This window comes from Pannonibacter sp. CBAS1226 (assembly GCF_055685825.1).
This window is the reverse complement of sequence record NZ_JBVOUO010000006.1, coordinates 275640-331730: the sequence shown is the minus strand read 5'-3', so window position 1 is coordinate 331730 and position 56091 is coordinate 275640. Positions and strand designations below refer to the sequence as shown.

The window sequence follows — 56091 nt, the reverse complement described above, 5'->3', positions numbered from 1 at the left end:
CCAAGGCCCAGCCGTTGAGGACCATCCAGCCGTTCAAATCTTGGCCTTGATGGAAGCAGACCGCGACGAGTCGGCCATACCGATCGGTGTCCCGCCCATGACAGGTCACCGTTCCGCGGCCGATTTTGTCCGCCAGTGCAAATGCAGCGCGGCGACCGCATGGCCAGACAGCGCCATCGCTGCGACGGCACAGCTGGTCGCTTTCGGGCGCATCAATGGCGTGCAGCCTGATTCGCACACCCCTGATCTCCAGCGTGTCTCCATCCACCACCGTGGCAACACCAATGACACGCGCCGATGCCTCGAACCCCCCTGAAATTGAGGGAAATCCACCCGTCAATGCCGCCGAAACCGCTAATACCCCCAGGAACCGGCGCTTCATGGCAGACAAGGGGTGGCCATCGTGGTGCATTCTACATATCCTCGCCGGGCAGCAGCGGGAGGCCGCTATGGCGCCCAGATCGAGCAAGAAAGAGTTTCGGACATCGGTCATCCTGACCGAAGCGCAGCATAGGCGGGTCCTGGACATCGCGCGAGCGAACGATGCCTCGATCGCATGGGTGCTTCGGCAGGCTCTCGATCGATATTTGGAGGCACAGGGTAAGGCTCAAGTGGTGGCCAAGCCCAAGGACGCCTCCGATAGGCATTGAGCGGAGGGTGGTATGGCACGGGGGCGGAAAGCGACAGGTGGAGGTAACGGGGTCGAGGTCGCCGACTACCGCCACGATGACACGCGCAAAAACATCCCGCCCGCCAAGATCGCCGCCGAGGGGCGTGTTCCCGATGTCCCGAAGATTACCTACAGCTACAGCCCCCGGCTTGATCCGGCCCTGCGCTTCGACGGGACGGGCGGTGCCGACGCTCTGCCCGAACTTCTGGCGACCGCGCGGCAACGCGCGCTGACCGACGACGAGGCCCGCGCGCTCGCTGAAGCGCTTCGTGCCCATGAGCCGTGGCTCGAATGGGCCGGCAAGCGCGAATCCAAAGCCATCGATGTCGATCCGGTCGCCCTTCATATCCATGAGCGCGTCAGCGCCCAGGCCATCCTGAAGGTCGCTGCCCGGCAGGACGTCACCCGCGATCTCTTCGCCGACCCCCAGCAGGAATACCGCCAGGCGGTTCAGTTCTATCAGCACGACATCGACTGGACGAACCGGCTGATCCTCGGGGACAGCCTTCAGGTCATGGCCTCCCTTGCCCAGCGCGAAGACCTCGCGGGCAAGGTGCAGATGATCTACTTCGACCCGCCCTACGGAATACGGTTCGGAAGCAATTTTCAGACGGAAGTCGGCAACCGCGAGTCCCGTGAAAATGAGAAGGGCCTTACGCGCGAAGTCGAGATGATCCGTGCCTTTAGAGACACATGGCATCTCGGGGTTCACTCCTATCTTGCCTATCTCCGTGACCGGCTGCTCGCAGCCCGCGAGCTACTGACCGACAGCGGCAGCGTGTTCGTTCAGATCGGTGACGAAAACGTCCACCTGGTGGGCGGCGTCCTCGATGATGTCTTCGGCCGCCGAAACCGTGTCAGCCAGATCACGATCCAGAAAACGACAAGCTCGACCGGCGGACTGATTTCAAACGTATGCGATTTTGTCCTTTGGTATGCGAAAGACGCCGCTGAGATAAAGTATCGGCCACTCTATCAGGTGAAGATGCGCGGTGGCTCCGGCGGCCAGCACTACAGCGGCGTAGAGCTTGAGACCGGCGAGCGAACCTCCGCTGGACGCTTCACCGATGACTCTCTCCCTGAGTCCGCCCGGTTTTTCACATCTGGCGATCTTCAATCTGCTGGCATGGGTCGCGAGAAAGGTTTGGGAGCCGCTTCTTGGTTTCCCGTTCCGATAAACGGCAAAGAATACCTGCCGTCCACCAAAGCGCGGTGGAAGACAAATGAAGAGGGAATGCGGAGGATCGTAAGGGCCGAGCGGGCTTTGCCTCAGGACACGGCGCTTCGGTACGTCCGCTACATCGATGATTTTCCTGCCTACGCCATCCACAATGTATGGTCCGATGTCGGCGGCGCTCCTAACAAAGCCTACGTCGTTGAGACAGCGCCAACCATCATCGAGCGCTGTATGCTCATGACCACCGATCCTGGTGATCTCGTGCTCGATCCGACCTGCGGCGGTGGAACGACGGCAGCCGTCGCCGAGGAGTGGGGACGGCGGTGGATTACCATCGATACCAGCCGCGTTGCGGTTGCGATCGCGCGCCAACGGATCATGACGGCGAAATACGAATACTTCGAACTCGCCGATGGCAGCAAAGGGGTGGATGGTGGATTCCAGTACAAAACCGTTCCGCATATCACGCTCAAGAGCATCGCCCAGAACGACAAACTTGACCCGATCTTCGCCAAGCACGAGCCGATCCTCGATGAGCGCCTGAAGGACTGCAATACGGCTCTGTCTTCTGTCACGGATGAGCTGGGCCAGAAACTTCAGACGAAGCTTGCAGTGAAGCAGAGGGCGGAAGGCAAACGCGCCATCACCGATGCCGACACCCGGCGCTGGACTCTGCCTGCCAAGGGAGCGGCCTTCGAGCACTGGACGGTTCCCTTCGACACCGATCCGGACTGGCCTTCGGCCTTGTCCGAGGCCGTTACGGCGTACCGGGCCGCATGGCGGGCCAAGATGGACGAGGTCAACGCCTGCATTGCCGACAACGCCGAGCAGGAAGAGCTGGTCGATCAGCCCGTCGTGAAGCGAGGCGTCGTCCGCGTCAGCGGTCCCTTTACCGTCGAGGCCGTCCAGCCGCCCGAGATTTCACTCGGTGACGTCCTTGAGACGCCCATCGGCGGCGCGCCCGACGAGATCGAGGACACCTTCGTCGGTGGTTCAGCCGGGACGGCCACCGCCGACGGCGACAGCCAGGCGAAGAACGCCGAAGCCTATCTCGACCAGATGATGCGCCTTCTGAAGGTCGATGGTGTGCGCTTCCCCGATAACAAGCAGATGCGCTTTTCTCGTCTCGACCCCATGGGTGGGCGCTCCAACGCGATCCATGCCGAGGGCCGCTGGGTGCCGGACGGCGAGGCCGACGACGATCAGGAGGGTCGGGCAACGGTGGCCGTTGCCTTCGGACCGCAATACGGGCCGGTAACCGCGAAGCAGGTCGAGCAACTGATCCGTGCCGCCTCCCGGCGCGGCTATGATGATCTTGTCATCGCTGGGTTCAACTTCGATGGGGCCGCCCAGGCCGTCATCGATGAAGCCGATCATCCCGACCTTCGGGTCCACATGGCCCATATCCGGCCTGACGTGAACCCCGGTATGGCGGGGCTTCTCAAGGAGCAGCCCGGCGCCCAGCTCTTCACTGTTTTCGGTCAGCCACGCACGACGCTGGACGGGCCGAACCGCGATGGCGATTACGTTGTCCGCATGGACGGCGTCGACATCTACAACCCCGTCGACAACACCGTCACTCCGAGCCGTGCGGACAAAGTCGCCGCGTGGTTCCTCGATACGGATTATGACGGGCGGACGTTCTGCATCACGCAGGCATTCTTCCCCGATAAATCCGCATGGGCCAAGCTCGCCAAGGCGCTCGGGGGTGTGGTCGATCCCGACGCCTTCGAAAAGCTCAGCGGCACCGAGTCCATGCCGTTCCCCGCCGGGAAGCATGGCTGCGTCGCGGTGAAGGTCATCGACCCGCGCGGCAACGAGGTCATGCGCGTCCATCGGCTGGAGGGCTGAGCCATGGTCGATGCCCAACAGGAAATTCCGCTTCAGCCGGTCGACAAACCGATCATCTGCTCCCCCTATGAGGAGCCGAAGGATCACTGGCTCTACGACCGCAAAACCGGCCAGCCCAGCCGCGCCGGGTTTCGGCGGCAGGCAGGCTACTGGTACAAGACCGACAAGACCGGCTCGACCCAGGGCGAGCTGTTCGTCGAGGAAGAACGGGACGACCTGCCGCTCGTCAACCTTCTGCGGGGGGACGTGCGACGCTGGCGTGAGGCGGATTATCGCGGGGCCAGCAACGTCACCAAGGAGCTTCTGCGCCATTGGTCGCGCGCCGACCGGCCCCGGCGGCTGTTCTTCTGCCAGCGCGAAGCCGTCGAGACGATCATCTACCTCGCGGAGATGCGCATTCCAGGCCGCTCCCGTCGCACGGGCTTCCAGAACTTCGATCTGGCCGATGACGAACTGGCGAAGCTTCTGGCCGGGCAGCGCCCGTCCTTCGATCTGTCGTCCGAGGACTTCTTCCCGACCCTCCTCGATCAGCCGGGGGACACCAGCCTCGACGGACTGCGCCGTCTCGGGTGCAAAATGGCGACCGGCTCCGGCAAGACAGTCGTTATGTCGATGCTCATCGCCTGGGCGTTCTGCAATCGGGGACAGAATCCCCAAAGCACGGAATTTCCCAATGCGGTCCTGGTGTGCTGCCCCAATCTGACCGTGAAAGAACGCCTTCAGGTGCTCCGGCCCGAGCACCCCGACAATTACTACGCCGCCTTCGACATCGTGCCGATGAAGTACCGGCCCCTGATGCAGAAGGGCAAGGTGCTCGTCACCAACTGGCATGCCTTCGCGCCCGAGTCCGAGCACAAGGAAGGCGGCAAAACCTACGCCGTCGTCAACAAGGGGCCGGAAACACCGGAGACCTTCGCCCAGCGCATTCTCGGCGATCTCGCCGACCGCATGCCGATCATGGTCCTCAATGACGAAGGGCATCATTGCTGGCGTCCGAAACCCGACGGCGATAGCGCCGGGCTCACCGGCGACGAAAAGAAGGAACTCGAGGCCGAACTTCGCGAGGCGACCGTTTGGGTGGACGGCCTCGACCGCCTCAACAACCTCAAGCTCCCCAGCGGTCAGGGCGGCATCGCGCTTTGCGTCGATCTCTCCGCGACACCCTTCTACATTAAAGGCAGCGGCCATCCGGAGGGGCGGCCGTTTCCCTGGCTGGTAAGCGACTTTGCGCTCGTCGACGCCATCGAGAGCGGGATCGTTAAGATTCCGCGCCTGCCCGTGCAGGATACGACCGGACGGCCAGATCCGCTGTATTTCAAGCTGTGGGAAGCCATAAAGGACGGGCTCGCACCCGCGGAACTGCTTCCGGGCCGCGCCAAGAAGCCGAAGCCAGAAGTCGTCTATCGCAAGGCCGAGGGCGCGCTTCAGCAGATCGCCGGCCAGTGGGCCGAGCGGTTCCGCTACATCGACGAAGGAAAACCCGGCCAGGATAAGGTTCCGCCTGTCCTCATCATCGTCTGCGACAATACCGACATCGCGGAGGTGTTCTTCCGTAAGATCAGCGGCGAGCACGAGGAAGAGGCCGTCACCGAGGAAGAGGTCGAAGAGGTCCTTGGCGAGGACGAAACCGAGGAAGAAGAGGAAGCGACACCGCGCGGGCGGGGCAAGAAGCCCAAAAAGCGCATCGTCTACGGTGAGGGCGAGGTATTTCCCGAGTTCTTCGCCAACAAGCCCGGCCTGCGCCGCACCATCCGTATCGACTCCAAGCTTCTGGCCGAGGCCGAGAGCGATGATCCGGGGAAGAAGAAGCAGGACGCGGCCGAGGAGCTGCGGCGCATCGTCTCGACGGTGGGCCGTCCGGGCGAGCCCGGCGAGCACGTCCGCTGCGTCGTTTCCGTCTCGATGCTGACCGAGGGCTGGGATGCGAACAACGTCACTCAGATCCTCGGCATCCGCGCCTTCGGCAGCCAGCTCCTGTGTGAACAGGTGGTGGGGCGCGGCCTGCGCCGCATGGACTACACCCCCGATCCGAAGACCGGCCTCCTCACCGAGGAGTACGTCGACGTCTATGGCATTCCGTTCTCGGTCATCCCGTTCAAGGGCAGGCCCGTCAAGCAGAGTCAGCCTGAGGACAAGCCCAAGAACCACGTCCGGGCCATCCCCGAGCGCGCCGCCATGGAAATGCGGTTCCCCGTGGTGGAGGGCTACGCCTTCTCCCTCAAGAAGAACCTCATCCGCTGCGATGTGGACGCCATGGAGCGGCTGATCATCCAGCCTAACCGCCAGCCCACGGCGACCTTCGTCTCCGCCGCCGTTGGCTATCAGGTTGGCGCACCGTCAACGTCCGGTGGGTTCTCCTTCCAGGAGCAGAACCGGCAGCAGTACTACGACAGCACCCACCTCCAGACGATCATGTTTCAGGTATCGCGGCTCATCGTCGACGATCTCGTGGCCTATGATCGCAGCGGCTCGGACAAACGCCGTCGCGTGCTGCGCCTTCAGTCACGGCACCAGCTGTTCCCGCAAGTGTTCCGCTATGTCGAGGAATACGTGCGCAAGAAAGTCGACTTCCAGGGCCAACACCCGTGCGAGCTGGGGCTACAGGAATATGTCGAGCGCCTCGTCGAGCGTCTGCGCGATGGCATCGTCCCGGACGATACCGAAGGCGAGCCGCCGCTTCTGCCGCTTCTCAACCGCTACAAGCCCATCGGCACGACGGCCGACGTTGACTTCAAGACGACCCGCCCATGCTTCGCGACGAACGCAAGCCACATCAACCAGGTGGTCTCCGACACCAAGACATGGGAGACAAGCGCGGCCTTTCGCATCGAGCAGGCGGTCCAGCAGGGTGTGGCGAAGTTCTACGCCCGCAATGACAGTATGGGACTTGTCATCCCCTACGAGTATGTCGGCGTCGATCACAGCTATGAGCCCGACTTCCTAGTCAGGCTCAACGCGCCGGGCGGTGATCTCACCCTTATCCTCGAAATCAAGGGCTTCGAGGACGATCAGACCAAGGCGAAACATCAGGCGGCTCGCCGCTGGGTGTCGGCAGTCAACAACTGGGGCAAGCTTGGCCAGTGGGCTTTCCATGTTTGCCGGAACCCGCAAACCCTCGACAAGGAGCTGGCCTATCTGTTGCGCGAAGCCGGGCAACGAGCGGCGTGACGGTGGACCATGCCGATCCTGCCCGACAGACTAAAGGACCTGGTGGATTTTGACGCGGCGACCTTGCGGGTGAGCAGCCGCGAGGGCAAGCACAGGGAATTCAAGCAGCAGTTCAGCAACGCAGACTTCTCGCGCTTCACAAAGGCGCTCGCCGCCTTCTGCAACACTGATGGCGGTGTTTTGATCTTCGGCATCGCCGAAAAGCCCAATCGCATCGAAGGCGTCGATGCGGCAACGATGCCGGACGAGGCGGCCTGGACAGACCGCCTGAAGAAGGATTTCGATCCGGAAATCCCCTTCGAGACCAAGCATTACGAGGTGAACGGCCGCACGGTTGCGGCCATTGGCGTAGAACGACACGTCCAACGGCCCGTCATCTGCAAACGTGACGCCACAGTACGGATCGAGAAGCGCGGCAAACAGTCAGACGAAACCGTCATCCAGCAGGGCGCCATCTACTACCGCCAATCGGGGCAAACCCGCCCGATCGCCTTTGCCGAGTTGACGGCGCTTCTTCAGGAACGAGACGAGCGCCGCCTTCGCGCCTTTCTGGAAAATGTCCAGATCATGCAGAAGATCGGCCCCGAGCGCGTCGGCATTGTTGATGCCTCCAAGGCGGCCGCGCCTGGGGAGGCGACGAAGCTCTATGTCTCGCGCGAAGTGGCGAAATCCTTGAACTTCATCGACAAGGGGCGTTTCGTCGAAACGGAAGAGGACGGTAGCCCGGCCTACGTCGTCGCCGGCACCGTTCAGCTCAATGAGGTGATCGAGCGCCCACTCGATGATGCCGACAAAAGCCTCCCGAACGAGGCAGCCGATCAAATCCGGCCCATCGTCGAAGAACTCTACGGCCGGGGAACACCCTTTACCGGGCACCACCTTGCCAAGCTATCGCGGCATTTGGGGGTTCGAGAGGGGGAGGAGACCGACCAGCGGTACTGCGTCTACGACAAGAAGGTCAAACGAGCGTTTTATCGACGCGACGGGATTGCCCACATCGTCGCCAAGCTTAGGGAGAGCCCGCGAGATTGCTTTCGAAGCTTCGCGGCGAAAGCGGCGATCATCGAGTTTGAGGCTCGATTAGATGAATGAACTCGGCAAGTCGATTTGCCGATGCCCGAGCAGAAAGAAGCCCCGCACGGGGGCGGGGCTTCAGTCTTCGATCAAGGCCGTGTCAGGCCGCGGGCTTCAACGGCCTCGGAGCCATGCGCTGGCCCTCCAGCCACTTGTTGAACTCGGCGCGGTCGATATAGACCCGGCCACCGATCTTCAGCAGCGCGGGCTTCAATCCATTCGTCTCCGCATGGAAGATCCACCAGCGCAGCGTGGCTTCCGTGATGAACGGCGCTTCCGCCGCTACCTGCTTCACGGTTGCCAGGTCCCTGTAGTCAACCATGGGTTACCTCATGGTCTCGGGGCCTATAAAGGAGCAGGAACCTTCCTTATGCCTCAGAACAGCTTCTCGTTCAATTGCGTGACCACGCCCTTGACGTGGCTCTCCGACAGGTGTGCGTAGCGGCGCACCATCTGGAGCGTCCGGTGGCCCAGGATGTCGGCAATCTCCACGAGGCTCGCGCCGTTCATGGCGAGGTAGCTCGCCGTCGAGTGGCGCAGGTCATGGAAACGGAAATCCTCGAGCTTGGCCGCATCTCGCGCATTCTCCCATGCCTTGCGGATGTCGATAGGCTCCAGTCCGTCCCGGCGCGGGAACAGCCAGCGCGTCTTGGGTGCTCCCTCCAGCGCCTCGTAGAAGGCGGTCACCTTGGCGATCTGCTGTTCCAGGACCGTGCGCAGATGCAGGACCACCGGCACCGCCCGCGTGTCGCCGTTCTTCGTATCCCGTAGGATGGCCGTGTCGCGGGCGAGGTCGAGGTCCGACAGCGTTAGGCCGAGGATTTCGCCCTTCCGCGCGCCCGTGGAAAGGGCGAAGACCACGACGGGGTACAGGTGTTCGTTGTCGCTGGACTTGCAGGCGTCCAGCAGTCGCTTGCGCTCATCGTCGCTCAAGAACCGCGTGCGCTCGTTCCTGATCTTCGTGATCCGGTTGACGCCATCGAGCGGACTCGACCCGGTCCAGCCCCACTGGGCGGCATACTTGAACAGCATAGCCAGCGTGTCGCGATAGTGCTTCAGCGTCTTCGGGCTCTTCGGCCGTGGCGGCTTCTTCGGCTTCTCGCCGTCGACCAGCTTGCGCCGCCCGTCGCCCGCAGCTGCCAGCTCGCCCATCTTCTCGCTGATCATGTCTGCTGTAATGTAGGCTAGAGCGTAGCGTCCGAGCTCACGCTCCCAATGGGCGACGAAAGACGCTTCGGCCCGTTTGGTCGTCTCCGCGCGGTGGACGAAGACTTCTTTGCGGAACCGGTCGATCACGTCCTGGAGCGTCTTGCTCGCCGCCGTGCGGATGACGTTTTTGAACTCACCCTTGCGGATGCCTGTTTCGGTCTCTTGTGCCCATTGTTTGGCGTCCGTCAGGCGTTTGAAGGTGCGCACCTGGTCGGGGAAGCCCTTCATGCGGACCATGACCCGGTAGGACGGGCCTTTCTTGCCTTCGCGCTTCTGGATCGTCGCCATGGAATGCCTCGGGAGCCGAGAGAGCGGGCGGAGCGCCCATAGCGTTTTTGGCACACTTTTGGCACACTGAAAATCAAAAAATCTCAACAACAGCCTGAAGGCCGCATTAGGAAAACGACGTGTTTTCAGTGCTATGTGTGTTGAGACTTGTTGGAGAAATGTGCCAGAAGTGGGTTTTCGCTTGGCTCATAACCTGAAGGCCGCAGGTTCAAATCCTGCCCCCGCAACCATCTTTACTTGCGATCCACCCCGCTCTCCGGCGGGGTTTTTCGTTTGTGCGGAAATCATAAGGATTCCAGCGAGATCGCCTTGTACGTCGATCTCCACCTTGCCATCCACCGGCGTCAGCACAATCTTGTCCACCAGTGAGCGCAAGATGTCGGCCGCCTCGATGCGCTGCGCCTCATCCTCACCCTGAAGGGCCTCATAAAGCTGCTGCACCCGAGCCCGGTATTGCAGCGCCATTGAAGGATGCAGGAGGGGAGGCGGTTCGTCCGCTTCGGCCAGGAACAGCGCCAATTCCTTCTTGCGCTGTTCCAGCAGCACCATCTTCGAGTTGATCGCGTCGGCTGCGCCGCCCTTGAGGATCAGGTTGAGCAGCGTGTCGAGTTCCCGGTCGATCCGTGCGATCTCGGCTTCGGCCGAGGCGATCCCCGCGCGCCCTTCCATGCGCAGGCGGTGCATCTCCTGCGTGAACACCGCGCAGAAACGAGCGAACAGTTCAGGATCGACAAGCCGGGTGCGAAGCGCATTCAGCACACGGGATTCCAGTTCGTCGCGGCGGATGTTGACCCGGTTGTCGCAGGTGCCCTTGTTGCGCGCCGTCGAGCAGCCAATGAGAGTTGCAGAAATCGCGGAGTAGCCACCACCGCAGCAGGCACATCTCGTCAGGCCGGAGAAGAGATACTTCGGTCGGCGCCGATTGTTCATCTTGCCTACGTCGGCTGTGCCGCTCTCGTCCCGTTCAGTCCGCATTTCGCCCTGGCGGGCTTTCACGGCGTTCCAGAGGTCGTCATCGAGGATGCGTAGCTCGGGCGCTTCCTGAATAACCCATTCCGATTCCGGGTTGGGCCGGGCTTGACGTTTGCCGGTATCGGGGTCTTTGACGAAACGCTGGCGGTTCCACACGATCTTGCCGACATACATCTCGTTGTTGAGGATGCCGTTCCCGCGCTTCGGGTTGCCGTTGATGGTGCTGAACCCCCAGTCGCCGCCTGATGGCGCGGGGATATGGTCCCTGTTCAGGGCGAAGGCGATGGTCTTGGCCGACTTGCCGGCCGCGTAGTCGCGGAAGATGCGGCGCACGACCTCGGCCTGCGCCTCGTTGATCGTGCGGTCGCCGCGGATGGGCTCACCGTTGGCATCGAATTTCTTCACCACGTCATAGCCATAGGAATTGCCGCCGCCGGACTTGCCGGCCTCGACGCGGCCGCGTTGTCCGCGCCGGGTCTTGTCGGCCAGATCCTTCAGGAACAGCGCATTCATCGTGCCCTTGAGCCCGACATGCAACTCGCTGATCTCACCCTCCGACAAGGTGAACATCCTCACGTCCGCATAGCGCATGCGCTTGTAGATGCCGGCGATGTCCTCCTGGTCACGGCTGATCCGGTCCAGTGCCTCAGCCAGGATCATGTCGAACCGGCCTCGCGCGGAATCCATGATCAACGCCTGGATGCCAGGACGCTGGATCATGCTGGAGCCGGAGATGGCGTGATCGGAATATTCCTCGACCACCGTCCAGCCTTCCTTCTCCGCCCGCAGGCGGCACATGCGGAACTGGTCGGCGATGGACGCCTCGCGCTGATTGTCCGACGAATAGCGGGCGTAGATCGCGACTTTCACTGCACATCTCCTTTCGGCATCAGGAGGTGCGCTTCCCCCGTCGACGCGTCATCTTCACTTCCTCGGCGTAGCATTCCCGCGCTGCCTGCCGCGCCAGAAACTCGACGAGACGCAGAAGGCGCGGATCGGGATTGCCGCACGGGGTGAACGTCAGTTCCGGCTCGTCGATCACCAGGGATTCGAGCAGCGCTTCGCGCTCTCGTCCTGACATCTTTGCTGTATTTCCGGGGGCTCGCAAGGTCATGCGAGACAGAATTCGTGCCTATGACAGTATAAGCAACTGAAAACGCAGTCGAATATTTGGCGGAATCCAGCGCTATGCTGCGTATTCCGGCGCGTTCCAGCGTAGTCATGCGCATCATGGCATAGCGAAATAACCTACGGGATTTCGCCCCGGCGGCGGGTATCGAGGGGCTCCTTGGCGCTATGGCGAGTTCGGTGAGCATGACTAGGATATTATCGTATTGCCTTTTGCGATACAATCCCCTATCTTGCATGAAAGGAGACGACTCATGGTCAGCACAGCGGAACGCAAGGAATATCCCATCTCAATGCGACTGCCCGAAGCGGATGTGGCGATGATTGACCGCGCGGCAAACCTGCGCGGCCGTTCCCGAACGGATTTCGTGCGGGATGCCGCCGTGCGGGCCGCCGAGGAGGTCGTCATGGAGCAGGGGCTGATCCGCATGAGCCCGGAGGGCTTCGCGGATTTCATGGAGATCCTGTCACGCCCGCCCACCATCGTCCCCGAGATGATGGAAGTGCTGAAGCGGCCCGCGCCGTGGGAACCCGGCTTTGAGCCGAAGCGGTGAGCCGTGGCTTTATCTGCGCCCGAGCCGCTGACTGCGGCCCATGACGTTTCCGCATTTTCATGCGGTAAGCCCACGCTCGATCACTGGCTGAAGACCCGCGCCCTTGCCAATCAGGAAAAGGGCTTCACGGCTGTCGTCGTCGTCCACGAGGCGGGGCGTGTCGTCGGATATTATGGGCTGGCCCCGACAGGAGCCGTCCCCTCAATCCTGCCGCGCGCAATCCGCACCGGACAGCCGCCCAACCCGGTCCCCTGCTTGCTTCTCGGGCAACTCGCCACGGACACTGATAGGGCGGGGCAGGGGATCGGCACCGGCTTGATGAAACATGCTCTTCAGCGTTGCGTTCTGGCGTCGCGCCTGATCGGCGGTCGGGCCTTGTTGGTCAATGCCGTCGATGAGGAGGCGGCGCTATTCTGGCAACGACATGGTTTTATGCCTTCCCGAGATGATCCGCTGGTTCTGCTGCGAGCGATCTCCGACATTGCCGCCATGCTGGCGCAGGCATGAGCCTCAGGATAATCCAGCCAGTCAAAAACGTTTATTTGGGGGAAAGCCTTTCCCTTGGCCGGCACCATGTTGCCGGCGCACCCCCCATCGAGCGGGGAGATTCCCGCAACGCCCCTTAGAGTGAGAGTGCGGGCCGGGTTTGCCGTGACGGGTTGAAGGCTGGAGAACAGGTCTCCGGCGCCCGTCGCGGAGAACCGCGATGTCCAGATATGACCGCACCCCACGCTCCGGCTCGGACCGGACGAACCTCTATGACGAAATCACCGGCAAGATCATCGCCGAACTTGAGGCCGGGCGCTTTCCTTGGGTCCAGCCATGGGGTAAGGCCACCGCCAAGGCCCCGCTCGGCCTGCCGCAGAACGCCAGCACTGGCCGCGCCTATAGCGGCATCAATATCCTGATCCTTTGGGGCGCCGTGGTTCAGCACGGTTTCCCCGGACAAGGTTGGCTCACCTATCGCCAGGCGGCCACCCTTGGCGGCAATGTTCGCAAGGGCGAGCGTGGCACCACCGTCGTCTATGCCGACCGCTTCACGCCCGAGGACGAGAAGCGGCGCGCGAGAGAGACCGGCGAGGAACCGGGGACGATCCCGTTCCTGAAGCGGTTCACCGTGTTCAACGCTGCCCAATGCGAGGGGTTGCCCGAGGATATCGCCGTCGCTATGCCGCCCCCACCACCCGGCCTAATCGAGCCGAGGGTCGAGGCGCTTATCAAAGCCACCGGCATCGACTTCCGCATCGGCGGGGATCGCGCCTTCTATGTCCCGGCCCTCGACCATGTGGTCGTGCCACCGCCGCAAGCTTACTTCGAGCCGATCAACTGGCATCGGACAGCCCTGCATGAGCTGGGTCATTATGCCGTAAGCTGGATTATGCCGCATGGCCGAGTTCGGCGGCCGTTGCGTCTGCTGTCGGCCATGCGGCAGTTCGGCATAATCAGAGCGTTTCGAGGAAAGCGAGCAGCTCATCGCTTGGGCGATAACGCCCGGTATGCGTTTCTGGGCTGGCAACCTGCGCGAGCGCCTTTTCCTTCAGCCGCATGTCGGCGTGGATATAGATCTGGGTTGTTTCCACGGATTCGTGCCCAAGCCATAGAGCGATCACGGATTGGTCGACACCATGATGCAGCAATTCCATCGCCGTGCTGTGCCGCAACGTGTGCGGCGTGACGCGCTTGCCTGCGAGGCTCGGGCAAACTCGTGATGCTGCTAGGCAATGCTTGCGCACCAGGTGTTCCAACGCATCGCGACTGAGCCGCTCGCCCCGGATCGACGGGAACAATGGCCCATCGCTGTTACGGCGTTCGCCTATCCAGCCCTGAATCAGCTTAGCTGTATCGCGACGAAGAGGAGTGCTGCGTTCTTTCCGCCCCTTTCCGATGCAGCGGATGTAGGCGCCAGTCCCAAGAACCACGTCCTTGCAGCGCAGATTGATCAGTTCTGACGCTCGCAATCCGGTCTGAAGCGCAAGCAGCAACAGAGCGTGATCACGGCGTCCCACCCATATCGTTCGATTTGGTGCTGCGAGCAGCGCCGCGATCTCTTGAGCGTCAAGGAACGTCACGCTTCGCTTCACATACCGCTTGTTCGGCATCGAGAGAATACGCTGGCAATGAAGAAGCCAGCTCGGATCGGTCATTGCGACGTAGCGGAAGAATGATCGGATCGCGGCAAGGCGTGTATTGCGGGTGCGCGCCGTGTTGCCGCGCGCCGTTTCCACATGGGTCAGGAAGTCGGCAACGAGATCGGCGTCGAGATCCTCGATCGTGAGCTTCGTCGGCGGCTTCCCGCACCTGGAACTCGCATACCGGATCAGCAACCGGAATGTGTCCCGGTAGCCAGCGACGGTGTGGCGGCTCGCCTCCATTTGCGTAGAGAGCCGGTCGGTGAAGAAGCGTTGGATCAGCGCGGGGAAGTTGGTCGCCTTCATCGGATTCCCGCCTCCGCCGCCACGCCAGTCATTCGGGACGAAGCCAGTTCCAGCAGTTCCGGGACCGCTTCCAGATACCAATAGGTATTGGCAGGGCTTGCATGACCCAGCCATGTCGTGAGCTTGATCATCTCGCGGCTGACATCTTTGCCCGACCGGTACCAGTTCAGCATGGTCCGCACCGCGAAGGTGTGGCGAAGATCGTGAATGCGCGGCCCACGGCCATGTCGAAGATAAAGCTGCGGCTCTCGTAGCCCAATCTGCTGGCACACATGCGCGAAGTTGTAGCGGGCGCTGCAATCGCCAAGACGATGCCCCTCGCAGGTCACGAAGAATGCTCCCGGCCTGCGCCCGAGCAGCCGGTCCCGCTCGCGGCCGTAGCTTTCGAGCCGTTGCACGACGCTATGATCCAGCGGCAGCAATCGCTCCTTGCCGAGTTTGCCCTGCCGGACGTGAAGAATGCCGGATTCAACCTCCAGGTCAGCAGGATCGAGACCGAGAGCTTCGCTGATCCGAAGTCCGGTCACGGCGATCAGCCCGAAGAGCGTCGAGCAGGTCAGGCCACGCAGGCCGTAGACCGATGGTAACGTCCGCGCCTGATCGATGATCGCAACGATTTCAGCTTCGCTATAAATATATGGATGCACGCGTTGAAGGCGGCCAGGCACCAATCCTCGGGGTGGAGCCTCGTGCCTCGGATCAATGCCATGCAACCATTCCGCAAATTGACGGGCCACCCTGAAGCGTGTTGCCCGGGTTCCGGGACTGGCGGATGGCAGGCTCTCGAGCCAGCGCATGACCAGATTGGTGTTCACGTGCTGCGCGCCATCGCGGTCGGCGAAGGTGGCGAAGCGACGGAGTATCCGTGCATCGGTACTCAGATCGGCGCCGAGGACTCTTCTGAGAGTCACGTAGCGGTCAAGTTCGGCAAGGAAGCTCATCGTGCCTCCTCCGCGACGGGCCAAGATTGGGCGATGGAGCGTAGGCCATCCGTGTCGAGTTTCGCGTAGATCATCGTCGTCGCCCGCGACCGATGCCGTAGCAGATCGCCGATTTCCTCAAGCGATGCGCCGGAGCGCACCATATTCGTCGCTAGGCTGTGGCGCAGAACATGCGAGCCCACATAGGGCGTCGGCGGCTTCACGCCCGTCGCCGCGAACGCTTCCTTCAAGATGTCGTTTATGACCTGGCTGTCCTTGAATGGGCGGTTTGGCGCTCGGTGCGTCACGAACAGCGTGCGCGTGGTCGTTGACGTTCGCTCCTGCTGCAAATAGCCGATGATGGCTTCGCCGACGTCGGGCGGGATTGGCAACCGATCATGACGCTGGCCTTTTCCACGGACCAGCAACTCGCCGGCCCGCCAGTCCACGTCATCAAGCTGCATCGCGATGACCTCCGGTGCGCGCAAGCCGAGGCGGGCCATCAGCATCAGCATTGCGTAGTCGCGGGCGCCGCGCCGCGGATTGACCCGTACCGAGGCCAGAACTGCCTCCACCTCATCGGGAGACAGATGACGCGGAAGCCTGGCGCCCCAGGGCTTATGCGTCCTAGGCACGCTGAGCGACAGGTTGGTCGTCGTCAGGCCCTGTGCGAACAGATACTGGAAGAAGCTGCGCAGATGCGTGGCCGGCGTCTTGTCGCGGAACGGGTGCTTGCGCGCGAGCAGGTGCTCCATGAACGCCACGACATCCCGGATGTTCATCGCCGGAAGATCGAGCATATTGTCACCAAAGCGATGATCGAGGAAGCGATCCGCGAACCGCAGCACATGATAAATCGTTCGCGGGCTGAGGCCGCGCTGCTGCAGAAGATAGGTTTCAAAATTGCTCAGCAACTCTGCACGTTCGGCCTGCGCAGGTGTCAACGGTGGCCGTGTCGCCACCCCGATCTCAATCAGATGCGCGACAAACAGCCTGGCAAGATTGGGAACCTTGATCTGGCTTTTTGGTGTGACCGGCAACCGTCGCCCTAGTTCGACGGCAAGTTCTGGCGTCAACGCCGAGGGTGCAATGCCCTCGGTTTCGAGCAATCGCCCGAAGCGGCGAAGCAGGTATCGGTAATTCGCCAGGGTATCGGGTTTGTAGTTCTTTGCAGAAAGACTGTCCTCGAACGACGCGAAGTAGGGATCAAGGGAGGTAGTCTGATCTGATATTTCCATTTCTTGCGCTCCATGTTGTTGGAGCGACAACCTTCACGACAAAGACATATCTTTCGACCATATTTTGCGACAGCTTCCGACCCCATTGTCGCCGTTCGGAGCGCCGCGTTCGGCGCCCGAAACCTGCCGTTCATTCACTTCCACCCGACGGCAAAGTCGGGGCCGTCTGCTGAAGAGGTCATCAGGGAAATCAAGCGGCTCTTCAAGATTGAAAAGAACCCACCCACTGTTACCCGCGCCGAAGGTCGCCTCACGCGGCGCGGTGGCTTCTTGAAGAGTACGGCCTCGTCACCGACGACTATCACCGCACACAATGGGTGTGGTTCGCTGTGACCTTCACCGCAATCTGGCGCAATTTCTCCAGCGCTAAGTGGCGGGTTGCGGGCGAGATCTCGAAGAAAAGTAGAACGGACGTTCGAGCGTGATGCCGCGAAAGTCTGGTCTGAGCCCAAAGTGACGAATGCTGCACGATGGGCGAATGTCGATTACCGACCTCACTACGCCAGCGTGCGCGTCATCTCACGGATCAGATCATTTGTCTCTGGTCTCGTCGTTTGGTGCCGATATCGAAGGGCCAAAACAGTTCTTGATATTTCAAGGCCATCGATGGGTTTCGACACCAGGCCCATGTCCGAAGGAATAGCGGTGGCTGGCAGGATCACCGCACCTGACCCTTGCCGAGCAAGTTCAACTAACCAATCCACGCGATTTGACCGATAGGCCGCGTAGAGTTCGTGACCATGATCCGCGCAGGCCCCATGCAAAACATCCCGCATTTCGCAATTTAGGCGGTCAAGCATGTCAGTTTTAGCAAGAGCCGAAAGAGAGATCGCATTTAGTTCAGACAACGGATGCGACTTTGACACCACGACCTTGTAGTCCTCTTCATAGAGATGGTCTATACGATAGAGGTCTTCACTGACCTTCTCTGCGGTGACTACAACGTCAAATTCACCATCTCGTAACCCGGCAAGAAGCTCGGAGGTTGACGCAACGATCAATTCGATTTCGGCTTGCGGCAATCGCGTACGAGTACGCTCCATAGCTGCCGAAATCCTGTTGTGGCCAATCGTTTCGCCGACACCGACAGAGATTGGAACCCGCTCCAAGCGCATATGACGGACCGCCTCTGCCTTAGCCTGTCGCGTCTCATCGTGAACCTTCTGCAACCTTGGCTGCATGAGTTTACCGAGGGACGTAGGCCTGCATCCCGCACGGTCCCTGACAAACAGGTCACCTCCAAGCTCGTCTTCAAGTTTCTTGATCGCAGTCGTCAAGGAAGGTTGGGAGACATTGGAGGCACTGGCTGCGTGGGTGAAGTTTCGGTGCTCGCAGACGGCAAGAAAATACCTGATCTGGTTCATTTCCATCGCCACATTCTCCGTCACATCTCATTTCAGGCCATCAAAACAAGTTCGATAGTCCACGTCTATCAAAGAATAGAATTTCGGAATTGGAGCCCGGCGCACCCAGCATGGGACAAGAGTGCATCGAAACCAAACACGATGCACTTCAAATCAGGAGACGACCATGAAAGCGCAAATCCTTCAGACATTCGCCGCACTGGCTCTGTTCACAACTTCTGCAACTGCACAGGACAACGCAATGGAAAATCATACTGCCAGCTACATCGCCATGCCCGCCGCCGAAGGCCAGACCGGAGCCTTCGCGGAGTTTCTGGCAGGTGCCGCACCTATCGTGCGGGAAACAGAGACGGGAACTGTACTTTGGTTTGCTCTGCAAGCCGACGATATGCTCGCAATCTTTGACATCTTCGCAGATGAAGAAGCACGCGACGCTCACTTCTCAGGAGCGGTTGCTGCGGCTTTGAAGCAAAACGCCGACGCGCTGGTCGACGGAGGATGGGACGACGGTGTTGTCGCGAATATCAACAACTCCGATGTCCTGTCGGTAAAGGCGCCGGTTGATCTCTACACGGCAACGACCGCAACTTACATCAAGCTCGAAGCTGCTCCAGGTAAAGGCCCCGAATTGGCAGCCTTGCTGACCGCCGCCGGCCCCATCGTCGCAGAAACTGAACCCAAGACATTGTTCTGGGCGGCGCTGCAGATTGACGGGAACAACTTCGCCATCTTCGACATCTTTGCCGACAACTCTGGCCGCGAAGCGCACTTTGCCGGACAAGTCGCCGGACTCCTGAATGAAAAGGCTTCAGAATTGATCTCAGGTGGATGGGACGACGGTGTGGTGGCAAACGTCCACAATTTCGAAATCCTCGCTACCAAGTAATCTCGAGGTGACTTGAGAAAGAAGTGCCCGGTGCAATCCATCGGGCGCTTTGCTGTTTGAATTTAGATTCACGCCAAAGCGGCCGTGCCGGAACTGGCAAGCGAAGCTCGCACTCGCCTCCGGCTTGGAAAGGGCGGCTATCGGCGGGAACATGTCCGCGCCTTCGCCCAACACGCCGAGATCGCGGACGACGCGATCTACATCGAGGGCAGCAAAAAACACCCTATTGAGGACGCCGGTAGCCACCAAAGGAGGAAAGTCGGCGGGAATCGGCGTTCCCGGTTTTTACCAAAGTGGCGGAGGGGACGGGCCTGGGGTCGAACCTTCTCTGGCGAGTTGCCTCTCCACGCGGATGACGATGCACACAGGTCTGCTTGCACGCGCGCCACCGGCTGCCAGCGGGATATCTTTCCAGGCTGGGCCGACTGGTTGGCATATTTCAGAAACTCCCCAGCAACGTTCCCAGGGTGATCAGCACGATCAGCGCGAGGATCGGGACGGCCACGGCGACGACGGCGACATCAAGATAGGCCTCGCGGTGCGTCAGGCCGCAGATTGCTAGAAGCGTGATGACGGCACCGTTATGGGGCAATGCGTCGAGCCCGCCGGTGGCCACCGCGGTCACCCGGTGCATCAGCTCCGGCGAGATACCCGCGGCCTGGGCCATCTCCAGATAGACGCCGCCGAGCGTGGTGAGCGCGATGCTCATGCCTCCGGACGCCGAGCCGGTCATCCCGGCCAGAAGGTTGACCGAGATCGCCAGCGAGATCAGGGGATTGTCGCCGCCGATCCCGATCACCGAATCACGGATCAGCGCGAAGGCCGACAGCGAGGCGATGACGGAGCCGAACCCGACAAGGCTCGCGGTATTGAAGATCGGCAGCAGCGAGGCGTGGGCCCCGGCATCCAGCGAGGCGGTCAGCCTCGGTAGGCGCGACCAGTTCACGGCGATCATGAGCACGATTGAAATGACCAGCGCGGCGATTATGGACCAGATGCCGCGCACCGCATCGATGGTCACCGAGCCATATTCGGGCGCGGCAAGATAGTCGGTGTCCATGGCCGGGATGACGAGGGCGGTAAAGGTGAGGTTGATGGCGATCACCGTGACGAGCGGCAGTGCCGCCAACATGAGGGCCGGCGGCGCGGCCGGACGCGCCCCGGCCGGGAGTTCGCCAATGTCGAAGCCTTCGCCCGCGGCGCGCTCGCGCAAGGCCCTGTCAGTGCGCCGTTCAGCGTCGGGGTGGTCGCCGTAGCCTTCGGAGGTGGCCCGCGCCCGTCGCTCCAACCACAGTTGGCCAAGCGCAAACATAATCAACGCCGTCAGGATGCCGAGCCCCGGCGCGGCAAAGGGCGACGTGCCGAAATAAGGCATCGGGATCGCGTTCTGGATCGCCGGCGTGCCGGGCAGCGCGGTCATGGTGAAGGTGAAGGCGCCAAGAGCGATGGTGCCCGGTATCAGCCGCTTGGGGAGATTGGCGCGGCGAAAGACTGCTGCAGCGATCGGAAACACGGCGAACGCGACCACGAACAGCGATACCCCGCCATAGGTCATCGCCGCGCATGACAGCACCACCGCCAATATGGCGCGGTCGCTGCCAAGCCTCCGGATCGTGGCGTTGGCCAGAACCTCGGCACTGCCGGTATCCTCCATCAGCTTGCCGAAGATGGCCCCGAGCAGGAAGACCGGGAAGTACTGGACGATGAAATCACCCGTCGCCACCATGAAGATCTGAGTGTAACTGGCAAGCAGCGGCCGTTCAAACGAGGCGAGCACGGTGAGCAGGGCGAGACCCGGCGCCAGGATCAGCAAGGTGACGCCACGGTAAGCGAGATACATGAGCCCGCCGAGCGCAGCAACGACGACCAGGATGCCATACATTTGCGACTACTCCGCTGACCGGTTGGCGCTCGACTTGTTGGACCTCTGCATCGGCCGCAGCGAGTCGACGAACAGCGCGTCGAGGTCGAACGTGGAGCGCACGCCGAGGTCACCAAAGTTCGCCTCTAGCCAATGGTGCGCCCAACCCCGGCCGCGCTGTTGCAGGTGGCTGAGGAATGTCCATTCGGCGTTGAGCTTGCTGGAGGCGTCCAGGTCCTGCAGCTCCTCATCAGCATGGATCAGATGGACCCGCATGTCGCGGTAGCGTTCCGTCTCAAGCCCCTCCGCCTCAATAAGTTTGTGCAGCAGCTGGATCGCCCGAAGGTCCTTTATGAGGCTGGAATTGAAGCTGATCTCGTTCACCCGGTTGAGGATCTCACGCCCCGTTCGCGGCAGTTTGCTGCGAGTCATAGGATTGATCTGGACGATCACCATGTCACGACAGTCGGTCTCGTCGACTAGGGGGTGAAGCGCTGGATTGCCGATATAGCCACCGTCCCAATAGGCTTCGCCATCGATCTCCACCGCCTGGTACACCGATGGCAGACAGGCCGAGGCCATGATCGTTTCCACCGACAGATGCGGCTGGGTAAAGACGCGCGCCTGGCCGGTGCGCACATTGGTAGCGGTGACAAAGATCTTCGGCATCGCGCAGGCATTGACCCGATCGAAGTCGACCGTGCTGGCTACGAGGTCGCGCAACGGATTGATGTCGAGCGGATTGAGCTCATAGGGAGAGAACTGCCGTGACAGGTTGTCGAAGAATTGGTAGCCGGGCGACTTGTCGAGGTTGAAGTTGCCGGTGAGCCTGTTCCACCAGCTGCGCTGCACCGGCGAAAAGCGCGCTGCAACGCTCACGGCCCGCCAGAAGGCGGCGAGCGCCTCGCGCGCTCCCTCCCGGCCACGCTCTTGAAATCCTTGCGCAAGCACCACGGCATTCATTGCCCCAGCGCTGGTCCCGCTGATGCCGGCGATCTCCAGCCGTTCGTCTTCCAGGATGCGGTCGAGCACACCCCAAGTCAGCGCCCCGTGGGACCCGCCGCCCTGAAGCGCCAGATCGATCGTCTTTTTGGGCTGTTGCTGGACCATATCGCCCTCCACACATGCGCTTCCCGCGTCTACGCCGCGGCACGACTCTCAGGCCGCCATCATGATGCGGATGGCGGCTGCAAACCACCACCCCGCCCAGACAGCGGCGGCGGTCAACAGGAGGCCGGTGGCAACCGCCCAGCCGAACGCCGTCGCCCCTCCGCGAAGGGCCAGGACGATCCGCACACCGGCATTCACGCTGATCGCTGCTGCCAGCGGCACGACCGCCTCGGATGCCGGCAACTGCCCGGCAACAACAAGCGAGGCAAGCGCAACGGCAGCGGATCCCGTGCTCACCAGCCCCGCGAGCGCCGCCGACACCAGGACGGCCTCGCTTCCGAAACGGTCGTTCAGGACAGCGGAGACGACGATGACCGTCGCCACGATCGTCGCAAAGCTCAATGCGCCCTGGACGCTGAAAATCCGGCTGGGAAGTTCGAGCCTATCGGGCTCTGCGCCGCCGCCGCGCGATCCGATGCGTGCAAGCAGGATCCCATAGAGGAAGGCCACGCCCGAAGGGATGATCAGGATCGGGGCTGCAAGTGTGAACATCGAGGGGCTGAGGAACAGCAGTACGATGCCGGTTTGCGCGAGCGACGAAACCGAGGAGAACGTGACACCAGCAGCAGCGGGATAGGCCTCGAACGGCCGATCCTGCACCTTCTTCAACATGGCCGCCACGGTGGCGGTGCTCGACACGAACCCCGAGAGGAAACCGCTCAGCGGCAGCCCCAGCCGTGAACCGAAGACCCGCGTGCAGACGTGGCCGACAGCGCCGATCGCCATGACGAGAATGACGATCACGAACAGGTTTTGCGGATTGATCGCCCCGCCCGGACCCAAGCCTTCGTTGGGCAGGATCGGCAGGATCAGTAGCGCCGAGACGCCGAGGATGAGGCCGTCGCGGATCTCGAAGTCGTTTAGCACCGAGCGACTGAACTCGCGCAGCACTGTGCGCGCGGCCAGGAGCGCCGCGACCAGAACCCCGGATGCCGCCGCGAGGAACGTGTGCTCGATCGACAGTGCGCCCAGCACGACCACGATCAGCAGCGCAAGGCTGGTCGTCAGGCCCGCCTGACGATCCGGCTGAGACAGATGCGTCACCATGCGCAGGCCGCCGATGACGGCGACGGCGACGGCGAGCATCGGCCATCCACCGGCAATCTGACTCAGCGCCCCGGTCAGCGAGGCGAGCGCAAAGGTGCGCACCCCTGCCTGGGCGGGGCCTCCGGTCGTTCCCGCATTCCGCTCGCGTTCGATCCCGATCAAAAGGCCGATGCCCAAGGCCTCGAGCAGCAATAACACTTGAGAGGTTTCCAAGACTATTTTACCATTCTTTGTTGCATCCAACGAACGAATGACCGGACAGTAGGCGGTTTGGCGGCTGCCGTTGCAGTCAGGCCCACCTTGTGCTTTGCGCAGTGCCGTATCGCAACGGATTTCGAGCTATGGCTGAATCTGGGTGACGCGGCTCGGTCACCAGCGAGGCTGGCTTGTCGCTCGCCCGGATCGCGGCCCGGATCTTCGGCGTGGTCGTCCCCTGCTCGTGAAGCGAGATCAGCATTCCCAGCCCTCGTCCGTTTGGTGGGGAAACAGTCCAATGGATTGTCTTCCTTCTTGTCCGCCGCACCCCCCGCAGGATCGATTTTGCCTTGAACAGGGCAATCCAGCGAGAGTCTATGTCCTCATCCGGGATGGAACGCCTGGGGCACCAGTAAGCCCTATCATTCGGCCAACAACTACAGTAAACAAAATCCACGCATCATGATTTGGCGGCCGTGAGCCAGTTAGATGAGATAGTGGGGATTGGAGCATGAAAATGCTTGCGACATCAGTGCGCCTCGTGGCCTTCTCAACGTTCTGGCTAGCGCTGACAGGGGGCGCAATGGATGCGCTGTACTACGGGGCGCCAGCGGTCCTGCTGACAACCTCAATCAGCCTTGCGCTTTACCCGGCGACACAACCGGGGATTCGGCTGTGGTGGGCGGTCCTGTACGTGCCGCACCTCCTGCTCCGCGGCTTCTTAGGTGGTCTGGACGTCGCGCGGCGAGTGCTCGACCCACGTCTGCCCGTCCGGCCCGGCTGGCGCCGGGTGCCGCTCTTGACGAATATCGCTGAGGTGAATGCCGTCCTTGGCGGGGTCGTCAGCGTTCTGCCTGGCTCATTGGCCGCAGGGATCCGCAATGGCGCGTTGGAGGTTCACATGCTTGACACCGAAGATTTCAACCTGCGCAGCCTTCAGGCAGAAGAACGCCGCGTGCTACGCTTGTTTGGTATGCCTGTCGTTACCCCTCGCTACGCAGGAGAAAATCGTGGACGCAGCTGACCATTTCATGGTCGCCGCCGTCGTTCTTCTGCTCACGCTGGCGCTGGCGCTTTTTCGTGCCTGGTTCGGGCCACGGGCGATCGACCACGTAATGGCAGCGCAACTCGTCGCGACCAGCGGGGTCGGCGTGGCGCTGACGCTGGGCGCGGCCAGGGACGACGCTTCGATGCTGGATGCGGCCTTGGTTGGCACAGTGCTGGCCTCGGTGGCAATTCTCGCTTTTGTGCGGGACGGCCAGAGTGATGCGGACGAGCCCGGAGACCCAAAGCCATGACATTGGCCGATTACCTGGTCCCTGCGCTTCTTTACATCGGTGTCTTTTTCTATGCGGCCGGATCGTTGGGGCTGCTCAGGTTTCAAGATGCCGAGTTAAGGCTGCACGCGCTTACCAAGGCCGACAACGTCGGTCTGGGCTTCGTGGCGCTTGCCGCCGCGTTGCACTGGGGTTCGGTGGCTGTCGCTTTCAAGATCGCCGCCGTCTGGCTGTTCGCGCTCATGGCCGCCGGAGCGACCGCACAACTGATGGCGCGCCGCGCGAAGACTGCGGCCGAGCGGGGCACGGACCGATGACGCTGGCATTCGACCTCATCCTCTGCCTGATGATCGTCGGTACTGCAGCCGCAGCGCTTCTCACGCACAACGCGCTGGCGGCAATCGTTTTTTTCATCGTTTTCGGCAATCTGCTCGGACTGGCATGGCTGGCTATGAACGCAGTCAATGTCGCCATGGCAGAGATCGCCATCGGCGCGGGCATCACCGGAGTTTTGCTGATACTGACGCGGCAACGGCTGATGGCGCTTGGTGACGATCTGGTCAGCGCCGAGACGCCCGGCTGGCTACGTGCCGGCGCGGTGTTGGCCTGCACTGGTTTGACGGCGCTGGTTGGGTCCGCGGTCCTGAGTGTCGCGCCCGCAGACGACTTGGGCGGGCCAATCGCCGCGCTGCTGCCGGAGCTTGGCATCGAGAACCCGGTGACTGGCGTGCTTCTGGCCTTCCGGGCCTATGACACATTGCTGGAAACATTCGTCCTGCTGGGCGCGCTTGTCGCAGTCTGGTCGCTCGCCCCGGGAAATGCATGGCCGCGCCCGCCCGCGTCACTGAACCTGGCGGAAAGCGGGGGGGGAAGCGTCGCTCAGGCCTTCGGACGGTTGCTCTTGCCCTTGGCGCTGGTGATGGCGGCCTATCTGGTCTGGGCCGGGTCGGACTTTCCGGGTGGAGCGTTTCAGGCCGGAACCGTGCTTGCCGGCGGTCTGATCATCGCCGCGATCGGCGGAGCGGTCGCATGGCCGCGGGCCGACAACAGCATTCTCCGCGCGGTGCTTGTGCTTGGCCCGGGGGTCTTTCTCATCATCGGCCTGGCGGGAATCGCACTGGGCCGATTCCTGTTCTATCCGCCAGGCTTCGCGAAGGCCATGATCGTCGCGATCGAGTACAGCCTTGCGCTGTCGATCGGCGCGACCCTCGCGCTGCTACTGGCGGGTCGGTCGGTAGCGCCGGATCATAGGAGCTGACTACTGCATGCCAACGTTAATGCATCTTTACCCGCTAACAGGGGCGGCATTGGTGGGGCTCGGCCTCTACGGCATCGTGACCCTGCGTCATCCGTTGCGTCAGCTTCTGGCCGTCAATGTGGTTGGTGCCGGTATCTTCCTGATCCTCGGTGGACTCGGGCGCGGCACCGCTTCGACCGATCCGTTCCCGCAGGCGCTGGTCATCACCGGCATCGTCGTCGCGGTGGCGCTCACCGCTTTCGGTGCTGCGTTGGTTGTGCGCGTGGCCGAGGAGGAGCGGGCACGAGATGACACCGCGGCGGTCGAAGCGACCGGCGACAGTGCATGAGCCCGCTTGACCTGCTTGTCGCAGTGCCCCTCGCTCTGATGATCGCGGCGGTGCTGCTTGGGAGCCGGGGACGCTTATTGCTACTGGCGGCAATTCCGGTCATGGCGGGTCTGACGGTGTGGCTGCTGCTACTGCCAGAGGGTACCGCCCATATAGTGGGTGACTGGAACCTGCCGCTGGGAATCCTGTTGCGTGCGGATGGGGTGGCACAGCTTTTGGTGGCAGCCACGTCAGCCTGCGCTTCGATCATTGGACTGTACGCGCTGCGCGAATTCGCGCCCGGGCCGAGCGGGTCGGAGACCGCCCACGGCTATGCCTTCTGGCCGCTCTTCTACCTGTTGTGGGGCGGAGCAAATGCTGGATTCCTGACCACCGATCTCTTCAATCTTTATGTCGCGCTGGAAATGGTCAGCCTTGCCGCGGTGGCGATGGCGGCGATGGGCTCGCTGCGCGCCGCGCTGCAGTACTTCGTGGTCGCGCTGGTCGGATCGCTGGCCTACCTGCTAGGCGTCGCGCTTCTGTTTGCCAATTACGCGACAGTGGACATCACACTGCTGGCCGGGACAGCGAGGCCGGACCTTGCGACCAAGGTCGCACTGGCGGTGATGACGGCGGGACTGCTGATCAAGGCGGCGGTCTTTCCGCTGCACGGCTGGCTGCCGCCAGCCCATGCCGCAGCACCCGCACCCGCCAGCGCCCTGCTCTCCGCGATTGTCGTCAAGGTAGGATTCGTGATCCTGCTGCGCCTTTGGTTCGAGGCCTTCCCGGCCATCGTAGCCCCTGCGGCACTCGATGTGCTTGGCTGGCTCGGTGCGCTGGCGGTACTTTACGGCTCGATCCAGGCGATCCGGCAGGAAACCCTGAAAGCCCTCGTGGCCTATTCGACCGTGGCGCAGATCGGCTATCTGCTGCTGGCTTTTCCGCTTGTCGTGACAGCGGCAGGGTCCGACCGGGCTTGGGCCGGAATGACAATCCATGCGATAGCCCACATGCTTGCGAAGGCTGCGATGTTCCTCGCGGCCGGGCTTATGCTCAAGGCGGTGAACGGCCACCGCTTGGAGGACCTTAGTGGCCTTGTGCGGGTAATGCCGCTGACGGTGGCTGCCTTCGGGCTGGCCGCGATATCATTGATGGGCCTGCCGCCCTCGGCCGGCTTCATAGCGAAGTTCCTCCTGCTCGAGGCTGCGCTGGAGCAAGGCGCCGTGTTCCAGGCCGCCATCCTGCTCGTTGGCGGGTTGATGGCCGCAGTCTACCTGTTCAATCCGCTATCCAGGACCTTCGCCGGCAGAGACACACCGGTTACCGAGGCAAAGGACACGTTGCAAACCGCCGCTCCTCTGGCGCTGGGGCTTCTGGCAGTGTCGCTGGGGTTCGCCGGACAAGCGATGGTCGATATCTCTGCAGGGGTGTCCCAGGCAGGGCCTCCGGCGGCTGCGGTTGGGGAGGTCCCGTGAACAGTCTTTTACCCCTGCTGCTGGTCTCGCTGACAATCGTTCCGGCGCTGATCAGCTTTGCCCTGCCGGACCGCCTCGCGGTCTGGCGCGACGCGATCAACATCGGCTTCGCCCTGAGCAAGCTGGCGCTCGTGGGCGCCTTGCTGCTGGCAGCACGCGAGGGCACGATCACGGAATGGCGCTACGAATTCCTGCCGGGACACGAATTCATCCTCCGGCCGGATTCACTTTCATTGCTGTTTGTCACTCTCTCTGCCTTCCTGTGGCTGATAACCACCGTCTATGCGATCGCCTATTTCAAGCGCGGACCGCACTTGGGGCGCTTCTTCGGATTCTTCAACCTCTGTGTCCTATCGGCGACCGGAGTGGCCATTTCTGGCACGGCGATCACCTTCTTCCTCTTCTATGAACTCCTGACCTTGGCGACGTGGCCGCTGGTCGTCCACAAGGGTGACGAGAAGTCCCTCCGCGCGGGGCGCATCTACCTGATCTATACGCTGGCAGGCAGCGCCGCCTTTCTGGCGGGCATCGTCTGGCTGAAGTCGCTCGTCGGCACGATCGAGTTCACGGCACCGCCTGATCTGACCGGGATCCCGCGGCTGGAACTCACGCTGATCTTCATCCTTTGCATCGGCGGGCTCGGCGTGAAGGCGGCGCTCATCCCGTTCCACGTATGGTTGCCCGAGGCGATGGCCGCGCCCGCTCCGGTGAGCGCGCTGCTCCACGCCGTGGCCGTGGTCAAGGCCGGCGCGTTCGGGATCCTGAGGATGATCTACGACGTTTACGGAATCGATACGGTATCGGAGCTTGGCCTCGGCACGCCGCTTGCCTTGTGGGCCGGAGCGACCATCCTCTATGGCTCGTTCCGCGCCGTGATGCAGACCGACATCAAGAAGCGGCTGGCCTATTCGACGGTCAGCCAGGTCAGCTACATCATTCTCGGGGCCAGCCTGATCGGCCCCTTCGCGATCATCGGCGGGCTGGTGCATCTGGTGCATCAGGGGATCATGAAGATCACTCTTTTCATGTGCGCAGGGGCGCTGGACAACCGGATGGGGATCAAGTTGGTGGCGGATCTCGACGGTGCCGGGCGGGCGATGCCGGTGACAATGGCAGCCTTCAGCATCGGCGCGCTCGGCATGATCGGCATTCCGCCGACCGCAGGTTTCATCTCGAAATGGTACCTGGGGATGGGAGGGCTGCAGTCCGAGGCGAGTTGGGTCATCGCCGTTCTGGCGGGATCGTCACTTCTGAATGCGCTCTACTTCCTGCCGCTGCTCTACCGCGCCTGGCTGCTTCCGCCATCGAAGGAGCTGGCGCCGGTACGCGAACTGGACGGCGCGTGGAACAGGATGCTGGTCCTCCCCGCCGCGGTGACCGCCCTGATAACATTGGCGGCCGGAGCCTTTGCGACTTTTCCGTTCAGCCCGCTGAGATGGGCCGAGCTGATCGCCGAGAGTGGCTATCTGAAATGACAATCGCACCCAGCCTTCTTCTGTTGGTCGTGATCCTCTGGCCACTCTTTCTCGCCTTTCTGTGCCTGCTGCCGAAGCTGGGGCCGAGGATGCTTTTGGCGCTGCCGCTTGGGCCGCTCCCGGCACTCGCCGCCGTGTTCCTGGCGCCGCGAGACCAGACCCTGAGCGTGCCTGGGGTACTGCTCGATGGCGGACTCCGACTGACCGAAACGGGGGTGCTGTTTCTGGGCGGCGCCGCGCTGCTGTGGTTCTGGGCTGGGGTTTATGCCCTGCGGTACATGCGCGGCGATTCCCGCGCGCAAACCTTTGCCCTGTTCTGGATGCTGGTACTCGCTGGAAACCTGGGTGTGTTTCTGGCAGCGGATCTGGCGACCTTCTACGTGTCCTTCGCGCTGGTGTCGCTGGCCGCCTATCCGCTTGTGATCCACGATCGCAAACCCGCGTCGATGAGGGCCGGCGTGGTCTACATCATCCTTGCAGTTGTCGGCGAAACCGCGCTGCTGGCCGGTTTCATGATGATCGCCCATGCGGCAGGGGGAACGATCCTCATAGAGGGGGTTCGCGACAGGCTCGCCGACCCGGGGGCCGACCCGCTGGTGCTGTGGTTGCTGATTGCGGGTTTCGGCATCAAGGCGGGATTGGTCCCGCTGCATGTCTGGCTTCCGGTGGCACATCCGGCGGCGCCGGTCCCGGCCTCGGCGGTGCTGTCTGGCGCCATCGTGAAGGCGGGCATCTTCGGGCTGGTCACATTTCTGCCTTGGGGCAGCGCCTGGCCGATCAGTGGAACGCTGCTGGCTCTTGCGGGGTTCGGCGGGCTCTTCACGGCGGCGCTCTACGGGGCGATGCAGGGCAATCCAAAGACGGTGCTGGCCTATTCAACAGTCAGCCAGATGGGGCTTCTGATGGGCGTGATGGGCGCGGCGCTGGCGGCGGGCCTGCCGGCGGCTTCGGTTCTGCCGGCGGTAGCGCTTTATGCGCTGCATCACGGGCTGGCCAAGGGGGCGCTGTTCCTGGGCGTCGGCGTGGTCGGCAAGGCTCGGGGCGTGGCGCGGGGCTTGGTGATCGCGGCACTGGCAATGGCCGCCTTGTCGGTGGCCGGGTTGCCGCTAACCGCCGGCGCGCTTGTGAAATCGGCGATCAAGGGTCCCGCAGGCGACTTTGGCGCGACGTTAATCGGCCTCTCGGCGCTGACCTCAGGGCTGTTGCTGGTGCGCTACTTTTTCACCCTTCCCGCGCCTGCAAAATCTGGCGGCCCGCCCGGTCTCATGGTCGTGCCGCTGGTAGCGCTGTCAGCCGCCGCGCTTGGCCTGCCGTGGTCACTCTATGCCCGGGCAACGGGCAATGCGCCCTACGAGGCGATTGACCTGTTGGCGCTCGGCATCAGCGCCTGGCCCCTTGGGCTCGCGGCAGTTCTCGTCATCGCCGCGTTGGGAACCGGACTGCGCGCCCCGTCGCTGGCCGAAGGCGACCTGCTCGGCCCGGCAGCCCGGCTCAGCGCGAGGGCAGCCGCCGTTGCCCGGGCAGCCGCATTGGCGGGCCGATCGGAGAGGCCGGGCGAAAACGGGCAGCTCTTGGCGGAGATCGCCGAGGGGCTTGAGCGTCTGGAACGGCTGATCAACGATCGTGCGGCCACGTCGGCCGCCGTTATACTGATTGCGCTGGGCCTGTTCGCTGCGCTTACCTGACGGCGCCGCGTGCGAAACTAGTCAGCGATCGCCGTTCAGCGGAGATGTCCACCAGCCCACCGAGTCTTTGGCAGCAGCAAGTAGTTTGCTTTTAGTTTCGTATTGTGAGGCTTTTTCTGCCAGACGCTTTTTGCAACGTCCTCAAGTCACTCGCGTCGACCGAGGAACTGCAGCAGGAACATGAACATGTTGATGAAGTCGAGGTATAGGCGCAGCGCGCCCATGATTGCCGACTTCTGCAGCCACTCCTGGTCGCCTTGGGCGGCATGCGCAACGTATTCGTTCTTGATTGCCTGAGTGTCGTAGGCGGTGAGTGCGGCAAAGATGAGGACGCCGATGATCGAGATCGCGAACATCATCGCCGGCGACTGCAGGAAGATGTTGATGACCATGGCCACGATCAGACCGATCACACCCATCATCAGGAACGTGCCGAGACCGGACAGATCCTTTTTGGTCGTGTAGCCGTAAAGGCTGAGCCCGGCGAAGGCGACGGCGGTCACAAGGAAGGTCTGCGCGATTGAGACGCCGGTGAAGACGGCGAAAATCCAGCTGATCGACAGGCCCATGACCGCGGCAAAGCTGTAGAACACCAGCTGGGCGGTCGCGGCCGACATCCGGTTGATCATGCCGGCAAAAGCAAACACCATGATCAGCGGCGCGAACATCACCGCCCAGCCGTGGGCACGGTCCCTCTGCTTGCGACCATCCTGTCGAAAGAGGCTGAATGGATCAGCCGGAGAGCGAGGTCATCCCCAAACCATAAAGCATAAGGCCGAGAAGGGCGGACCCGCCCAGCACGATCGTCATGCCGAGTTTCAGCCGAAACACCGCGAAGAGCGCGAGTGCAGACAGTGCGGCTGCGGCCCAGTCGATCGAACCAAGGACCGGAAGCTCGAGCGAGAGCGGCCCCGCCTCGATCCGGCGCACTTCGATCCAGACGACGTGGATCGCGAACCAGATTGCGAGATTGAGGATCACGCCCACGACCGACGCCGTCACCGCCGTCAGCGCGGCCGAAAGGGACCGGTTCGAGCGCAGCCCCTCCATGTAGGGCGCGCCGAGGAAGATGAAGGCAAAGCAGGGCGCAAAAGTGACCCAGGTCGCAAGAAGGCCGCCGAAAGTGCCGGCGAGGAGCGCATTGTCCCACCCGGCCTCGCGGAAGGCGCCGAGGAAACCGACGAACTGGAGCACCATGATCAGCGGCCCGGGCGTAGTCTCGGCCATCCCGAGGCCGTCGAGCATCTCGCCGGGCTCGAGCCAGCCGTAGGTACCGACGGCCTCCTGCGCCACATAGGCCAGCACGGCATAGGCGCCGCCGAAGGTGACCACCGCCATCTTGGAGAAAAAGGTGGCTATGTCGGCGAAGACATTGCCCGGCCCCAGGGCCAGCACCAGCACCACCACAGGCGCGAGCCAGAGCGCCAGCGCGACCCCGCCCGCCACGAGCGCGCCGCGCCGCGCCGAAGCCGGCATCTCAGCCATTTCTGGGCCAAGAAGCGTCTCGGCATCGTCGACATGGGTGCCGCCGACCGACCCGTGGCCACCACCAGGAGCAAACGCCTGCAGCCCGGCGCGCGCCCCGAGAAACCCGATGAGGGCGGCGGCGAGCACGATCAGCGGGAACGGGGCGCCGAAGGCAAAGATCGCGACGAAGGACAGCGCGGCGATCAAGCGCATCGCGTCGTTCTTCAAGGCTCGCCGGCCGACGCGGAAGACCGCCTGCAGCACGATGGCGAGCACCGCGGCCTTGAGCCCGAAGAACAGCGCGGCGACGAAGCCGACATTGCCGAAGATCACATAGACCCAGCTCAGCGCCATGATGGCGATGACGCCGGGGAGGACGAACAGGACGCCGGCGATCACGCCGCCCCAGGTCCGGTGCAGGAGCCAGCCGATATAGACGGCGAGCTGCTGCGCCTCAGGCCCCGGCAACAGCATGCAGAAGTTGAGCGCATGAAGGAACCGGCCATCGCCGAGCCAGCGCTTTTCCTCGACGAGTATGCGGTGCATCACCGCGATCTGTCCGGCCGGTCCGCCGAAGGACAGCAGAGCCACGCGCGCCCAGACCCGCGTGGCCTCGGCGAGCGTCGGATACTCCTGTGCGGGCGCAGCGCTACCCGGCGTCGCCAATGTCGCGTCCGTCATCGCACACCTCCCGGCCGGTTGGTCGGCCAGTTGTGCGTCTCGTCTGTGGCGTCGCGCGCCCACCGATAGAACGCGTCGTAGAGCGCCATGCCGGCATCGAGCTGCTCGAGGTCGTCGGCGTACATCCGGGAGAGTCCTAGGGAGGCGGCCAGAAGCCCTGCAGCCTCAGGCGCAAGGTCGAGACGCGCCGTGTCTGCCCCGCGAACGATGGAAGCCAGCCGGTCGAGCGCCGGGATCGAGAGCCCGAACTCCGCCAGCATCGTGTCGAAGGTACAAAGCTCGCCGCGATGGCTCCAGAACACCTCCTCTATGTCGTAGGGCATCGCCCCGAACAGCTCTGCCACGCCGACGACTTCCGCGGGCGCAACGTAGAGGAAGGTCGCGCGTGAGTCGACGAAGCGGCGGATCAGCCAAGGGCAGGCGATCCGGTCGATCTTGGGCCGGGAGCGCGTCACCCAAACCGTCCGGCCATCGGCGTCGCGTGCGGAAAGCTTGCCGGGATCGACGAGTGGAAGTCCCGCCGCGACCCACGCAGCCTGTCCGCCCTCCAGATACTCGGCTGGTATGCGCGCACTCCGGAGCACGGCGGCGACACCCTGACTGCGTCTGTGACCTTCGGCGCAGATGACGACAACCGGGCCGTCAAGACTCGCCGTGAGCCGCGCCAAAGCATCGGAGATGATCTCAGCCTCGCTGAGTGGCCGGGCGGCGGGAACGAGACGCGGTTCGGCGGCGCGGGCGGCTTCGGCGCGGACATCGAGCAGGATCGGGCAGCGGGGCGTGCCAATCAGCTTGGCGAGCTTGTCGGCAGGGATGGCGTCGGGCGCAGGCATCTGCGTTCCTCCTTGGAAACAAGGTTGAGGTGGAACGCGAGCTTCGGCTGTCGCCTCGTGGGGAGATCGCGGATCCCCATAGGAGGAGAATTTCGCAAGACGGGTGCGCTGTCAATTCCCGCCGCACCGGCCAGGTCGGACAGCGGGCCGCCCACAACTGTCACCGATGGCCGATGCGGGTTAGATTGCCCTATGCTTTCAGAGAGCCTGGGGATTCTTTTCAGCCTTTGGGGATGGCTCGTCTCGGTTCAACGCGAGATCTCGGCCGAGCTCGCCCTCATGCTCCGCGCTTTCGCCGAGACCCGGGACTGGTCTGCACTGACCGGCTTCCTGCCCTTCGGCATTGCATTCGGGGCGGCGCATGCCCTGACGCCCGGACACTCGAAGACCGTGCTGTCCTTGTTCGTCGCCGGTAGCGGCGCCAGCCTGTCGAGGGGCATCGGGACCGCTGTCATTCTCTCGGCCACGCATATCGCGATCTCCGTCCTCGTGGTCATTCTCGCCTTGCCGGTGGTTTCGCTGGCCTTTGGCGAAGTCGGACGAGCTCGGGTCCTGGAAGATCTGAGTCGAGGCCTGATCGGATTGATCGGCCTCTGGCTTCTCATCGCTGCCATCCGGGGACACGCTGCTGATGGCCATCACGAGGGCGCGGCGTTCGGGGTGGTGGCCGGGTTGATCCCATGTCCACTGACCCTGTTCGTGATGACCTTCGCGAGTGCTCGAGGAGTTCCGGAGGCCGGTTTGGCTTTCGCGTCCATGATGCTGATCGGCGTTGCCGCCGTGCTGGCGAGCGTGGCGGCACTGGCCGTGGCCGCAAGAGCAGGTCTTGGCGGCGCGCTCGCGCGCTTCACTCCGACCTTGGGTTGGCTTGCGCGCCTGGCGCTCGGAGCGACGGGGGCGGTTCTGATCGCCCTCATGCAGTTGGGGCGCTCGTGATGAGGGCGCCGGGAGATCGGGTCAGCAGGCGCGATTCTGTGCACGCAGAACCGCATAGTCAGTCAGCATGATGGCGATCGCAGCCCCCTCGGGGAGTTGCGCCACCTCGTTTGACGCGCGGGCCTGAAACTCTCGGCTGTACTCCACCACCGGCGGACAAGCCGACACGCGACCTGATTCAGAACTCACCGTCGCGCAGCCGCTCAACAAGCTCGTCCCGATCGCGAGGACGGCGAGCTGCCGCCTCCAGCATCCGGCGTTGGACATCATTGGCCTTCTCCGTGGTCACAAGGCGTTCGGCGAGGCGTCCCGCGCGCTCGCCGGACCGCCGAAGCGAAAGCAGGAACAGGAGCACGGCGAGCACGATCGCGCCGTAGCTCAAGGCAGTCCGCATCCATGGGCTGGCGGCGAACCCAGCGAGGAGCGCGATCACCGCCGCCCCCTGCGCCAGTCATCGAGACGCGCGTAGATCGTGACCGCGATGCCGCCGAGAGCCACCGCGATGAACACCCAGCGCAGCGTATCGAGATACGGGACCAGCGGAAGGATCGCGATCTGCGTTTCGGCCAGGGCGCTCTGCGCTACCTCGACGCCCGCCGCGCCCAGCGTCGCCACTCCGGCCGCGCCACCCCCCTTCATGGTGCGGCTGTCGGCGAGCACCTCGCGCGCGGGCGGCGTCTCCGCCGCGAAGGCAGTCGCCCGGGCCGGGAACCGCTCGCCCCACTGACGCGCAGGTCCGAGATCGACATGAATGAAACCCGAGCGCGGATAGAAACCGAAGCCGAGGAACCCGACCTCCCGTGCCGCTGCCTCGAACGCCGCAGGATCGTGGTTCGCCATACCGATGTCGAAAGCCGTGCCGTCGAGGTGTTTGGAGCGGGTTGCGCCACCGACGGCGCGGTTGTGTTCCGGGCTACGATACCCGTCGCAACCTGGCGCTCGCGGAACGCGCGGTTCGCGACCGGGCCGAGGCCATGACCGTTCGGCAGCGACCGAAGGCGCGCCACTATCATCGTCGGATGAGCCGGTGGACGGGCGCGGACGAGGCCGAATATCGGCGCGTCCTCGACGATCTGCTCCTCGCGGTCGGGCCAGACCTTGAACGGCTCCGGCGAAAGATCGACCGGCAGGAGGCGGCCATCCTGTCGCTGCGCCGCAAACATGGCGTCAACGAGGAGCGGCCGCGGCGCCTCGACTGGTGACGCGGTGCCTGCCGCTGGCGGTTTAGAGGAAGAGAGGGGGGTGGGGTTTCGTGACGGATTTAGGGTCGAGAGAGAGGCTTTCGGCGTCCGTCGCGGAGAAACCACGATGGCAAGAGCTGCCAAGAAAAAGAAGCCCGCCCTCCCGATGATCGAGTTCTCGCGGGCGCGGGACATTCCGTTCAACCGGATCAGCCTGTCGGACAGCAATGTCCGCGAGATCGACGTTGAGGCCGGCCTGGACGAACTCACCCATGACATCGACCGTCGCGAGGATCTCGTTCAGGGCCTCAATGTCCGCGCGATCCTCGATGAGGGCGGCAACGAGACCGGCGATTTCGAGACGCCCGCCGGCGGCCGGCGCTACAGGTCCATTGCGCGCCTCGTCGAGGCTGGACGCTTCCCGGCCGATGGCCTTGTCCCCTGCATCGTCAAGAAGGCCGATGCCAAGACCTCGGCAGTCGACGACTCGCTGGCCGAAAACCTGCTACGCCTCGCCCTGCATCCGCTCGACCAGTTCAAGGCGTTCAAGCGGATGTTCGACATGGGCATGTCGAAGGAGGAGATCGCCGACGCCTGGCGGACCACGCCGCGCTACATCATGCAGCGTCTTCGCCTCGCGACCGTCGCGCCATCCCTGCTCGACGCCTATGCGCGGAACGAGATGACGCTGGCGATGCTGGAAGCCTTCACCGTCAACCCCGATCACGAGCGTCAGCAGCAGGTTTGGGAGCGCGTCAGCAATTCCTGGCAGAAGGAACCCTGGCAGATCCGCAGCATGCTGACCGAGACCACGGTGCCGGCAGCCGACAAGCGCGCCCGCTTCGTCGGCATCGAAGCCTATGAGGCGGCGGGCGGCCCGGTGCTGCGCGATCTCTTCTCCGAGGAGAACGGCGGTTGGTTGCAGGACGTCACGCTTCTCGACCGGCTGGTCGACGAGAAGCTGCGCACCGTCGCCGACGAAATCGCGGGTCAGGGCTGGAAGTGGATCGACGCGGCGGTCGAGCTTCCCTACGGCTACGCCAACGGCCTGCGCAGGCTGGTCGGCGTGACCCAGGAGCTGACCGATGAGGAACGCACCAGCCGCGAAGCGCTGCGCGACGAGTATGACGAACTCGAATCGCAATACGCCGAGGCCGATGAACTGCCCGATGAGGTCGACCAGCGGCTCGGCGAAATCGAGGCCGAACTCGAAGCGTTCGAGAACCGGCCCGTCACCTTCGCGCCGGAAGACATCGCCCGTGCCGGTGTGTTCGTCAGCATCGGTCGCGAGGGCGAGTTGATCGTCAGCGGCGGCTACGTCCGCCCCGAGGACGAGCAACCCGAGACCGTCGATGGCGAGGATGCCGGAGACGATGCGGACCCGTCCGATCCCGATGCCGTGCAGCGCGCCGTCATCACCGTCGGCGGCGAGCCGGTCCCGGAGGGCGACGACGAGGAGGAGGACGATGCCGTCAAGCCGCTGCCCGAGCGGCTGGTGATCGACCTGACCGCCTGGCGGACGCTGGCGCTGCGCAATGCGCTCGCCGAGAATCCGCACGTCGCCATGACGGCCCTGCTACACAAGCTCGTCCTCGACACCTTCGAGCGGACCTCCACCGCGGGAACGAGCCTCTATGCCGCCGTGCGTCACATCTACCTCCCGGCCGATGCGACCGGGCTCGCGGACAGTGCCGCCGCGAAGATGATCGACGAGCGCGGGGAAGCCTGGCGGGGCGACATTCCCTCCGGCGATGACGACCGGCTCTGGGGGTGGATCGACGGCCTCGACGAGGCCAGCCGCCTGGCGCTGCTCGCCCATTGCGTCAGCTTCGGCGTCAACGCGCTCTACGAGCGGCCCAACCCCTATTCGGGAAACGGCATCTCGCAGCACGGTCTCGATCGTCGCATGGCCGAGGCCGAACGGCTGGCCCAGGCAACCGGCCTCGATCTCGTCGAAGCGGGCTGGAGGCCCACGGTCGAGAACTACCTGGGCCGCGTGACCAAGGCCCGCATCCTCGAAGCGGTGCGCGAGGGCGCCGGCGATCGCGCCGCCGATCTCATCGCCCACCTGAAGAAAGGTGACATGGCGAAGGAGGCCGAACGCCTACTGGCCGACACAGGCTGGCTGCCCGAACCGCTGCGCCCCGCCATGGACGCGCAGGCTGTCGATGGCGCGGTTGATCAGGATGAGGACACCGTGGCGCTGCCCGACTTCCTCGCCGGTGACGACTTGGACGCGGCCGAGGCCGCGGACGATCCGGCGGCCCTCGTCGCCGCCGAGTGATGCGCGCACCAGCGGGGCGGCCTCCGTCGCCCCGCTTTCCATCCCTGTCCATTCCAAGGCCCGGCAGCTCGCCGGGCCGTTTTCGTTTCAGGAGACCAGATTCATGTCCGCTTCCCTCATCTTCGACATCGTGCCGCTTGGCTCGCTCGTGGCCTATAGCGACGGTCAGCCGAAGCCGCCTGCGCGCTTCACGAAGAGGCTCGCCACGTGGAAATCCCGCAACGGGGTCGGCCGCCTTGTACGCAAGGAGCCCGGCCGCGAGCGTCCGACCTACACCAGCCCGCCTTCCTTCACCCTGCATGAGGGTGATTTCGGCAAAGGCGGTATCATCCTCATCACTGTCATGCGCACTTACGGCATCGACAGCGATCTGAGGTTTCGGGTGATCGAGCGCCCGAAGATCGGTCAGGTCCGCGTCGTTCAGGATGTCGGAGAGAACGTCGAACTGCTGCACCTCGCGGAGAGCTGCGAGGCGGCCGAACTTTGGCTCGCGCAGAAAGGATACAGCCGCGCCCGTCTGGAGGAGATCACCGCCGACGAGGCTGGCGCCGATGTCGTCGAAGGTCGTGCCGCCGCGTGATCCACATAACCCCATCCACATGGCCCGCTGTCTTTCGATAGCGGGCCTTTTTCGTATCCGGAGAACATCATGGCCATTCCCGATCCCGTCCGAACGAATTTCAACACCCTGCTGCGCGCCGCCGGTGACGGAAATCTGGCGCTCATGGAATGCCTCGACGCCGCAACCCGCGAGATTCGCTATGTCTTGTGCGCTGTCGGCTACGACCGCGGCGATTACGTCTTCACGCCGTTCGGTCATCTCGCCGACGGCAATCCCTATGACGCCTATCTGCCGCCGGACCCTGACGATCCTGCCGGCTTCGTCGAGATCGCCGGAGACGGAGACGCATCATGATGACGGTCGATGAAATCCTCGCCGACGACCGCCGCAATTCTTCCTCGGAACGCTCACTTCCGCGGGAAGAAACACGCGGCGGCATCACCGTCGTTGTTCAGCCGAAGCCGCATTGGGCTGAGGACATGCGCGTCTTCCTGCTCGATACCCGCGAATATTGCCGCTATGCCGACTGGACCGCAGATGGCGGCCGCGCGCGGTTTTATGGTCATATCGACACCTCCGGCGACGGCGTGATGATGAAGGCCCGCGCCATGATCGCCCGTGAAATCGCCGATAGTTTCTGGGACTGACCGGCCCTGAAAGCTGCGCCTGGGCACCGGGCCGTGGAGTATCGCTGGTCAGGCAGCGATGAATCGAGGTCCAGCTTCACCATTGCAACGTCTCCTTGTCGGTGCCGGAGGAACGGCTCCGTCCCCGGCCTGAAGCACATCCTGGAAATCGGCCCGGCAACGAGGCTTGCGCGGCGAGGCATCTGCGACGGATTTCCGGCGCCTGTCAGAGGCAAAGCACCACCCCCGCTTCCATTCGCGAACCTTGGTCCAGCCGTCTCTTTGTCAATCAACCCGTGAAGGGTCGGCTTACGCAAGCGTGCCGCCCTCGGGGATTCGGGACGAGCCCGAACGCCCGAGGGTGATTGCAGATCCGGCCGGACACTTCGGGCGCCTGTCGCGCGGGGGATGGTCCCCCGCTCCAAAAACAGGAGCCGGAACCCATGTCCTATGCAGATGCCACCGCCTTCGCCGCCAGCCTCGCCACCACGCTGATGGTCCCGATCGTCGTGCTCCAGGCCGGGGACGGCACCCATACCGCCATGCCGGCCGACGAATTCGACGGTGACGAGGACATGGTGAAGCTGGAACTCGATCCATGGAGCTGAGGCGCGAAAGCGCCTCACCCCACGGCCCGGTGCCCAGGCCCAGCCGGGCCTTCTCCCGTCAATCACCGCCGATTGCCGCTTGCGTACCAATCTGCATTGCGATCTCGACCCGCATCGGGAAAGAACCGTGGCAATCACTCAGATTTCGCGCCTTCAAGATGAAAGCCGTTCGCCATGCTCAGCCATATCGTCATCTCCGTCATGCTCTGCACGGCATCCTGCGAACCCGCGGAAGTCCGGGTCTGGGACGGCGACTCGATCCGGCTGGGTGCGGGCCATCAATCCGAATCCGTCCGGATCTTCAACATCGACGCCCCCGAGATCGAGGGCCGCTGCGCTTATGAATCCAACCTTGCCCGGCAAGCCAAGATCAGGCTGGCAGAAATCCTGCAAGGCCGGCGGGTCGAAATCCTGCGCCAGGGCACCGACCGCTATGGCCGGACGCTGGCAGCGATCCGCGTCGGAGGTCATGATGTCGGTGATGTTCTCGTCAGCGAGGGTCTGGCGAGAACCTGGGCAGGGCGGCGCGACCCCTGGTGCTGAGCGTCGGATCAGTCCGGCGCAAGCGGGAACGATCCTCCATCGCAAAGGGAGAGTGAGAGTGCGGGCCGGCTGGCCGTGACGGGTTGGAAGGCGGGAGAGAGGCTTCCGCCGCCCGTCGCGGAGTATTTCCCATGTCCCTATCCCGCCAAAACGCTTTCGCCCCAATCGGCGAGATCGTCGCGCAGCAGGTGTTGCCCCGGCTGCGTCCCGCCCAGAAGCTGCCGCTGCGCATCTCCTGCATCGGTATCGCCAGCTACGACGAAAGCGATCACGTCGACAGCTTCGACCGCACACTCGTCATCGGCCAGGGCCTTTCCCCCCAAGAGGCCATGACAATCGCCAGCCAGCGCGTCGCGCGCGGCGATTTCCGCATCAGCCCGGACGATGCGCCGCGCTTCCGCCCGCGCGTCATGGTCATTCAGGACCGCGAACTTGGCCTGGTCCTCGCCGGCGAGGTCCGGTCCGGGATCGTCACCTGGCAGCAACCCGTCGCTTCCAACGCCGAGGCCCGCCGCGTCGTCACCGAGGCCAGCCGTCTGCGCGGCATGGCCTTCACGGCATCCGGGCGCGGCGACGCGGCGACCGCCCGCGATCTGCGTTACCGCGCCAGTCTCCTCGAGGCGCGACTGGTTGACCCCTTCTGGCGCGAGACCGCCGCCGAGCTTCTGCGGCTGCCACAGGCCGCCTGATCTCTCGCCCTGCTTCCTACCCATACCGCCCGGCCTCGCGCCGGGCTTTGTCGTTTCAGGAGCCTGACATGGCCAACTACTACACGCATTTCTCCTGCCTGCTCGATGTAGGCACTCCCGAAAATGCTGCCCGAGCGCTCGACCTCTACAATGCCTTGTCCGAGGAAAACGCCGCGGAAGACCCTCCGTCCGAGGGTTTCCTGCTCTCGATCCAGCCCGAGCATGGTGGCACCCAGCTCTGGATGCGCGATGACGAAACCGGCGATCCCGAACATGTCATCCAGTTCGTCAAGCGCTGCGCCGCCGAGTTCGGCCTCACCGGATTATGGGGTTTCCAATACGCAACCACCTGTTCGCAGGCGCGGGTGAACGCCTTCGGCGGCGGCGCGCACGCCCTTGATCTCGCCACGGGCGAGACCGTGGACTGGATCTACAGCGACAGTTGGCTGGAGATCGTTCTGGACGGAGGCGACCCCTATGCCTGACGTTATCGAAACCACCGTCTATCGGCTCGACGAGCTTTCCGACGCCGCGAAGGACAACGCCCGTGTCTGGTATCGCGAAGGCGGCTTCGGCTACGACTGGTATGATGCCGTCTATGAGGATTTCCTGCGGATTGGAGACATTCTCGGCCTGCGATTGAAATTGCGTCCGCTGCGCCTCAAGGGCGGCGGCAGCCAGCAACAGCCGTGCATCTGGTTCCGCGGCTTTTGGAACCAGGGCGATGGCGCCTGTTTTGAGGCTTGGTATTCCTACCAGAAGGACGCGCCGCGCCGGATGAGGGAATACGCGCCACAGGACATCGAGCTGCACAGGATTGCCGACGTGCTCCAGTCCGTCCAGCGGCGCAATTTCTACCAGCTTCGCGCCGAGGTCAGCCACCGCGGCCACTACTATCACGAATACTCCATGGCGATTTCCGTCACCCGCGACAGTCCGACCTGGCGGGACATGACCGCCGATGCGGAGGATATCGTGAGCGAGACGCTGCGGGACCTGGCACGATGGCTCTATCGCCAGCTTGAGCGCGAATACGACTACCTGACCTCGGACGAGGCGGTGGACGCGGCCATCACCGCCAACGAATACACATTCACCGAAGCCGGACGCCGTTTTGGCTAATCCTCACAAGCGCCCCGCCTGACGGCCGGGCGCTTGTTTCATGTCTGCTATCGTTTCGGACTGAGAGGGAGAGGTGGGCCGGAAGGGGTTTGAGCCGGTGCGGTCGAGAGAGAGCGCCGCTTAGGCTCGATCCTGTCCCGCTCTCCCGAGGAATCCCGATGAACATGATTTCTGCATCCGCGGCGGCATCCGCCACCGCGCCGCTTCCGTTCGACCAAGACGCTGAGACCGCAGCCAGCATCTTCACCGCTGCCGGGCTGTTGCTGCCGCATCTGGAGCGCGGTCAGCGCGTCGATGCCGCCACCCTGCGCGGTGCGATGGAAGCTGCCTTCGGCGCTTCCGATGCCACCGGCGCATGGAACTGGAAGACCGCCTATGATGCCTGTGAGGCGGCGACCGTCCTCTTCCTGCGCAAATACGGCAATGCGCTTTTCCGCAAAGCCGGTTCTCCTAACGCGATCCTGCTCCAGTTCGGCAAGATTGCGGGGCTTCTGCCGACGCATACGCGCCGGTCGGAGGAAGCCCAGATCTTCCAGCAGTTCTCGACCCCGATCCCGCTCGGCTTCGCGGCGGTGACGGCGGCGGCGATCACGCCCGCCGACCGGGTGCTGGAGCCCTCGGCCGGCACCGGGCTCCTCGCCATCCTGGCCGAGATCGCCGGCGGCTCGCTCCTGCTTAACGAATTGGCCGAAGCCCGCGCCGGCCTGCTTTCCTCCCTCTTTCCGGCCCTTTCCGTCAGCCGGCTTGATGCCGCCCAGATCGACGATCATCTCGATCCGGGCCTGATCCCGACGGTGGTGCTGATGAACCCTCCGTTCTCGGTCATGGCCAATGTCGAGGGCCGCATGGCCGATGCCGCCTTCCGCCATGTCGCCTCGGCGCTGGCGCGCCTTGCGCCCGGCGGGCGGCTCGTGACCATTACCGGGGCGAGCTTCGCGCCTGACGATGCGGCCTGGACGACCTCCTGGACCCGGCTGCAGGAACGCGGCCGCGTGGTCTTCTCCGCCGCCATCGACGGTTCGGTCTATGCCAAGCATGGCACCACCATCGACACGCGGCTGACCGTCATCGACAAGCTGCCCGCCGAAGATACGTCATTGTTTCCGGCAGCGCTCGGTGTCGCGCCGGACGTGGCCACGCTGATCGGCTGGCTGGCCGAACAGCTTCCGACCCGGTTGCCGGTCGATCCTGACGTCACCGTGCCGGCCGCACAACCTGCCGCGCCCCGCACCGTGCGCGGCTATGTCAACCGGGCCGCGAAGGCCGCGCCTGCCGCGCCTCTGGCCGAGCCGGAGGCCGTTCCGCTCGCCTATGAAACCGTGGATTGGGAACCGGCGGAGGGCGACCGTCTCTCCGACGCGATCTATGAGGAATATGGTCTCCAGACGATCCGCATCGCCGGGGCGCAGGCGCATCCGACCCAGCTCGTGCAATCGGCCTCGATGGCGAGCATCGCGCCGCCGAAGCCGAGCTACCGGCCGACGCTGCCGAAAGACATCCTCGGCAAGTTGTCCGAGGCGCAGTTGGAGACCGTGATCTATGCCGGCGAGGCCCATGCGGGCTTCCTCGCCGGGGCCTGGACGGTCGATGACACGCTCGACACCCTGTCGGCCGCGCCGGAGGACGCCAAGGGCGCCATCCGCTTCCGGCAGGGCTTCATGATCGGCGACGGCACCGGCGTCGGCAAGGGCCGGGAATCGGCCGCCATCATCCTCGACAACTGGATGCAGGGAAGGCGCAAGGCGGTCTGGATCTCGAAGTCGGACAAGCTGCTGGAGGATGCGCAGCGCGACTGGTCGGCCCTCGGCATGGAGCGGCTGCTGGTCACGCCGCTGTCGCGCTTCCCGCAAGGCAAGCCCATCACGCTGAACGAAGGCATCCTATTTTTAACCTATGCCACGCTGCGCTCCGACGACCGCGGAGAAAGGGTTTCGCGCGTCAAGCAGATCGTCGAATGGTTGGGCTCCGACTTTGATGGAGTGGTGGTTTTCGACGAGGCGCACGCGATGCAGAACGCCGCTGGCGGCAAGGGAGAACGTGGTGATGTCGCCGCCTCGCAGCAGGGCCGTGCCGGGCTGCGCATCCAGCACGCGCTTCCCCATGCCCGCGTGGTCTATGTCTCGGCCACAGGCGCCACCACCGTCCACAATCTCGCCTATGCGCAGCGGCTCGGCCTCTGGGGCGGCGAGGATTTCCCCTTCTCGAGCAGGGCGGAGTTCGTTGAAGCGATCGAGGCCGGTGGCGTCGCGGCGATGGAGGTGCTGGCCCGCGACCTGCGGGCGCTCGGCCTCTACACCGCCCGATCCCTGTCGTTCAAAGGCGTCGAATACGAGTTGCTCGACCATGAGTTGACCCCGGAGCAGGTCCGCATCTACGACAGCTATGCCGATGCCTTCGCCATCATCCATAACAATCTCGATGCCGCGATGCAGGCCGCCAATATCACCGGCGGCGATGGCGGTTCGGGCACGCTGAACCGGCAGGCCAAATCCGCCGCGCGCTCGGCCTTCGAGAGCGCCAAGCAGAGGTTCTTCGGGCACCTGTTGACCTCGATGAAGACGCCGACCCTGCTTCGCTCGATCACCGCCGATCTGGAAGCGGGACATTCTTCCGTCATCCAGATCGTCTCGACCGGCGAGGCGCTGATGGAGCGGCGTCTGGCGGAGATCCCCACCGAGGAATGGGGCGACCTGAAAATGGACCTGTCGCCGCGCGAGTATGTCCTGGACTACCTCGCCCATTCCTTCCCGGTGCAGCTCTACGAGCCCTATACTGACAGCGAGGGCAATCTGTCCTCGCGCCCGGTCTATCGCGACGGCCAGCCGGTCGAGAGCCGCGAGGCCGTGGCGCGGCGCGACGACATGATCGCCAGCCTCGCCAGCCTGCCGCCGGTCCCCGGCGCGCTCGACCAGATCATCCAGCATTTCGGTGCCGACACGGTGGCCGAGGTGACGGGCCGCTCACGCCGTATCGTCCGCAAGCGCGGTGTAACTATCGACCGCCTCGTGGTGGAGAACCGTGCAGGTTCGGCCAACCTGGCCGAGACGCAGGCCTTCATGGACGATGCCAAGCGCGTGCTGGTGTTCAGCGATGCCGGTGGCACCGGGCGTAGCTACCACGCCGAACTCTCGGCAAAGAACACCCGCCTGCGCGTCCATTATCTCCTCGAAGCCGGGTGGAAGGCCGACGCCGCCATTCAGGGTCTCGGCCGCACACACCGCACCAACCAGGCGCAGCCGCCGCTGTTCCGGCCGATCTCCACGAACGTCAAAGCCGAGAAACGCTTCCTTTCGACCATTGCCCGCCGCCTCGACACGCTGGGCGCGATCACGCGCGGCCAGCGCCAGACCGGCGGCCAGGGCCTGTTCCGGCCCGAGGACAATCTGGAGAGCCACTACGCACGCGACGCGCTACGCCAGCTCTATCTCCTTCTGGTGCGTGGCAAGGTCGAGGGCTGCTCGTTGGAGCGGTTCGAGGCTGCCACCGGCCTGAAGCTGATGGACTCGAACGGCATCAAGGATGATCTGCCCGCGATTACCACCTTCCTCAACCGGCTTCTGGCGCTGACCATTGAGCTTCAGGGCGTCCTCTTCACCGCCTTCGAGCAACTGCTGACCGCGCGGATAGAAGGTGCCATCGCCTCGGGCACCTATGACGCCGGGCTGGAAACGCTGCGCGCCGAGAGCTTCATCGTCACCGACCGGCAGGTGATCTACACCCATCCTCGCACCGGGGCGGAAACCAGCCTGCTGACCATCACCGAGCGCAGGCGCAACCGGCCGGTGACGTTCGACGCCGCCTTGGCCGAACTCGATGATCCGCGTGCGAAGCTGCTGGTCAACGAGCGCTCGGGCCGCGCGGCGGTGCAGATACCCACCACCAGCGTCATGCTGGACGATGGCGAGATCGAGCGCCGCGTCCGGCTGATCCGGCCGATGGAGGCCCACAATATCCCGGTCAGGATGATGGGCGAGACCCATTGGGTCGAGGCTGACCTCGATACCTTCGCCGCGGTCTGGAATACCGAGGTTGCAGAGGTGCCGGAGTTTGCAGACAGCACCCTGCATATGGTGACGGGCCTGCTGCTGCCGATCTGGAAGCGGCTGCCGAACGACTCCACCCGCGTTTATCGCCTCCAGACCGATGCGGGTGAGCGCATCATCGGCCGCAAGGTCTCCCCGGCCTGGGCGGCAAACGCGACCACGACCGGCATTGCATCGGTCACGCCGGAAGATGCCTTCGCGGCGCTGATCGAAGGCCGGACGATCCTCGATCTCGCCGAGGGCCTCCAGCTTCGCCGGGTCCGCGTCATGGGCGCGAACCGGATCGAACTGTCGGGCTTCACCGACACGATGCGCGACCGGCTTCGGGCCTATGGCCTCTTCCACGAGATCATCTCGTGGAAGCTGCGCATGTTCGTGCCGGTCGATGCCAACGGCCCCACCGTGCTGGCCAAGCTGCTCGACCGCTGGCCCGCCCTGCGCATCGGCGAGCGGGAGGCAGCCTGATGCCGCGTCACGACGCCTCTGAACTGGCGATCCGCCTTGGCCGGGAGGCCGAGGCGGTTTGCCGCCACTACCTGTCGTCCGGCCAGCATGCCGGGCGGTACTGGCTGGTCGGTGACGTGCAGAACACGCCAGGACGCTCGATGTTCGTCCGTCTTACCGGCCCTGCCTCCGGCAAGGGCGCGGCGGGGAAATGGACCGATATGGCCACGGGTGAGCATGGCGATCTGCTCGACGTCATCCGCGAAGCACTTGGCCTGGTCGACTTCAGGGACGTGGCCGAGGAAGCGCGCCGTTTCCTCGCCCTCCCGCATCCTGAACCTGAAAAGACGAGGACGCCGACCGGCAGGACATCCAGCCCGGCACTCGGTTCGCCCGAAGCGTCGCGGCGGCTCTTCGCCATGGCGCAGCCGATCCGCGGCACGCTTGTGGAAATCTACCTCAGCGGGCGGGCGATCACCTCCCTCTCGGGCACCGCCGCGCTACGCTACCATCCGCGGTGCTATTACAGGTCTGAGGCGCATTCGCCCACCGAGATCCGGCCGGCGATGGTCGCCGCCGTCACCGATCTCGCCGGCCATCAGACCGGCGTGCATCGCACCTGGCTCGCCCCGGACGGTTCCGGCAAGGCGGATGTCGAGACACCGAGGCGGGCGATGGGCGACCTTCTCGGCCACGCCGTCCGCTTCGGCACTGCCGCTGAGGTTCTCGCCGCCGGCGAGGGCATTGAGACCGTGCTGTCGCCCCGTCAGGTTCTGCCTCGCATGCCGATGCTGGCGGCGCTTTCGGCCGCTCACCTCGCTGCCATCCTGTTCCCGCCGTCCCTGCGTCGGCTCTATGTCTTGCGGGATCGCGACCCGGCCGGGGAGGGCGCAAGAGACAGTCTGGTCGCCAGAGCAGCGAGCTTCGGGATCGAGGCGATATCGCTCACGCCGCTCAACGGCGATTTCAACGATGATCTGCGACGCCACGGCGCCGATGCCCTCCGGGCGGCCCTGAAGGATCAGCTTCATCCTGAAGACGCCTGCCGTTTTCTGGAGGGGTGACACTGTGATCGGCCCCGGAGGCACGGCCCGGCTCAGCCCCTACCGGTTTCGTTCTTTCGCCATCGCCAAGTGCATCCTTCGTCGGAGAGTCCCGCGCCCACGGCCTTCGGAGAGGGCGATCGGCGCACAAACGGGACGGGCAGGCAATGGCCGGGTGCGGCTAATTTCCGCCGGCGGCTGCGCCGCCTTTGCATCGCGAAAGGCAAATTAGCCGCACCCGGCCATCAAGGCCCTCGCGGAGCGGGCGAGGGCTGCCAACCCGTCCCGCCCGTGCGCTTCGACGCCTGCGAAGGCCGCGATGGGCGCGGTCTCCAGACAAAGGACGCTCCCGATGACGAACGAAACCTATTCCGCAGGCAACGAGCCGGTCCACACCGCCTCCCAGACCGACCACGCCCTCACCGAACTCCAGCTCTACGGCTGGCGTCCGTTCCAGGACGAACCTGATCCCAGGCCGCTGCCCGAGGGCAATACCGTCGCCACCGCCGTCACCGACATCTTCGACGCCCTTGTCGCGACGCTCGGCGACACCCGCCTCGAACCCGATCTCGAAGAACTGCTCTGGGGGACCGTCAATCTCTTCCACCGCGCCACCAGCCGGGTCGAACGCGATCTCGACGACAACGAGCAGGCGCAGCGCCGGATGCAGAGGGAACAAGACGGCAGCGAGGTCAAGAGCGTCGAACTCGAACGCCTCACGGCCGAGGGGCAGACCCTCATCGAACGGCGCAACAGCATGGAACTCTTCCGCGACCTCGCCGCCGAGGCTTTCGAGCACCACACCGGCAGCGCCTGGCGACCGCGCACCGGCTCGATGGTCAACCATCGCAACTTGACCGCCGCGATGATCGACAGCCGCGACTTTCTTGCCGCGAAACGCCGGGCCGAGACCGAGGTGATGCTGCCCGCCGGCCCGAAGGTGGCCGTGACCGGCGGCGCCGACTTCAACGACCATCACATGATCTGGGCGAAGCTCGATCAGGTCCATGCCAAGCACGCGGACATGGTATTGCTGCACGGCGGCACCCCGAAAGGCGCGGAACTGATTGCCTCCCGCTGGGCAGATCACCGCAAGGTGCCGCAGGTCGCCTTCCGGCCCGACTGGACGAAGCACGGCAAGGCCGCGCCCTTCAAGCGCAACGATGCCATGCTGGACGTCCTGCCGGTCGGTGTCCTGGTCTTCCCCGGCACCGGGATTCAGGAGAACTTCGCGGACAAGGCTCGCAAGCTCGGCATCCCGGTCATGAAGTTCGACGGCGGCGCGTAAGCGCCGCCGAACCTTGACAGAAGGAGAGGCGGGGCCTTTGATGGAGCATCCTTGAAGAACCGGCGAAGCAGAATAGTCGCAGGCGGAGCGTATCTCCCGGCAGCCTGTCGTGATCCTCAACTGGTCATCTGGAGGTTTCCATGACGCTGATCCTGCTCGCCATCTCGCTCACTATCACGGCTTGCGTGATTGCCTTCAATCTCGCGATCTATGCCTTGCCCGTCATGGCCGCCATTACCGCCGCGCAATATGCCTGGGGCGCGGGAGCGGGCGTCGTGATGTCCGGCCTCAGTGCTGCTGGCGCCGCCCTGCTGTCGATCGCACTGGTGATCGCGGTTCTTGGCTTCGCCAAAAACCCGGTCCTGCGCCTCATCGCGCTCGCTCTCTTCGCGGTGCCCGCCGTTATCGCGGGCTATGCTCTTGTCTATGGCATCACGAAGAACGCCATCGACTCGGCCCTTGTCCTCAATCTGCTCGGCGGCATTGGCGGCCTTGCCATCGGCGTCTCGGCCGTCGTCAATCTGAACGCCCTCGGCGAGTCGGTGTTCTCGCGCTGAAACGGCGGTAGTGATCTTCCGCTTCCAAGGGGAAAACCCGGCAGCCTGCGCCGCCGGGCTCCGGCTTCCGCCTCGAATGTTGAGCGGTCATGTCATCGCTGTCCTCACCGCCATCATTCTCGGTCTGCTTCGCGAGCGGCCTGGAAATCGGTCATCGGCATGAATCCCATAGCCGTAGCGGTCAACCCCGGCAGCATCGGCGCTTCGTTCCGGGAGTTCAGCCACGAACACCTTCATTGCCGCTTCTCGCAATGCAGCGGGACCGGGCCTTCCGCTGTCGAAGCCGGGGCAATGCAATGCCGCGCCTGGAAACCCGATAGCTGCTTCGTTCTCATCCCGGACGACATAGCCTTCCTGCGGCGAGCGCGAGCGCGGCCGGGAAAGAGAAGGCGGGTGGGCCGGTGTTGTGCCCCATGGTCCGGGTCTCGGGGGCCTGTCTGTTCGCTGTCGTCGGCAAGGACGATGGTTCTGCTGTGCGTCCCCGTGTTTGTGCTTTCAGAGGCACCAATCCCTCCGCCTGACTGATCCCCTAAGTCCGTTCGGTTTCCTCCAGCAACCCCCGCGGCTCCCAGCCGTGTTGCCGCGCAAGCGCGGCTGCCCGCCCCACCTGGGGCCTTAGGGGCAAGCTGCCGAAAGGTCGGCAGTTGCGGGAGTCTCCCGACGGCCTTGGCCGGGTCTCGTCGGAGGGATGGTCCCTCCGAGGAGCAACGGAGACTTGAAAATGCAGAACATCGTCATCCTCGCCGGCAACATCGGTCAGACCCCCGAAACCCGCACCACCCAGGGCGGCACCGGCATCACCCACTTCACCCTGGCCACCTCGCGCCCTCGCTACTCGGAAGGCCGCGTCGTCCGCGACGAGAACGGCTATCGGGTCCAGGACACGGAATGGCACCGCATCACCTGCTTCAACGGCCTCGGCAAGACGGTCCAGCAGCATTGCGACAAGGGCATGAAGGTTCTGGTTCGCGGCCGCATCCACTACACGAAGTGGACCGATGCGGCAGGGGTTGACCGCTACGGTTGCGAGATCATCGCCGAGACGGTCGATTTTCTGAGCCGGGCCAAGCAGACTGAAAACGACGACGGCAAGTTCATCGACGATGATGACATACCGTTCTGAGCGGAAGCCCGGAGCCCGGCGGCGCAAGCCGCCGGGTTTTCCATGTTCGCACTATATCGCGCCCGTTGCTTTGCTGTGCCGAACGAACGATGCCAGCCGGATCGATCGGCCGCCATCGCTTGATGAAAGGGGGCGAGCCGCCCTCTCAAACTCTCCCCATGAAGGAAGGGCAAAGCCCCTCCTTCAAACATCCTCCCATGGAAAGGGGTGTAACACCCCCTTCCAAACCATCCCCATTCCAATATTGACGCGGCCCCTGGTCGGGGCCGCGCGCTCTTCTCTCACTGACTTCGGATCATGCACCAGCTACTCCGGCGTCAAGGACTTCGCGGTGCCCCCTATTTTCAGTCGCCGCCCATCGGGCGTCGTCAGAAAATCGGCACCCCCGCTCGCCGCCGCTGGCGGTCGCTACGCGATCCCTGACTCCTCGCAGCTACGGTGCCCGACCCTCTCGTCAGCGAGAGAAAGGAGCATGACATGAATAATTACAAGCACATCAGCATCGACGGTGGCAGCGCGGCCTACTGGCGCGAGCGCAAGCATGCCTTCGGGCTCATCCGCGAGGCCGAATTGGCGGCGGAGGAACTGGCCGAGGCGCCGATGTATCTGCACGGCGGCTACGACGAGGACGGCGATGTGATCCCCATCGAGAACCTCGCCCCCCACGACGAGATGGAGGACGCGATCCGGGCCATCGAGGCCGACCCGACCGCGGTGAGCATCCTCGTCGCGCAAGGCCGCACGCATATCGGCGGGCACAAGATCGGGGCGGTGATCCAGGGCCTGGAACCCGCCTGGGGAGGCATCGAGCATCCGGCGAGCAATCCGCTCTGGGGACCGGATACCGACTGAACCTGCGACGAGAGGCGGCGAAAGCCGCCTCGCGTCTTTGCTTCGTCGTCAGGAGCACTGCCGGCCGGATCGACCGGCCACCAGGGCTGATGAAAGGGGACAAGCCACCCCTCTCAAACTCTCCCCATGAAGGACAGGGCAAGCCCCCTCCTTCAAACATCCTCCCCAATGGAGGGGAAACCCCTCCCTTGAACCCTCCCATGGGGAAGGGAGACGGTTCCCTCCTCCCTTCCCCAAGCCCCATCCCTCTCCCTGGAGGCCGCCCACTCGGCGACCGAATCAGATGCGACCCTCACGCTGTAACATCCTGTGAGCGATGGCTGTTTCACGCGTATTTCGGGTGGAATCCAACCAGAAAACGACTATTATAGTCGTAGTTCTGGAGCGAGTGCAGCAGTGAGTGGGAGGTGATCATGTATGATCACCGCCCGCCAATCACGGGCCGCACGCGCGTTGCTGGGGTGGACACAGGAGACGCTCGCTGACAAGGCCCAGGTCGCATTGACCGCGCTCAAACGCCTCGAATCCCAAAGCGGACTCGAGGTGTTCGAATCGACGCGCGATCAGGTGCGCCGCGCACTCGAAGCCGCCGGAATCGTTCTCCTGTCGACGGACAAGGGCGAAGGGGTGTTGCTCCTGCACGACAGGATCGATGCCCAAAGGTAGCGTCGCGGCTTGGGCGTTGACCTGCTCTCGTCAAAAAGAATGGCTATCTCTCACCAGAGATGGTTAACAAACACGTTACCTGATCGTGAGCGAGTGATGGGACGCGCGACGCAGACATTTCTTGATGAACCACCGTCCAGCCACACGCTGACGTCCTATGATCGCGAGCATATGAAGCTCTACATGCGGTTGCTCGATGCCGAGCGCGACGGGGCCGACTGGCGCGAGGCGGTGCGAATCCTCTTCGATCTCGATCCCGATCTCGACCCCCAGCGCTGCCGCTTCGTTCATGACGCTCATCTCGCACGCGCGCATTGGATGACCGAACGCGGCTACCGCGAACTGGTCCGCGAAAGCCAGCAGCGACCTTCATCGTGATGCGCTGGACGCATTACCTGTTGATTCTGACCTGACTTGCTCAATTCAACCCGAGCGGGAATCGTGAATCCCCAACTTTCTCGACCTTGACGTGGGAGATCGCGATGACACCCGACGCATCTACCTGGCGTTCCTCGGCGGAATACGAGCATCTGGATGCGTTGACGGCATCCGATCTGGCCTGGGAATGGCTCCGCCGCAACGATGCCTACGACGCCGATTTTGAAGCCTCAGTTGCAGGCCATGGAGATCCCGAACCGCTGACCGAACGAATCCGGCAGCGGTGGGGGCTGCGATTTCCCGGTCGACCCCCAGACCCCGCCTCCTGATGCCCCCGTCTTCTGGCTTCCGCGGGAGGACACCAGCATTATCCTGCTGGCGGAAGCCCCTGCATTGCTTGCCGATATTATCGGACACGTTCTGCCGATCCGGCGTCCTCATTTGCGGGCAGACGATTCCGATGCCGATTTCCGATTTGCTCTTGGAAACGGACAATACCTTCAGGTTCTCGACCGCACCGTCAATGACGACACGATCGCCGTTGCCATCGTGCCGCTGGATCTCGATGGCCTTGACCACATCGAAGCTCTTCGCCGTTTCCTCAGTGCTCTGCATGGCCGGGCAATCCCACCGGATACGCGCCTGACACCACAGCGGCGCACACGCCAGAGACGGATGCTACGCGCCTTGGATGGACATAGGGCGGGCGCCACACAACAGGAAATCGCGCAGGTCATCCTGAAGACCGGCCCACTCGACCGTGACGAATGGCAGGCATCCTCTGCCCGCCATGTCATCAAATCGCTCTTGCGCGATGCCCGTGCCATGGTGGCGGGCGGCTATCGAAAACTCCTGCGTCATCGTCGCCCACGCTAGCGCAATCCTGCGCCCAGCATGGTGGGCGATTTCGATACCCCCCAACTTCGCCCTGCACATTGCCGGTGCTTCTTCGCCACCGTGGTCGTTGCCCGCCGCTGATCCGCAGCGGCCGTCCCGACACCACGGAGGTCCGACCCATGCCGCACGAACCCGTCGTCTTGCCGCCGCGCTTCCTGCGCACCAAGGAAGCCGCCGATTTTCTCAGCCTCTCGGCACGCACCCTCGAAAAACACCGCACCTACGGGACCGGACCCGCCTATCGCAAGCTCGGCGGCCGTGTCGTCTACGCCATCGACGATCTCGAATCGTGGGCCGATCGCGGCGCGGTGACGTCTACGTCCGATCCGCGTGGCTCCGTCCTGCCCGCCAAGCGACATACGTCCCTTCCGTCCGGCCCGCGGGCCGGACGTTATGCGCGCTGATCGCCGCCGGCTCCCTTCATGGCGGTGCGACATCGATCTCCTTCCGAGCGCGGGCAACTCGACCTGTTCAGGGCACTCCCCGGCGATTTCGCGCCACGAGACGCGCAGGATCTCATGGCCTATCCCTTTTTCTCCCTTTCCAAGACCCATCGCATTGCGCCGATTGATTTCTCGGCCGGTGATATCGCGATCCGCGTCGAAGCTGTTCCCGATCACGGCATGGCGACGATCTGGGACGCCGACATCCTGATCTGGGCGGCAAGCCAGATCGTCGAGGCGCGCGACGCCGGGCTTCGCACCTCGCGGCTGATGGTCGCCACACCTTACGAAATCCTCCGCTTCATCGGGCGCGGCACATCGGTACGCGACTATCGGCGCCTGAAGGCCGCTCTCGACCGGCTCCAGTCCACGACTGTCACCACCACGATACGCCAGCCGGCGGAAGGTCGCCGCCACCGCTTCTCCTGGATCAACGAATGGAAGGAGCGCACCGATCGCTGCGGCAAGGCCGACGGCATCGAGATGATCGTGCCGGACTGGTTCTATCAGGCGGTTCTCGACGATGCGCTCATCCTGACCATCGACCGGAGCTATTTCGGGCTGACCGGCGGGCTCGAACGCTGGCTCTACCGGATCGTTCGCAAACATGGCGGACGCCAGCGCAGAGGCTGGCGCTTCGATTTCCGTCACCTGCACCAGAAATCCGGCAGCCTGTCGCCGTTCAAGCGCTTTGCCTTCGAGTTGCGTGACATCATCCGGCGCCAGCCGCTGCCCGGCTACGCCCTGTTCCTGGAGCTTGAGATCGGCGGTCGCGCGCTGCTCGCCTTCGAGCCGATCCTGCCCTGTGGAAAACCTGTGCAAGGCGTCGTGCCATTCGGAACCCGGAGAGGCGTGCCATCGGGAACCCGGGTCGCGTGCTATAGGGAACCGAAACCAGCCCTAACATATAACACAGAAACACGAAATCGCGCCCCTAACTTAGAGTCTAACCTAGATTCTAACCCTGAAGAGCGCGCGCGCGATGTGGAAAACCTCATCCGCGACACCGCCCGAAGCCTCAGCATAGATGTCGGTTTCCCCAAAATCGTGGACGAGGGCCGATAAATGATTGAACGGCTTCTTAAATCGTGGACCCGCGTTCCTTTAATCGTTGAACGGGATTTTCCTTTAATCGTGGACTGGCTTGCCGATGAGACTTGGCTGGCTCCCAGCTTGGGCGGACTCCCAGCTTCGCCACGCTTGCAGATCAACCCGATAACGGCCTCCCCGCAAACCGGGCGACCTCCCGAAAAGGCTCGCTTCGCCGTTCCTTTTCTCCTTTCGGCTTCAAAGTCGCGCCTGCATGCAGCTGGCGCAGTCAGTCCACGATTTAAGGAGAAATTCCACGATTCAAGGGAAATCACGCCATGCTCAACAGTCCGGAAATACGCAGTTTTCGCCGTGGCCCAGTCTCGGGTTCAAGGAAAAACGACAATAGAAGCGAGGAAGAGGGCATCTGACGCCCCGACAACGGCTCGACCGGCACCTGATCAAGGTGCGGCTGCGGCCTCTGAAGTCGCCGATACACCCCACTTTCCGCTCGATCTGCCGGGAGGTCGCCGATGATCATCGCGCTTCTCAACCAGAAGGGCGGAGTCGGCAAGACGACGCTGGCGCTGCATCTCGCTGGAGAACTGGCGCGGGGCGGCAAGCGCGTCACCCTGATCGACGCCGATCCGCAAGGCTCCGCCCTCGACTGGTCGCAGCAACGCGCGCGTGAGGGCCTGCCGCGTGCCTTTGGCACAGTCGGCGTGGCGCGCGATACGCTGCACCGTGAAGCGCCCGAACTCGCCCGCGATGCTGATCATATCGTCATCGATGGGCCTCCGCGCGTCGCCGGCCCCATGCGCTCCGCGCTGCTCGCCGCCGATCTCGTGCTGATCCCGGTGCAGCCATCGCCGTTCGACGGCTGGGCCTCGGCCGAGATGCTGTCCCTCCTTGCGGAGGCACGCATCTATCGCCCGCAGATCGCCGCCCGCTTCGTGCTCAACCGTTGCGGCGCCCGCACCGTCATCGCCCGCGAGACGGCCGAGACGCTGGCGGAACACGATCCTCCTGTCCTCACCAGCACCATCGGTCAGCGCGTCATCTTCGCCGACGCCGCGCAGACCGGGCGGCTCGCCTCGGACATCGACCATCGT

At 63.7% G+C, this 56091-nt stretch carries 54 protein-coding genes and 2 pseudogenes (2 of these 56 running past the window's edge); 39 read left to right on the top strand and 17 right to left on the bottom strand.

What is annotated here, in order from left to right; translation table 11 throughout:
* Positions 1-412, bottom strand: partial view of a thermonuclease family protein gene (locus tag AC0CMF_RS18220; RefSeq protein ID WP_472482336.1) — the 5' portion only. The gene continues 116 nt to the left of window position 1, outside the view; only the first 412 of its 528 coding nucleotides appear in the window; its start codon is at positions 410-412; its stop codon lies off the left edge, out of view.
* Positions 413-662: 250 nt separating this feature from the next.
* Between AC0CMF_RS18220 and AC0CMF_RS18215 the strand changes: the two genes are divergently transcribed.
* The 3 genes from AC0CMF_RS18215 to AC0CMF_RS18205 are packed head-to-tail and all read left to right on the top strand — an operon-like array spanning position 663 to position 7958.
* On the top strand, positions 663-3698 hold the full coding sequence (locus AC0CMF_RS18215) for a site-specific DNA-methyltransferase (protein WP_472482334.1): 3036 nt from the start codon (positions 663-665) through the stop codon (positions 3696-3698).
* A gap of 3 nt (positions 3699-3701) precedes the next feature.
* Positions 3702-6866, top strand: a complete 3165-nt coding sequence (locus AC0CMF_RS18210; protein ID WP_472482332.1) for a BPTD_3080 family restriction endonuclease — start codon at positions 3702-3704, stop codon at positions 6864-6866.
* 9 nt (positions 6867-6875) lie between these two features.
* Positions 6876-7958: an AlbA family DNA-binding domain-containing protein gene (locus AC0CMF_RS18205; RefSeq protein ID WP_472482330.1), complete on the top strand. Its 1083-nt coding sequence runs from the start codon at positions 6876-6878 to the stop codon at positions 7956-7958.
* Between the two features lie 82 nt (positions 7959-8040).
* Here the strand turns inward: AC0CMF_RS18205 and AC0CMF_RS18200 are convergent, their stop codons facing one another.
* From AC0CMF_RS18200 to AC0CMF_RS18185, 4 genes are all read right to left on the bottom strand, one after another.
* A complete protein-coding gene (locus AC0CMF_RS18200) occupies positions 8041-8262 on the bottom strand; it encodes a helix-turn-helix domain-containing protein (protein WP_296576696.1) in 222 nt (73 codons plus the stop codon).
* Between the two features lie 53 nt (positions 8263-8315).
* Positions 8316-9437: a tyrosine-type recombinase/integrase gene (locus AC0CMF_RS18195; RefSeq protein ID WP_472482328.1), complete on the bottom strand. Its 1122-nt coding sequence runs from the start codon at positions 9435-9437 to the stop codon at positions 8316-8318.
* 186 nt (positions 9438-9623) lie between these two features.
* Positions 9624-11279 carry a recombinase family protein gene (locus AC0CMF_RS18190; RefSeq protein ID WP_122521538.1) on the bottom strand — a complete coding sequence of 552 codons (1656 nt, stop codon included), beginning with the start codon at positions 11277-11279 and terminating at the stop codon, positions 9624-9626.
* Positions 11280-11298: 19 nt separating this feature from the next.
* Positions 11299-11490, bottom strand: a complete 192-nt coding sequence (locus AC0CMF_RS18185) for a hypothetical protein (protein WP_247648033.1) — start codon at positions 11488-11490, stop codon at positions 11299-11301.
* 301 nt (positions 11491-11791) lie between these two features.
* Here AC0CMF_RS18185 and AC0CMF_RS18180 point away from each other — a divergent pair, with 301 nt between their 5' ends.
* The 3 genes and pseudogenes from AC0CMF_RS18180 to AC0CMF_RS18170 all read left to right on the top strand — a co-directional run.
* Positions 11792-12091 carry a type II toxin-antitoxin system TacA family antitoxin gene (locus AC0CMF_RS18180; protein WP_037094414.1) on the top strand — a complete coding sequence of 100 codons (300 nt, stop codon included), beginning with the start codon at positions 11792-11794 and terminating at the stop codon, positions 12089-12091.
* Between the two features lie 3 nt (positions 12092-12094).
* Complete coding sequence (locus AC0CMF_RS18175) at positions 12095-12598, top strand: GNAT family N-acetyltransferase (protein WP_037094412.1); 504 nt, start codon at positions 12095-12097, stop codon at positions 12596-12598.
* Positions 12599-12797: 199 nt separating this feature from the next.
* Positions 12798-13451, top strand: a pseudogene (locus AC0CMF_RS18170) (ArdC family protein); the annotation flags it as partial.
* Positions 13452-13533: 82 nt separating this feature from the next.
* On the opposite strand, the gene AC0CMF_RS18165 reads toward AC0CMF_RS18170, so the two are convergent.
* The 4 genes from AC0CMF_RS18165 to AC0CMF_RS18150 all read right to left on the bottom strand — a co-directional run bounded on the left by AC0CMF_RS18165 (position 13534) and on the right by AC0CMF_RS18150 (position 18054).
* Positions 13534-14526: a tyrosine-type recombinase/integrase gene (locus AC0CMF_RS18165; RefSeq protein ID WP_024897186.1), complete on the bottom strand. Its 993-nt coding sequence runs from the start codon at positions 14524-14526 to the stop codon at positions 13534-13536.
* A complete protein-coding gene (locus AC0CMF_RS18160) occupies positions 14523-15467 on the bottom strand; it encodes a tyrosine-type recombinase/integrase (RefSeq protein WP_149145806.1) in 945 nt (314 codons plus the stop codon). Before AC0CMF_RS18160 ends, AC0CMF_RS18165 begins: the two co-directional genes overlap by 4 nt.
* The gene (locus tag AC0CMF_RS18155; RefSeq protein ID WP_024897184.1) at positions 15464-16684 is read right to left on the bottom strand and encodes a site-specific integrase; all 1221 of its coding nucleotides are present in this window, start codon (positions 16682-16684) and stop codon (positions 15464-15466) included. The genes AC0CMF_RS18160 and AC0CMF_RS18155 overlap by 4 nt, the downstream gene beginning before the upstream one ends.
* A gap of 497 nt (positions 16685-17181) precedes the next feature.
* Positions 17182-18054, bottom strand: a complete 873-nt coding sequence (locus AC0CMF_RS18150) for a LysR family transcriptional regulator (RefSeq protein ID WP_061498856.1) — start codon at positions 18052-18054, stop codon at positions 17182-17184.
* Between the two features lie 160 nt (positions 18055-18214).
* Here AC0CMF_RS18150 and AC0CMF_RS18145 point away from each other — a divergent pair, with 160 nt between their 5' ends.
* Positions 18215-18934: a hypothetical protein gene (locus AC0CMF_RS18145; RefSeq protein WP_108462684.1), complete on the top strand. Its 720-nt coding sequence runs from the start codon at positions 18215-18217 to the stop codon at positions 18932-18934.
* A 439-nt stretch (positions 18935-19373) separates the two neighbouring features.
* On the opposite strand, the gene AC0CMF_RS18140 is transcribed toward AC0CMF_RS18145, so the two are convergent.
* The 3 genes from AC0CMF_RS18140 to AC0CMF_RS18130 are packed head-to-tail and all read right to left on the bottom strand — an operon-like array spanning position 19374 to position 23210.
* Positions 19374-20816, bottom strand: coding sequence for a GntP family permease (locus AC0CMF_RS18140; protein WP_130990764.1), 1443 nt, complete (start codon positions 20814-20816; stop codon positions 19374-19376).
* Between the two features lie 6 nt (positions 20817-20822).
* Positions 20823-21905: a patatin-like phospholipase family protein gene (locus AC0CMF_RS18135; RefSeq protein ID WP_264227072.1), complete on the bottom strand. Its 1083-nt coding sequence runs from the start codon at positions 21903-21905 to the stop codon at positions 20823-20825.
* A gap of 48 nt (positions 21906-21953) precedes the next feature.
* Positions 21954-23210, bottom strand: coding sequence for an MgtC/SapB family protein (locus AC0CMF_RS18130; RefSeq protein WP_374628876.1), 1257 nt, complete (start codon positions 23208-23210; stop codon positions 21954-21956).
* Positions 23211-23718: 508 nt separating this feature from the next.
* Between AC0CMF_RS18130 and AC0CMF_RS18125 the strand changes: the two genes are divergently transcribed.
* Genes AC0CMF_RS18125 through AC0CMF_RS18090 form a run of 8 tightly spaced genes read left to right on the top strand, consistent with a single transcriptional unit; the run spans position 23719 to position 30684 of the window.
* On the top strand, positions 23719-24231 hold the full coding sequence (locus AC0CMF_RS18125) for a Na+/H+ antiporter subunit E (RefSeq protein ID WP_088411786.1): 513 nt from the start codon (positions 23719-23721) through the stop codon (positions 24229-24231).
* A complete protein-coding gene (locus AC0CMF_RS18120) occupies positions 24218-24505 on the top strand; it encodes an MrpF/PhaF family protein (RefSeq protein WP_198398661.1) in 288 nt (95 codons plus the stop codon). The genes AC0CMF_RS18125 and AC0CMF_RS18120 overlap by 14 nt, the downstream gene beginning before the upstream one ends.
* Positions 24502-24801, top strand: a complete 300-nt coding sequence (locus tag AC0CMF_RS18115) for a cation:proton antiporter (RefSeq protein ID WP_088411788.1) — start codon at positions 24502-24504, stop codon at positions 24799-24801. The genes AC0CMF_RS18120 and AC0CMF_RS18115 overlap by 4 nt, the downstream gene beginning before the upstream one ends.
* Positions 24798-25742 (top strand): MnhB domain-containing protein, encoded by a 945-nt coding sequence (locus AC0CMF_RS18110; protein ID WP_088411790.1) that lies wholly within the window; start codon positions 24798-24800, stop codon positions 25740-25742. The genes AC0CMF_RS18115 and AC0CMF_RS18110 overlap by 4 nt, the downstream gene beginning before the upstream one ends.
* A gap of 7 nt (positions 25743-25749) precedes the next feature.
* A complete protein-coding gene (locus tag AC0CMF_RS18105) occupies positions 25750-26070 on the top strand; it encodes an NADH-quinone oxidoreductase subunit K (RefSeq protein WP_088411792.1) in 321 nt (106 codons plus the stop codon).
* Positions 26067-27524: a complex I subunit 5 family protein gene (locus AC0CMF_RS18100; RefSeq protein WP_089389411.1), complete on the top strand. Its 1458-nt coding sequence runs from the start codon at positions 26067-26069 to the stop codon at positions 27522-27524. Before AC0CMF_RS18105 ends, AC0CMF_RS18100 begins: the two co-directional genes overlap by 4 nt.
* Positions 27521-28999, top strand: coding sequence for a complex I subunit 5 family protein (locus AC0CMF_RS18095; RefSeq protein WP_088411796.1), 1479 nt, complete (start codon positions 27521-27523; stop codon positions 28997-28999). Before AC0CMF_RS18100 ends, AC0CMF_RS18095 begins: the two co-directional genes overlap by 4 nt.
* Positions 28996-30684, top strand: coding sequence for a complex I subunit 5 family protein (locus AC0CMF_RS18090; RefSeq protein WP_165456313.1), 1689 nt, complete (start codon positions 28996-28998; stop codon positions 30682-30684). The genes AC0CMF_RS18095 and AC0CMF_RS18090 overlap by 4 nt, the downstream gene beginning before the upstream one ends.
* A gap of 146 nt (positions 30685-30830) precedes the next feature.
* On the opposite strand, the pseudogene AC0CMF_RS18085 reads toward AC0CMF_RS18090, so the two are convergent.
* From AC0CMF_RS18085 to AC0CMF_RS18075, 3 genes and pseudogenes are all read right to left on the bottom strand, one after another.
* A pseudogene (locus tag AC0CMF_RS18085) lies at positions 30831-31361 on the bottom strand (Bax inhibitor-1/YccA family protein); the annotation flags it as partial.
* Positions 31362-31416: 55 nt separating this feature from the next.
* Entirely contained in the window at positions 31417-32832 is a 1416-nt protein-coding gene (chrA, locus tag AC0CMF_RS18080) for a chromate efflux transporter (protein WP_374628875.1), read from the bottom strand.
* Positions 32829-33665, bottom strand: coding sequence for a chromate resistance protein ChrB domain-containing protein (locus AC0CMF_RS18075; protein ID WP_374628874.1), 837 nt, complete (start codon positions 33663-33665; stop codon positions 32829-32831). The genes chrA and AC0CMF_RS18075 overlap by 4 nt, the downstream gene beginning before the upstream one ends.
* A gap of 192 nt (positions 33666-33857) precedes the next feature.
* Between AC0CMF_RS18075 and AC0CMF_RS18070 the strand changes: the two genes are divergently transcribed.
* Positions 33858-34601 (top strand): ABC transporter permease, encoded by a 744-nt coding sequence (locus tag AC0CMF_RS18070; RefSeq protein WP_374628873.1) that lies wholly within the window; start codon positions 33858-33860, stop codon positions 34599-34601.
* A gap of 178 nt (positions 34602-34779) precedes the next feature.
* Here AC0CMF_RS18070 and AC0CMF_RS18065 read toward each other — a convergent pair whose 3' ends face one another.
* Together AC0CMF_RS18065 and AC0CMF_RS18060 are read right to left on the bottom strand one after the other, a co-directional pair.
* Positions 34780-35034: a hypothetical protein gene (locus AC0CMF_RS18065; RefSeq protein WP_374628872.1), complete on the bottom strand. Its 255-nt coding sequence runs from the start codon at positions 35032-35034 to the stop codon at positions 34780-34782.
* Complete coding sequence (locus AC0CMF_RS18060) at positions 35031-35654, bottom strand: YcbK family protein (RefSeq protein WP_374628941.1); 624 nt, start codon at positions 35652-35654, stop codon at positions 35031-35033. The genes AC0CMF_RS18065 and AC0CMF_RS18060 overlap by 4 nt, the downstream gene beginning before the upstream one ends.
* Between AC0CMF_RS18060 and AC0CMF_RS18055 the strand changes: the two genes are divergently transcribed.
* The 23 genes from AC0CMF_RS18055 to parA all read left to right on the top strand — a co-directional run.
* The gene (locus AC0CMF_RS18055) at positions 35576-35803 is read left to right on the top strand and encodes a hypothetical protein (RefSeq protein ID WP_374628871.1); all 228 of its coding nucleotides are present in this window, start codon (positions 35576-35578) and stop codon (positions 35801-35803) included. The genes AC0CMF_RS18060 and AC0CMF_RS18055 overlap by 79 nt on opposite strands.
* Before the next feature lie 106 nt (positions 35804-35909).
* Positions 35910-38066, top strand: a complete 2157-nt coding sequence (locus AC0CMF_RS18050; protein ID WP_122521013.1) for a chromosome partitioning protein ParB — start codon at positions 35910-35912, stop codon at positions 38064-38066.
* 103 nt (positions 38067-38169) lie between these two features.
* The gene (locus AC0CMF_RS18045; protein WP_122521012.1) at positions 38170-38646 is read left to right on the top strand and encodes a hypothetical protein; all 477 of its coding nucleotides are present in this window, start codon (positions 38170-38172) and stop codon (positions 38644-38646) included.
* Positions 38647-38715: 69 nt separating this feature from the next.
* A complete protein-coding gene (locus AC0CMF_RS18040; RefSeq protein ID WP_122521011.1) occupies positions 38716-38982 on the top strand; it encodes a DUF6117 family protein in 267 nt (88 codons plus the stop codon).
* Positions 38979-39275 (top strand): hypothetical protein, encoded by a 297-nt coding sequence (locus AC0CMF_RS18035; protein ID WP_122521010.1) that lies wholly within the window; start codon positions 38979-38981, stop codon positions 39273-39275. The genes AC0CMF_RS18040 and AC0CMF_RS18035 overlap by 4 nt, the downstream gene beginning before the upstream one ends.
* Positions 39276-39697: 422 nt before the next feature.
* On the top strand, positions 39698-39862 hold the full coding sequence (locus AC0CMF_RS18030; protein ID WP_122521009.1) for a hypothetical protein: 165 nt from the start codon (positions 39698-39700) through the stop codon (positions 39860-39862).
* A gap of 174 nt (positions 39863-40036) precedes the next feature.
* Positions 40037-40405 (top strand): thermonuclease family protein, encoded by a 369-nt coding sequence (locus AC0CMF_RS18025; RefSeq protein ID WP_122521008.1) that lies wholly within the window; start codon positions 40037-40039, stop codon positions 40403-40405.
* 131 nt (positions 40406-40536) lie between these two features.
* Positions 40537-41094, top strand: coding sequence for a hypothetical protein (locus AC0CMF_RS18020; protein ID WP_374628867.1), 558 nt, complete (start codon positions 40537-40539; stop codon positions 41092-41094).
* 68 nt (positions 41095-41162) lie between these two features.
* A complete protein-coding gene (locus tag AC0CMF_RS18015; protein ID WP_122521005.1) occupies positions 41163-41579 on the top strand; it encodes a hypothetical protein in 417 nt (138 codons plus the stop codon).
* Entirely contained in the window at positions 41572-42216 is a 645-nt protein-coding gene (locus tag AC0CMF_RS18010) for an antitoxin of toxin-antitoxin stability system (RefSeq protein WP_122521004.1), read from the top strand. The genes AC0CMF_RS18015 and AC0CMF_RS18010 overlap by 8 nt, the downstream gene beginning before the upstream one ends.
* Positions 42217-42374: 158 nt before the next feature.
* Entirely contained in the window at positions 42375-46724 is a 4350-nt protein-coding gene (locus AC0CMF_RS18005) for a strawberry notch-like NTP hydrolase domain-containing protein (protein ID WP_122521003.1), read from the top strand.
* Positions 46724-47767, top strand: a complete 1044-nt coding sequence (locus AC0CMF_RS18000; RefSeq protein ID WP_122521001.1) for a DUF7146 domain-containing protein — start codon at positions 46724-46726, stop codon at positions 47765-47767. The genes AC0CMF_RS18005 and AC0CMF_RS18000 overlap by 1 nt, the downstream gene beginning before the upstream one ends.
* A gap of 331 nt (positions 47768-48098) precedes the next feature.
* On the top strand, positions 48099-49034 hold the full coding sequence (locus tag AC0CMF_RS17995; RefSeq protein ID WP_122520999.1) for a DUF2493 domain-containing protein: 936 nt from the start codon (positions 48099-48101) through the stop codon (positions 49032-49034).
* A gap of 140 nt (positions 49035-49174) precedes the next feature.
* Positions 49175-49591, top strand: coding sequence for a hypothetical protein (locus AC0CMF_RS17990; RefSeq protein WP_122520997.1), 417 nt, complete (start codon positions 49175-49177; stop codon positions 49589-49591).
* Positions 49592-50312: 721 nt separating this feature from the next.
* A complete protein-coding gene (locus tag AC0CMF_RS17985) occupies positions 50313-50714 on the top strand; it encodes a single-stranded DNA-binding protein (protein ID WP_122520995.1) in 402 nt (133 codons plus the stop codon).
* A 477-nt stretch (positions 50715-51191) separates the two neighbouring features.
* Positions 51192-51566: a hypothetical protein gene (locus AC0CMF_RS17980; RefSeq protein ID WP_374628865.1), complete on the top strand. Its 375-nt coding sequence runs from the start codon at positions 51192-51194 to the stop codon at positions 51564-51566.
* 417 nt (positions 51567-51983) lie between these two features.
* The gene (locus AC0CMF_RS17975) at positions 51984-52232 is read left to right on the top strand and encodes a helix-turn-helix domain-containing protein (protein ID WP_037092223.1); all 249 of its coding nucleotides are present in this window, start codon (positions 51984-51986) and stop codon (positions 52230-52232) included.
* A 96-nt stretch (positions 52233-52328) separates the two neighbouring features.
* A complete protein-coding gene (locus AC0CMF_RS17970; RefSeq protein ID WP_037092222.1) occupies positions 52329-52610 on the top strand; it encodes a DNA -binding domain-containing protein in 282 nt (93 codons plus the stop codon).
* Positions 52611-52714: 104 nt separating this feature from the next.
* Positions 52715-52939: a transcriptional regulator domain-containing protein gene (locus AC0CMF_RS17965; protein ID WP_122521536.1), complete on the top strand. Its 225-nt coding sequence runs from the start codon at positions 52715-52717 to the stop codon at positions 52937-52939.
* Between the two features lie 64 nt (positions 52940-53003).
* Entirely contained in the window at positions 53004-53486 is a 483-nt protein-coding gene (locus AC0CMF_RS17960; RefSeq protein WP_247648031.1) for a DUF2285 domain-containing protein, read from the top strand.
* A gap of 140 nt (positions 53487-53626) precedes the next feature.
* Positions 53627-53911, top strand: a complete 285-nt coding sequence (locus tag AC0CMF_RS17955) for a helix-turn-helix transcriptional regulator (protein WP_122520989.1) — start codon at positions 53627-53629, stop codon at positions 53909-53911.
* An 18-nt stretch (positions 53912-53929) separates the two neighbouring features.
* Positions 53930-55015, top strand: a complete 1086-nt coding sequence (locus tag AC0CMF_RS17950; RefSeq protein ID WP_122520987.1) for a replication initiator protein A — start codon at positions 53930-53932, stop codon at positions 55013-55015.
* Positions 55016-55512: 497 nt separating this feature from the next.
* On the top strand, positions 55513-56091 hold the 5' portion of the coding sequence (parA, locus tag AC0CMF_RS17945; RefSeq protein WP_122520985.1) for a ParA family partition ATPase. 75 nt of this gene lie beyond the right edge of the window; only the first 579 of its 654 coding nucleotides appear in the window; the start codon lies at positions 55513-55515; its stop codon lies beyond the right edge, outside the window.

Coding starts and splice junctions, on each gene's coding strand:
- AC0CMF_RS18000 (WP_122521001.1), top strand. CDS start 46,724: ATGCCGCGTCACGACGCCTCTGAACTGGCGATCCGCCTTGGCCGGGAG.
- AC0CMF_RS18040 (WP_122521011.1), top strand. CDS start 38,716: ATGGCCATTCCCGATCCCGTCCGAACGAATTTCAACACCCTGCTGCGC.
- AC0CMF_RS18200 (WP_296576696.1), bottom strand. CDS start 8,262: ATGGTTGACTACAGGGACCTGGCAACCGTGAAGCAGGTAGCGGCGGAA.
- AC0CMF_RS17950 (WP_122520987.1), top strand. CDS start 53,930: ATGGCGGTGCGACATCGATCTCCTTCCGAGCGCGGGCAACTCGACCTG.
- AC0CMF_RS17975 (WP_037092223.1), top strand. CDS start 51,984: ATGATCACCGCCCGCCAATCACGGGCCGCACGCGCGTTGCTGGGGTGG.
- AC0CMF_RS18125 (WP_088411786.1), top strand. CDS start 23,719: ATGAAAATGCTTGCGACATCAGTGCGCCTCGTGGCCTTCTCAACGTTC.
- AC0CMF_RS18205 (WP_472482330.1), top strand. CDS start 6,876: ATGCCGATCCTGCCCGACAGACTAAAGGACCTGGTGGATTTTGACGCG.
- AC0CMF_RS18210 (WP_472482332.1), top strand. CDS start 3,702: ATGGTCGATGCCCAACAGGAAATTCCGCTTCAGCCGGTCGACAAACCG.
- AC0CMF_RS18135 (WP_264227072.1), bottom strand. CDS start 21,905: ATGGTCCAGCAACAGCCCAAAAAGACGATCGATCTGGCGCTTCAGGGC.
- AC0CMF_RS17995 (WP_122520999.1), top strand. CDS start 48,099: ATGACGAACGAAACCTATTCCGCAGGCAACGAGCCGGTCCACACCGCC.
- AC0CMF_RS18100 (WP_089389411.1), top strand. CDS start 26,067: ATGAGCCCGCTTGACCTGCTTGTCGCAGTGCCCCTCGCTCTGATGATC.
- AC0CMF_RS17965 (WP_122521536.1), top strand. CDS start 52,715: ATGACACCCGACGCATCTACCTGGCGTTCCTCGGCGGAATACGAGCAT.
- AC0CMF_RS18185 (WP_247648033.1), bottom strand. CDS start 11,490: ATGTCAGGACGAGAGCGCGAAGCGCTGCTCGAATCCCTGGTGATCGAC.
- AC0CMF_RS18035 (WP_122521010.1), top strand. CDS start 38,979: ATGATGACGGTCGATGAAATCCTCGCCGACGACCGCCGCAATTCTTCC.
- AC0CMF_RS18045 (WP_122521012.1), top strand. CDS start 38,170: ATGTCCGCTTCCCTCATCTTCGACATCGTGCCGCTTGGCTCGCTCGTG.
- AC0CMF_RS18155 (WP_024897184.1), bottom strand. CDS start 16,684: ATGGAAATATCAGATCAGACTACCTCCCTTGATCCCTACTTCGCGTCG.
- AC0CMF_RS18030 (WP_122521009.1), top strand. CDS start 39,698: ATGTCCTATGCAGATGCCACCGCCTTCGCCGCCAGCCTCGCCACCACG.
- AC0CMF_RS18005 (WP_122521003.1), top strand. CDS start 42,375: ATGAACATGATTTCTGCATCCGCGGCGGCATCCGCCACCGCGCCGCTT.
- AC0CMF_RS18140 (WP_130990764.1), bottom strand. CDS start 20,816: ATGTATGGCATCCTGGTCGTCGTTGCTGCGCTCGGCGGGCTCATGTAT.
- AC0CMF_RS18075 (WP_374628874.1), bottom strand. CDS start 33,665: ATGCCTGCGCCCGACGCCATCCCTGCCGACAAGCTCGCCAAGCTGATT.
- AC0CMF_RS18110 (WP_088411790.1), top strand. CDS start 24,798: ATGACGCTGGCATTCGACCTCATCCTCTGCCTGATGATCGTCGGTACT.
- AC0CMF_RS18145 (WP_108462684.1), top strand. CDS start 18,215: ATGAAAGCGCAAATCCTTCAGACATTCGCCGCACTGGCTCTGTTCACA.
- AC0CMF_RS18090 (WP_165456313.1), top strand. CDS start 28,996: ATGACAATCGCACCCAGCCTTCTTCTGTTGGTCGTGATCCTCTGGCCA.
- AC0CMF_RS18055 (WP_374628871.1), top strand. CDS start 35,576: ATGACCGTTCGGCAGCGACCGAAGGCGCGCCACTATCATCGTCGGATG.
- AC0CMF_RS17985 (WP_122520995.1), top strand. CDS start 50,313: ATGCAGAACATCGTCATCCTCGCCGGCAACATCGGTCAGACCCCCGAA.
- AC0CMF_RS18165 (WP_024897186.1), bottom strand. CDS start 14,526: ATGAAGGCGACCAACTTCCCCGCGCTGATCCAACGCTTCTTCACCGAC.
- AC0CMF_RS18015 (WP_122521005.1), top strand. CDS start 41,163: ATGGCCAACTACTACACGCATTTCTCCTGCCTGCTCGATGTAGGCACT.
- AC0CMF_RS18160 (WP_149145806.1), bottom strand. CDS start 15,467: ATGAGCTTCCTTGCCGAACTTGACCGCTACGTGACTCTCAGAAGAGTC.
- AC0CMF_RS18180 (WP_037094414.1), top strand. CDS start 11,792: ATGGTCAGCACAGCGGAACGCAAGGAATATCCCATCTCAATGCGACTG.
- AC0CMF_RS18150 (WP_061498856.1), bottom strand. CDS start 18,054: ATGGAAATGAACCAGATCAGGTATTTTCTTGCCGTCTGCGAGCACCGA.
- AC0CMF_RS17980 (WP_374628865.1), top strand. CDS start 51,192: ATGAATAATTACAAGCACATCAGCATCGACGGTGGCAGCGCGGCCTAC.
- AC0CMF_RS17955 (WP_122520989.1), top strand. CDS start 53,627: ATGCCGCACGAACCCGTCGTCTTGCCGCCGCGCTTCCTGCGCACCAAG.
- AC0CMF_RS18215 (WP_472482334.1), top strand. CDS start 663: ATGGCACGGGGGCGGAAAGCGACAGGTGGAGGTAACGGGGTCGAGGTC.
- AC0CMF_RS17970 (WP_037092222.1), top strand. CDS start 52,329: ATGGGACGCGCGACGCAGACATTTCTTGATGAACCACCGTCCAGCCAC.
- AC0CMF_RS18020 (WP_374628867.1), top strand. CDS start 40,537: ATGTCCCTATCCCGCCAAAACGCTTTCGCCCCAATCGGCGAGATCGTC.
- AC0CMF_RS18115 (WP_088411788.1), top strand. CDS start 24,502: ATGACATTGGCCGATTACCTGGTCCCTGCGCTTCTTTACATCGGTGTC.
- AC0CMF_RS18070 (WP_374628873.1), top strand. CDS start 33,858: ATGCTTTCAGAGAGCCTGGGGATTCTTTTCAGCCTTTGGGGATGGCTC.
- AC0CMF_RS18010 (WP_122521004.1), top strand. CDS start 41,572: ATGCCTGACGTTATCGAAACCACCGTCTATCGGCTCGACGAGCTTTCC.
- AC0CMF_RS18025 (WP_122521008.1), top strand. CDS start 40,037: ATGCTCAGCCATATCGTCATCTCCGTCATGCTCTGCACGGCATCCTGC.
- AC0CMF_RS17990 (WP_122520997.1), top strand. CDS start 49,175: ATGACGCTGATCCTGCTCGCCATCTCGCTCACTATCACGGCTTGCGTG.
- chrA (WP_374628875.1), bottom strand. CDS start 32,832: ATGACGGACGCGACATTGGCGACGCCGGGTAGCGCTGCGCCCGCACAG.
- AC0CMF_RS18105 (WP_088411792.1), top strand. CDS start 25,750: ATGCCAACGTTAATGCATCTTTACCCGCTAACAGGGGCGGCATTGGTG.
- AC0CMF_RS18195 (WP_472482328.1), bottom strand. CDS start 9,437: ATGGCGACGATCCAGAAGCGCGAAGGCAAGAAAGGCCCGTCCTACCGG.
- AC0CMF_RS18050 (WP_122521013.1), top strand. CDS start 35,910: ATGGCAAGAGCTGCCAAGAAAAAGAAGCCCGCCCTCCCGATGATCGAG.